Here is a 56,271-nt window from a genome sequence, read left to right as displayed (position 1 = left end):
GGCCTCGCGTCTACCTTCCCCACACGGTTGACCCCATGATCATCTCCGCCTCCACCGATTACCGTGCTGCGGCCGAACGCCGGCTGCCGCCGTTCCTGTTCCACTACATCGATGGCGGCGCGTATGCCGAGCACACGCTGAAGCGCAACGTTTCCGACCTGTCCGACATCGCGCTGCGCCAGCGCATCCTGCGCAACATGTCCGACCTGAGCCTGGAAACCAAGCTGTTCGGAGAAACGCTGGCGATGCCGGTGGCGCTGGCGCCGGTCGGCCTGACCGGCATGTATGCACGGCGCGGTGAAGTACAGGCGGCGCGCGCCGCTGACAGCCGCGGAATCCCGTTCACCCTGTCCACGGTGTCGGTGTGCCCGATCGAGGAAGTGGCGCCGGCCATCCAGCGGCCGATGTGGTTCCAGCTGTACGTGCTGCGCGATCGTGGCTTCATGCGCAATGCGCTGGAGCGGGCACAGGCCGCGGGCGTGACCACCCTGGTGTTCACCGTGGACATGCCGGTGCCGGGCGCGCGCTACCGTGACGCGCACTCGGGCATGAGCGGACCGAATGCCTCGCTGCGCCGCATCGGCCAGGCCATCACCCACCCGCACTGGGCGTGGGACGTCGGCCTGTTCGGCCGCCCGCACGACCTGGGCAACATTTCCACCTACCGGGGCAACCCGACCGGGCTGGAGGATTACATCGGCTGGCTGGGCAGCAACTTCGATCCGTCCATTTCCTGGAAGGACCTGGAGTGGATCCGCGAATTCTGGAAGGGCCCGATGGTGATCAAGGGCATCCTCGACCCGGATGACGCACGCGACGCGGTCAAGTTCGGCGCCGACGGCATTGTGGTCTCCAACCACGGTGGCCGCCAGCTGGATGGCGTGCTGTCCACCGCGCGCGCACTGCCGGCGATTGCCGATGCGGTACAGGGCGATCTGAAAATTCTCGCCGATTCGGGCATCCGTACCGGCCTGGACGTGGTGCGCATGCTGGCGCTGGGTGCCGACACCGTGCTGCTGGGCCGTGCTTTCGTCTATGCACTGGTCGCGCAGGGCGAGGCCGGCGTGGCCAACCTGCTGGACCTGATCGCAAAGGAGATGCGCGTGGCGATGACACTGACCGGTGCGCACCGCATCGCCGACATCGGCCGCGATTCGCTGGCCAGCCTGCCGTGAGTGGCCACGATGCCATGCTGGCGCAGTTGCGCGATGCGGTCGGCGGCCGCCATGTACTGACCGGTGACAAGGCCACCCGCCGTTTCCGCCGTGGCTACCGCTTCGGCGACGGTCCGGTGCTGGCGGTGGTACGCCCGGGTACCTTGCTGGAACTGTGGCACGTGCTGCAGGCAGCGGTGCAGGGCGGGGCGGCGATCATCCTGCAGGCGGCCAACACCGGCCTGACCGGTGGCTCGACCCCGGATGGCAACGACTATGGGCGTCCGATCGTGCTGGTCAGCACGCTGCGCCTGACCGGGATCCAGCTGTTGAACGAGGGCCGGCAGGTGCTGTGCCTGCCCGGCGCGACGCTGGACCGGCTGGAGCAGACGCTGGCGCCACTGGGCCGCGAACCGCATTCGGTGATCGGCTCGTCCTGCATCGGCGCCTCGGTGCTGGGCGGCATCTGCAACAACTCCGGTGGCGCGCTGGTGCGTCGCGGCCCGGCCTACACCGAGCTGGCACTGTATGCACAGGTCGATGCGCTGGGCCAGCTGCAGCTGGTCAACCATCTGGGCATCGCGCTGGGCGATACGCCCGAGCAGATCCTGCAGCGCCTGCAGGCGGGCGACTACTGCGCCGCTGACGTGGGTGACGGTGACGGCCGCGCTGCCTCCGATCCTCGCTACGCCGAGGAAGTGCGCCGGGTCGATGCCGATACGCCGGCGCGCTTCAACGCCGATCCCAGTCGCCACTTCGAAGCTGCCGGTTCGGCCGGCAAGCTGGCGGTGTTCGCGGTGCGCCTGGATACCTTCGAGAAGGAGGCCGCCGAGGTCTTCTACATTGGCAGCAACCGTACCGACAGCCTCACCGCGATCCGGCGCCAGCTGCTGACCGGCTTCGAGCGCCTGCCGATTGCCGGTGAGTACATCCACCGCGATGCCTATGACATCGGCGAGCGCTACGGCAAGGACAGCTTCCTGCTGATCGATCGCCTCGGCACCGCACGCGTGCCCGCCGCGTTCGCCTTGAAGAGCCGGGTCGACGGCTGGTTCGAGCGGCTGGGCCTGCGCGGGATGACCGATCGGGTGATGCAGCTGCTGACCGGCCTGTTGCCGTCGCACCTGCCCAAGCGCATGGGCGAGTTCCGCCAGCGCTACGAACATCACCTGTTGCTGAAGGTGTCCGCGCAGGATGCAGCGGACACCGAGGCCTGGCTGCGCGGCTTCTTCGCCACGAACGAGGGCGACTATTTCCACTGCACGGCGGACGAAGGGCGCAAGGCCTTCCTGCATCGCTTCGCCGTGGCCGGCGCCGCGGTGCGCTACCGCGAAGTGCATCGCAGCCAGGTGCAGGACATCGTGGCGCTGGACATCGCCCTGCGCCGTGATGACGCCGACTGGTTCGAGCAGTTGCCGGCCGATATCGATGGCCGGCTGCTGCACAAGCTGTACTACGGGCACTTCCTGTGCCACGTGTTCCACCAGGACTACATCGCGCGCAAGGGCGAAGACCCGATGGCGATCGAGCATGCGATGTGGGCGCTGCTGGACCAGCGTGGCGCCGAGTATCCAGCCGAGCACAACGTTGGCCACCTGTACCCGGCCAAGCCGGCGCTTGCCGGTTTCTACCGGCAGCTGGACCCGAGCAATACGTTCAATCCCGGTATCGGCCAGACGTCGAAAGCCAAGGGCTGGGGTGGCTGCGACTGTAGTGGGCACTAGCGGCGAACTCTCCGAAAATTCGGATTTCTTGCATTCCTCACTGATCGGGTTGGCACTAGGCTGAGATCTTGGTTGAGACGGATACAGAATCAATGCAGGGTGCAGATCAGATATGGGCGTCCATCAAAGCGTCGCTTCACGAGAAGGGTTGTCTGGATGAAGTGCAGTTGCGGCCCGGAGCCTCCGAAAGCGAGTTGGTTGAACTGGAAGTCCAGCTTGGAGTCGCTTTGCCAGATCTGCTAAAGCAGCTGCTGATGATTCACGACGGGCAGGATGGGGCCGGGCTTCTGTTTGGCAGTCAGATGCTCTCGTCCAAGGAGATCGGGCGGCAGTGGCAGGGTTGGCGTGAGATCGAGGCCGACGGCATGAACGAGGACTGCGCGGAGTTCATGAAGTCGAGTCCCGCGGGGGTGGTGAAGCCGATGTATACCAATGCGCGTTGGATACCGCTGACTCAGGATGGTGGCGGCAATCACATGGGATTGGATTTCGACCCCGACATTGGCGGTACTGAAGGACAGATGATTGCCTTTGGTGCGGATGAAGACACCAAGTACCTTCTCGCTCTCACTTTCGCTGACTTCGCTGAAAAGGCTGTGGAGTGGATCACTCAGGCAAGCTGGGATGGTGAGAATCTCGAGTCGTCAACTGATGACGGCTTCGCTCCCCCGGCCATTCTCCGTACTACTGGCGGGGCGTAGTTGGGAGCGCCGTTCTGACAGGTAGTGTGCCGCTTGGGTTCCGGTTCACCGGGCTGGTCGCGATCGTTCCGTTATTCCTGCGCTACCATCTTGATTCCACGAGCAGGAATCTCCTCCATGCCCCTCATCGTTGCCCGCACGATCCTGTGCGCTGCACTGCTGGCAACCCCGGTGCTGGCGTTGGCCCAGGGCTCGATCCTGCCGCAGCAGCGTGACGCCGCCGGCAATGTGATGGAGCCGCTGGGGCAGGTGTTGATCGCCAATGAGGAGGGACCGGCGGGGCTCTATGACTGCACGCGGGACGGAAACTGGTGCGTGCGCGTGCAGCCGGTTGCCGAGGATGGTGACCGGCCGACCGTGCTGGAAGTGCTTGAGAAGGGGCCGGGCCAGGGCAAGCCACACACCTACCACGTCAGCATCGACGTGCCGCAGGAAAGCGAGCTGTCGCTGTGGCCGTGGATCGTGCGTCTGGCGCCTGGCGTGGGCAGCGATGAGGCAGTGAGTGACCCGCGGCAGCGTGCCCGCCAGAACGTGCTGGTGGGCGGCATCGTCAAGTCCAGCGCGATGTACTCCGGTGGGGGTGCCGACGCGTCCACACTGCAGCTGGCGCGCGTGCGTCACCTGCAGGATGACATCCAGGTGGACGATGACGTGCTGACCCTGCCATGGCGGGGCAACGCGATGATCCGCGCCTGCTTCAGCGAACAGGACATGAAGCAGCGCGCAGGCGCCTGCCACGACGAATATGGGTTCTCGGCGAAGCTGGCGCTGGATACGGCCGCTGGGGGCATGCCGGTGCTGCGCTACCAGACGGTGGCGACGCGGTTCCCGGCCGGTGCCTCACGCTTCGAGGATTCTCTCGCCAAGGGGCCGCTGAAGAAGAAGGACCTGCGCACCGAGCAGGACCCGGCGTGCAGCTATACCCGCCTGTTCCGCTTCAGCAATGGGGTGTTCCACCCGGACCAGGAACTGCCGGATTGTGCGGGGTATACCGAACCCTGATCCCTGTAGAGTCAAGCCGTGCCCGACTCGCCTTTTCGGTAGAGCCGAGCGTGGGCTCGGCACTACAAAAACTGCGGGGCGCTTACTCGCAGCGGGTGGCGGTGATGATGTTGTCCTTGTCCACGTACACGCGCAGGCGGTCGTGGCGGATGTCCCGGGTGGTGATGGTGTTGGGGCCGATCGGGTTGACCAGGCCGGCGCCGCTCTCGCTGGACAGGCGGCGGATGTTGGGTTCATTGGCCGGCTGGCCGATCGCCCAGCCCAGCTGGCTGGCATCGCACTGGCCGGTGCCCTTGACCTGCGGGCCTGGGGTGCTGACACAGGCCGACAGCAGCAGGGCAGAGGCCGGCAGCAACAGGGACAGACGGAAGGCGGACATGCGAGCGCTCCTGCGCAGGGGAAGATGGCGGGAACGATAGCACCAGGCGCGCGAAAGGCGTCAGCGTCCTGGTCATTGCCGGCACAGCGTGGTCACTGCATAGTGGGAGGGTTGACTGGCAGCGCGCCAGCGGGCAGGCCGGGCCATTCCGGTGCAGGCGTTGGTACGGTATGACGGCAGGCAGTTTCCGCGACAAGGGCAGGGTGATGACGGTACTGGCAGTGTCGGTGCTGGGCGTGGCGTGTGCCGCCACCGCCGCCGAGCCGGTGCCCGCCGCCGCTGCGGAAACGCCGGTGTTCGGCGCCTGGCGCAACCTGCAGACCGAGGCCGGCTACGCGCCGGCCCAGCGCAACCTGGCCTTCGCGATGCTGCCGCAGGCTGCGACCCGTGGCGATCGATTCGCCGTTGTCGACCGTGAGGGCAAGCGCGTGGTGTGCTGCCTGCAGGTGGCCAGCCCGTCGCTGGGCGTGGCCACGCTGCGCGAGCAGTACCACCTGCCGCAGGCCTGGGTGACCGACCTGAGCAATGGCCGCAGCCCGGCGCGTCCTTATCTGCCGCATGTCTATGCGATGCAGCGGGTGGACGAACTGGCCGACTATGGCTTCACCGATGTGCCGGGCGCCTACAGCGACCTGGGTGGGCTGCTGATTCCCGAAGGCGCCGCCCTGGAGGCCGACGGCAATGCCGTCCTGCTGGGCGAAAACCGATATTCCCTGCATTTCCAGCGCCAGCCGCACGCCGATGACGATGGTGCGCTGGACCGCTACACCCTGCAGGGCGGCGACAGCGGGGCCCCGTTCGTGGTTGAAGTGCCGTTCGGCACTTACTGATTGCAGCACGGCACTGGCTAGAATGCAGCGCGGCGCCGTCTGCCGTGCCTGTTCCGTGAGTCGCTGCCGTGTTCCTGCGTCCCTTGCTGCTGTCGTCCCTGCTGCTGTTGTCCGCCTGCGCCAGCGCGCCGCCTCCGCCGCCGGCCACTTCCGATGCGCTGTGGCGCCTGATCGAGCGTGACTGCAAGGCGGCAGGAGGCCCGCGGGGCAGCTGCCTGCGGGTGGACACGGGCGCCGACCGCCGCGACGTGCTGGTCAAGGATGCGCACGGCGACTACCAGTTCCTGCTGATGCCGCTGGACAAGGTCAGTGGCATCGAGAGCCACGGCCTGTACCAGCGTGGGGCGCCCAACTATTTCGCGGCCGCCTGGCAGGCGCGCGGGCATACCGAACAGGCCCTGGGCCAGCCGTTGCCGCGCAACGTGGCCAGCCTGGCGCTGAATTCGCCGCATGGCCGCTCGCAGCACCAGCTGCATATCCATGTCGACTGCCTGCGCGCGGATGTGCTGCAGGCGCTGGATGCACATGCCGGTGCGCTTGGTCCGCGCTGGTCACCGTTGCCGGTACCACTGCGCGGGCATCAGTACCAGGCCTATCTGCTGCCGGGCGCAGCGCTCACCGCCAATCCGCTCAACCTGCTGGCCTACGGCCTGAGCGGGGTGGGCGACGTGGGCCAGTGGAGCCTGGTGGTGGCCGGACGCGATGACGTGCAGGGCGGCCCCGGCTTCATCCTGCTGGCCACCCGCGTGGATGCCGCCAGCGGCAACGATGCCAGCGGCGAGGAGCTGCAGGACCACGCCTGCACGGCGCTGACAGGTGCCGGTGCGGCACTGGAACGGGTGCGTTAGCCGATCCGCTGCTGGCAGCTGCGCCAGGCCGGCGCTGTAAGCGCCAGCAACTGGCGGTCATGCCATCCCTGTGCGTCCAGATGGTAGTCGCGCAGGATCCCCTCGCGGATGAATCCATGGGCCTGCAGCGCCTGCGCAAACGGGGTGGTGCAGCCTGGCGGCAGCAGCACGAAAACGCGGTGCAGGCCGACATCGTCGAACAGGAACGGGCACAGCGCCCTCAGTGCCGCCTGCGGATGGGCGTGCCGGTGCTGCAGCGATTGCAGCTCGGCGCAGCGCGAATGCAGCGACTGCAGGCGGATATGCAGCTGGTCGTGCAGGACGCCCTGTGCGTCGTCGAACACGCCCAGCACCAGCAGGTCGTTGTCTTCCTGGAGGCGTGAACGATAGACGCTGGCGAGGAACCGCGCCTCTTCATCAATGCCATGGGGATGCCGCTGGCCACGCTGGCGACGGTCGTCGAAGGCGCGCCAGCGTGGCAGGTCGGTGCGCTGGAACGAACGCAGGGTGATGGGCGTGGCCTGGAGGTGCAGCAAGTGGCGGCGCAGGACGGGGCGTAGCGAAGCGAAGGGGGTGGAAGGGGCGCTGTTGGTCATCCCGGCACGATGCGCATCGCGGAGGCGCCAGGCCATGCAATTCATTGCAAAAAACGTGGCGGTGCCGGGAACGGGTCTGATTCAGTTCAGGCATAACGCCATCAGGGCTGGTCATTTCCGTTGAAACCACCCATTCAGGACACTTTCGTTACGGGATCGTTATGTGCCGCACAGGCACTGGCCCCGTACTGCCGCCCACTCCCCCCAGGAAGCCCATGTCCGCCTCCCCCAAGGCGATGCGCCCGCGTCCGCTGGTGCTCGCGCTGTCGTCCCTGATGCTGGTCCCGCTGCCGGCCTTCGCGCAGGAAAGCGCTCCCACCACACTGCAGGAAGTGAAGGTCACCGGCTCGCGCATTCCACGTGCCAGTGTCGAGGGGCCATCGCCGGTGACGGTGATCAGCCGTGAGCAGATCGACGCGCAGGGTTACCGCAACGCCTTCGACGCCCTGAGTGCACTGACCGAGAACACCGGCAACGTGCAGGGCGAGGACTTCGGCAATACGTTCACGCCGGCCGCCAACACCATCAACCTGCGCGGGCTGGGCCCGAACCGCACGCTGGTGCTGGTCAACGGCCGCCGCCAGGCCGATTACCCGCTGGCCTACGAAGGCTCGGTGAACGTGGTCAACCTGGCCAACATCCCCAGTGCGCTGATCGAGCGCATCGAGGTGCTGGCTGCGGGCGCGTCGGCGGTGTATGGCTCCGACGCCATTGCCGGTGTGGTCAACATCATCCTCAAGGACCGTTTCGAGGGCGTCGACGTGAACGTGCGCGCCGGTGGCACCCAGCAGGGCGGCGGTGACAACCAGCGCGTGCAGGTGGTCGGCGGCACGTCCGGCGAACGCTGGGACGGCCTGTTTGGTTTCGAGTTCGATGTGCGCAAGGCGATCCACGCGCGCCAGCGCGACTTCATGGATTCACTGGACGATGATCCGGCCGGCAAGGCACCGCAGGCAACGGCGATTGCCTATCGGCGCAACGCGGCTACCGGGCGCAACATCGATCCGGGCGTCAATGGCTGCGACGGGGCGTCCGGCATCTACGGCGGCAGCGTGTTCCGTGCCAACAACCCGCGCCAGGGGTGGTACTGCGGCAGCAACGAGGCAGCGGCCAGCTACTGGACCGTGCAGACCGAGAAGCGCAACCTCAATGGCTATGGCCTGTTGACCTTCCATCTGGACGAGCACACCGACCTGTTCGCCGACCTGGCGGTGGGCAGCGCGCGCATCAGCAACAATACCCGCGCCCCGACCTGGACGTCATCGCGCAACTACTTCTACAACCAGAACACCGGCAACCTGGAGAGCTGGTACCGCCGGTTCGCGCCGGAAGAGATCGGTGGCCTGCCGCGCAACGCCAACCGGTTCCTGGAGAACTCGTGGTCGTTCAACGTGGGCGCGCGCGGCCAGATCGGCGACAGCGGCTGGGATTATGAAGCGGTCTACAGCCGGTCCCGCTACGAGAACCGCACCCGGCGCCCGGTGCTGCTGGCCGGCATAAACGAGTACCTGCTCGGCCCGCAACGGGGCGTGCGCAACGGCGTGGAGGTCTACGCGCCGGATCCGTCGCGGCTGTTCCAGCCGCTGACGCCGCAGGAATACGGCCGCCTGTCCGGCTACCAGGAAAGCCGCAACGCGGCATGGCTGCAGGCCTTCAGCGCCAGCGTCAACGGCCGCCTGTTCGCACTGCCGGGCGGTGACGCTGCGCTGGCGGCGGTGGTCGAGGCCGGCAGCCAGGGCTACCGCAACCGCCCGGACCCGCGGCTGGGCACCGGCGAGTTCTGGAATACCAGCGCCGGTATCGGTGCCGGCGGTGATCGTGACCGCTATGCAGCCGGCGTGGAGCTGCAGTTGCCGCTGCTGCAATCGCTGACCACCACGCTGGCCGGCCGCTACGACCAGTACCGCGCCGGCGGCGAGCACATCGGCAAGGCGACCTGGAGCTTCGGCGTCGAGTTCCGCCCGATCGAGAGCCTGTTGATCCGCGGCTCTGCTGCGACCAGCTTCCGTGCGCCGGACATGAACTACGTGTTCGCCACCGAGACCCGCGGCTACAACCCGGGCATGACCGACTACTGGCGCTGCCGCACCGCAGGCCAGTCGTACGACAACTGCGACTACAACGGCCTGTCGATCGACTACAGCAACCGTGCCAACGCGCAGCTGCAGCCGGAAACCGCGAAGTCCTATGGTTTCGGCGTGGTCTGGTCGCCGCTGTCCGGGCTGGATTTCAGTGCCGACTACTACGACATCCGCATCGACAACGAGGTGACCAGCCTCGACACCAACCGCATCCTGCGTGACGAGGCCGATTGCCGCCTGGGCCGCACGCTGGGCGGCGAAGCACGCGACATCGGTTCGCCATTGTGCCAGGACGCGCTGTCGCGGGTGATCCGCAATCCGTCCACTGCCACGGTGCAGCCGGACCAGGTGACCCGCGTGCTGATCAACCCGATCAACGCGGCCTCCGAATCGGTGCGTGGCCTGGACCTGAAGGGCAACTGGCGCTTCGATGCCGGCCGCTATGGCCGCTTCACCACGCGCCTGGCCTATACCGTGGTGCTGGAGCACACGTACCGCCAGTTCTCCGATGATCCGGAGCGTGACATCCGCAATTCGCTGGATGACTACCAGTGGCGCAGCAAGGCCAACGGCAGCATCACCTGGAACCAGGGTGACTGGACCACCACGCTGTATGGCAACCGCTTCGGTTCGCTGCCGAAGACCGATGGCAGTGGCCGCATCGCGCCGTACATGACCTACAACGCCAGTGTGTTCCGCCAGTTCGGCGAGAATCTGTCGGTGGGTGTGATCGTCAACAACCTGCGTGACAGCCGCCCGCCGGCGGACAGGAACGGAGGTGGCTGGCCGTTCTATCCGGTCGGCAACTATGACCCGTATGGCCGCCAGTACTGGCTGCAGCTGGACTACCGGTTCCGCTGATCCGGCACGCAAGCAGAAGGCCCGGCACTGCCGGGCCTTCAGTTGTCTCGATGTGCGGTTCTGCTGCGCCCGCTCGGCGCCTAGGGCAGCGCCTGCTGCAGGTACGACTCGATGACGTAGCTGAAGGGCTGCTGCTGGCGGTCGCGCAGCAAGGCGCGCACTTCCAGGATCACGCCATGGTCGCCGTCGCCACGCGGCGGCCAGAACGTCTGGTCGGCCAGTGTCTGGCGCTGGAAGCCGAGCGGACCGACCACGCGGCCGAAGGGTTCGTCGGTGCTGTCCAGCACCTGGTTCATGGCCGGACTGAGGTGGCCGGGCAGGTACCAGTTGTCGGCCTCGGACAACACGCGGCTGCCGCAGACCAGCTGTACGCGGCGATAGCGCAGGTCGGTGCCGGGTTTCGCGCCCAATGCCTGCAGCACGTCGGCCGGCACCGGCTTGTCCTGGCCGTGCACGCGCACCGCGCGTACCCGTGCCTGTTCGGCCAAGCCGTGCTCGGCGCACCAGTGTTCCAGGGTGGCGGTGGCACTCTGACCGGACAGCACGCGCTGGTGCAGCCGCTCGACCAGCGCCGCCGGGGCGATGCGCTGTTGCCCAGGCGGCGCCTGCAGCGGCGCGGTGGCGGCGGCATCAGTGGCGGACAGGCTGGCGATCGGGGCAGCAGCCAGCAGGGACGCGGCCTGCCAGCGGCGGAGACGATCGTGGCGGTCGGACGGGCCCATGCGGCATCACAGCGGAAACAGGTGCCTATGGTACCCGTTCAGGCGTGTGCACGGCGTGGCTGCGACCGGTGGTCGCGGCGGCATTCATCGTTCTGATGAATGTGTGGCATCCAGATATTTCGTTGGCCGATGGCGGTGCCGGCGCGCAGGATGGCGCCATGACTTGGCTTTCCGGGGAGTTTCCGATGACCCTGCAGTTCATCCACGGCGGCGTCGACCGCCACGGCGCACCGCTGCATTTCCATATCCGTGATGGCCGCATCAGCGGGCTCAATGACGATGCCCGGCCCGCCGATGGGGCAGAAAGCGTCGACCTGCAGGGCTTCGCGGTGCTGCCCGGCCTGGTTGACGGCCACATCCACCTGGACAAAAGCTTCGTCGGCGACCGTTGGCACCCGCACCAGCCGGTGAACAGCCTGCGTGAACGGTTGGCGGTGGAAAAGGCCGCGGTGGCGGGTGCCGCACCGATGGTGGAACGCGCCGAGGCATTGATCCGCCAGTGCAGCGGCTTCGGCACCGTGGCGATGCGCTGTCACGTCGACATCGACGGCAGCACCGGCCTGCGCCACCTCGACGCGGTGCGCGAGGCGGCGTTGCGCTGTGCCGACATCATGCGCATCCAGCTGGTGGCGTTCCCGCAGGCCGGGGTGATGTCCTGCGCGGGCACCGCCGCGGTACTCGAGCAGGCCATTGCAGCGGGCGTGGAGGTGCTCGGTGGCATCGACCCGACCACCCTGGATGGCGATGCTGAAGGTCAACTGGCGCTGCTGTTCGGCCTGGCCGAGCGCTATGGCGTGCAGCTGGACATCCACCTGCATGAGCCCGGCGAAACCGGCCTGGCCCAGTTGCTGCGCATCGCGGCGCGCACGCGGGCTGCCGGGCTGCAGGGGCGGGTGGCGGTCAGCCATGCCTATGCGCTGGGAGAGGTGCCGCTGGCGCGTGCGCTGCAGGTGGGCGAGGCGCTGGCGACGGCGGGCGTGGCGATCATGAGCAATGCCCCGGGCGACCATCCGTTCCCGCCGCTGCGCGCACTGCATGATGCCGGCGTGCGCGTGTTCGCCGGCAACGACAACATCCGCGACTGCTGGTGGCCGTACGGCAACGGCGACCTGCTGCAGCGGGCGATGCTGCTGGGGTACCGCTCGGGCTTCTACACCGATGCCGACCTGATGCTGGCGCTGGACATGGTGACCACCCATGCCGCACAGGTGATCGGGCTGCCACAGTACGGCCTTGCAGAAGGACACCCGGCCACCTTCGTGGCGGTGCGTGCCGACCACGGTCCGGCGGCCGTGGCTGCAGTGCCGGTGGAACGACGCGTGGTGGTGGACGGCCGCTGGCTGTAGATCCACGCCGTGCGTGGATGACTGTGGCCGCGCGGTGGTTCCAACCACGCATGGCGTGGATCTACCCATCACGCCACGCCGGTTCCGATTGCGCCGAGCCATGCTCGGCGGCTGTTCAGGCGTAATCGTCGGCGCGGGTAGCGACGAACTCTTCCAGCCACGCCAGCAGGTGGGCGATGTCGATGACCTCACCCTGTTCGACGCGCTTGAGCAGCAGTGTGCTGGCGCCGATCTGCAGGCTGCTGTCGGCGTAGCGCAGCACCGCGTCGATGCCCCAGGCATCGGTGACCTGCATCCAGGCCAGGCCGGGCACGCGCTGGGCCAGGGTATCGCCGAACGCCACGCCCAGTGCTTCCCAGCCGTCGCAGTCGTCATGATCGATCAGCTCGGCATCGACCACGCGCTGCAGCGTGGTGGCCGCCAGCGGCCACTGCACCGGCAGCGCCGGGAAGCCGACGGCCACGCGCGCGGCGATCAGCGATCGCTGGTGCTGCAGGTGCGCCTGCAGGGCGGCGGGCAGGGGATCGAAGCGGGTGGGGATTTCGCCGGACATGCTGCATCGGGTGCGGGATCAGCGGGCACTCTACGGGGCGATGCTGCCCGCCGTGCGGCCGGATTGACCATATGTCGATGCTTGATGCGCGAACAGCATCCACGCATGGCGCGGATCTACCGTGGTCAGTCCGGCTCGCGCTGTACCTGCCGCCACAACTCGCTGGCAAGAGCACGCACCGCATCGTCGGCGTCCGCACGATGCAGCAGGCCGATCTCGTAGTTGTCGATCACCGGCAGGTCGCGCTCGCCATCGATGATGCGGTGTTCGCGGGTGACCGCGCGGCGCGGCAGCAGGCTGATGCCGATGCCATCGGCCACCGCGCCCTGGATGCCGCTGAGCGAGGAACTGGTGAAGGCGATGCGCCAGCGCAGGCCGAGTGCCTCCACGGCGTGGATCATCTCATCGCGGTACAGCCCGCGCGGCGGGAAGGTGACCAGCGGCAAAGGGTCCTGCAGCAGGCAGCTGCTGCGCAGGCTGTCGATCCAGTGCATCGGCTCGCGTCGGCAGTGCACCGCCTGGCGGGTGTTGCGGCGTTGCTTGACCAGCACGAGGTCCAGCTCGCCGTGGTCGAAGCCGTGCGCCAGGTCACGGCTGAGGCCGCTGCTGATCTCCAGCTTCACCTGCGGGTGGCGACGGCTGAAGGCGGCCAGCATGCGCGTGGTCTGCGCGTTGACGAAATCCTCGGGCACGCCGATGCGGACGGCGGTTTCCACGGTGGCGCCCGCCAGCGCCTGCGCCATTTCCTCGTTCAGGTCGAGCATGCGCCGCGCGTAGCCAAGGAGGGTGTGGCCGGCGTCGGTGGGGTGCACGTCGCGGTGGCCGCGCTCGAGCAGGCGATGCCCGGCCAGCGCCTCCAGCCGGCGCACCTTCTGGCTGACCGTGGACTGGGTCGAATGCAGGCGCGTTGCCGCCGTGGTGAAGCTGCCGCAGTCGGCCACCATCACCAGCGCCCGCAGCAGGTCCAGTTCGAACAGGGTTCTATTCGATTTGGCACTGTCTTGCATTTGAACATTTCACTTCTGGATACCCAGGCCGACTTCTACCATGCAGGGCAGGGGCCGGCAATGCCCGGCCGTTGCTACCGTCACGCGGTGATCCGTGCTGATGGACAGGAGGAGACACCGTCATGCGCTTCCATCGTTCGCTTCGCTGGCCTACGCCGGTCGAATGCAGGCGCGTTGCCGCCGTGGTGAAGCTGCCGCAGTCGGCCACCATCACCAGCGCCCGCAGCAGGTCCAGTTCGAACAGGGTTCTATTCGATTTGGCACTGTCTTGCATTTGAACATTTCACTTCTGGATACCCAGGCCGACTTCTACCATGCAGGGCAGGGGCCGGCAATGCCCGGCCGTTGCTACCGTCACGCGGTGATCCGTGCTGATGGACAGGAGGAGACACCGTCATGCGCTTCCATCGTTCGCTTCGCTGGCCTACGCCGTTTGCGCGCGTGCTGCTGTTGTTCCTGCTGGCCATGGTCACCCCGGCCTGTACGGCCACGTCCCGGGCCGATGCGGATGCGCGCCTGCGTGATGCTGCCAGCCGCGGCGATGCCGAGGCGGTGCGCGGGGCGCTGGAAGACGGCGCCGATCTGGAGGCGCGCGACGGCCAGGGCCGCACCGCATTGTTGTTGGCGACCCATCGCAACAACGTGGATGCCGCGCGTGAGCTGATCGAAGCCGGCGCCGACGTCAATGCCAAGGATGCGTTGCAGGACAGCGCCTACCTGTATGCCGGCGCGCGTGGCCTGGATGAGATCCTGGCGATGACGCTGGCGCACGGCGCCGATCTGCGCAGCACCAACCGCTACGGCGGCACCGCCTTGATTCCCGCCGCCGAGCGTGGCCACGTTGCCACCGTGCGCACGCTGCTGCGCGCGGGCGTGGCGGTGGACCATGTCAATCGGCTGCACTGGACCGCGCTGCTGGAAGCGATCCTGCTCGGCGATGGCGGCGCGCGCCACGTGCAGATCGTGCAGCTGCTGCTGGAGGCTGGTGCCGACCCGGAGCTGGCCGACGGCGATGGCGTGACGCCGCTGGCACACGCGCGCCAGCGCGGCTATACCGGAATTGAAACCCTGCTGCGCCAGCACGGCGCGGTGCGCTGAATGCAAACCCCTTCCACCCGCACGCTGGGCGTGCCCACCAGGATGCTGTCCATGTTCCGTTCCCGTCCGTTGTCCCTTGCCATCCTCCTTGCGGTGGCACCGCTGTCGGCGTCTGCTGCCGAGCGCGCCGACCTGCTGATCCGCAATGCCACCGTGGTCGATGTCGAGCACGCCAGCACCCTGGCCGGGCAGAGCGTGGTGATCCGTGGCGAGGACATCGTCGCCGTCGGCCCGGACGCGCAGCTGCGCAGCCAGTGGAGTACGGCCCGCCAGATCGATGCCAAGGGCAAGTACCTGATTCCGGGCCTGTGGGACATGCACGTGCACTTTGGTGGTGGCCCGGCGCTGATCGAAGAGAACAAGGCGCTGCTGCCGCTGTACATCGCGCACGGCATCACCACGGTGCGCGATTGCTCCGGTGATCTTCCCGAACAGGTGCTGCAATGGCGCGGTGAGATCGCCAAGGGCACGCTGTTCGGCCCGCGCCTGCTCAGCTCCGGCGCGAAGATCGAAGGCATCAAGCCGGTCTGGAAAGGCACGATCGAGGTGGGCAGCGAGGCCGACGTCGACCAGGCGATCACCCGCCTGCAGCACGACAAGGTTGATTTCGTGAAGATCACCGACAGCACGCTGAAGCCGGAGCTGTTCCTGTACTCGGCCAGTGCCGCGCGCAAGGCCGGCTTCAAGGCGTCGGGCCACATCCCGATGGCGCTGACCGTGGAGCAGGCGGTCGATGCCGGCCTGGCCTCGATCGAGCATCTGGACTATGCATTCAAGGCCGGCAGCAAGGACGAAGCGAAGATCGCCGCCGACTTCGGTGCCGGCCGCATCGACCGCGCCGAAGCCAACCGGCGCCTCGACGCCAGCTTCGACCGCGATACCGCGATGCATGCCTACCGCGATTTCGCAAAGCGCGGCGTATTCGTGACCCCGACCCTCAACGGTGGCCGCATCCTCGACTTCCTCGACCAGGATGACCACGCCAACGATCCGTACCTGGCCTACATCGGCCCGGGCCTGCGCGCGACCTACCAGTGGCGCGTCGACCGTGCCGCCAAGGCAACGCCAGCGCAGATCGAAGCGCGCCACGCGCAGTACCACCAGGTGGCCGCGGTGCTGCCGATGCTGCAGGAAGCCGGCGTGACAATCATCGCCGGCACCGATGCGGGTTTCCTCAATTCGTTCAATTTCCCGGGCATCGCCCTGCACCAGGAACTGCAATTGTTCGTGAAGGAAGGCCTGAGCGCACCGCAGGCGCTGTCCGCCGCGACCCGTTCCGGCCCGGCCTGGTTCGGCCAGATGGACCGCTACGGTGGTGTCGCGCAGGGCAAGGCCGCCGATCTGGTTCTGCTGACTGCCAATCCGCTGCAGGACATTACCGCCACCGAAAAGATCGACAGCGTGATCCTGCGCGGCAACGTGTATGACCGCGCCGCACTGGACAAGATGCTGGCCGACACCAAGGCCAAGGTCGCGGCTTGGAATGCCGAGGCGGCGAAGGCGCAATGATCGACAGGGTCCGATCCCTTCCCACCGGGAAGGGCCCTGACCCTGTGGCCTCGAACGGAATCCACGCCATGCGTGGATGATGCGGCCGGGGACCTAGCGCGACGCCGGCCGCATCCCATGCAGCTGAGGCAGCGCGGCCTTCATCGCATCGATGAAGGCGCGCAGCCGCGGCGGCTGCTGGCGCGCGGCGGGAAATACCACGTGTACCGGCAGTGCCGGTGCCTGCCAGTCCGGCAGCAGCTGCACCAGCCGCCCGTGTGCGATGTCCTCGGCCACCAGCCAGGCCGAGACCACCGCTGCGCCCAGCCCGGCACACGCGGCCTGTTGCACCACGAACAGGTTGTCGCTGAGCAGGCGCGGGCTGATCGACAGCGTATGCGCGCGCCCCTGTGCGTCATGCAGCAGCAGGCGTTCGCGGTAGTAGGTGGCCAGTGAGATCCACGGCAGTGCCTGCGCTTGTTCTGGTGTGCTGATCGCGGTGGTCTGCACCAGTGTGGGCGCAGCCACGACGATGCGCGGTACTTCGGCAAGCGGCAGCGCGACCATGCGCGGTTCGTCGACTGGGCCCACCCGCACCGCGCAGTCGATGCCTTCTGCGATGAAGTCCGGGCGCCGATCTTCCAGGATCCACTCCAGGCTCAGCTGCGGGTGTTTGGCGAGGAACGCGAGCATGGTCGGCAGCAGCTGCGCCTGGCCGAACGCGTGCGGCACCATCACCCGCAGGCGTCCGCGCAGCGTTTCCGGTTCGCCATGCAGTTCGGCCTGCAGTGACTCCCATTCGTCCACGACCCGTTGCGCATGGCGCTGGCAGCGCAGGCCATCTTCGGTCAGCTGCAGGCCGTGGGTGGAGCGCTGCAGCAGGCGCAGGCCGAGCTGCCGCTCCAGGGCCTGCAGGCGGCGACTGACCGTCGGCTGGGTGGTACCCAGCTGCACGGCTGCGGCAGACAGGCTGCCGGCATCGACGATGCGCAGAAAGGTGCGCAGCAGATCCAGGCGATCCGCACCGGTAGCAAAGTCATTCATGCGTGCGACGTATGGAGGGTATGCAATGAAGCCTACTACAGACGTCATGCGAATACCGGCAGGATACGCCCACTTCCTCCACCGGACTCCCCCATGTCTACCCCCTCGCTGTCCGTCGCCGCCGCACCCGCGACCGCACCCTCCACCCCGCTGGTGCTGGCGATGGCGGCCGGCGCCGGTTTCTCGGTCGCTTCGCTCTATTACAGCCAGCCGATGCTGGGCCTGATCGCCCAGGACCTCGGTGCCGGTGAGCGCGCCGCCGGCCTGGTACCGACCATGACCCAACTGGGGTATGCGCTGGGCATCCTGCTGCTGGCACCGCTGGGTGACCGTTTCGACCGGCGTCACCTGATTCTGTTGAAGTCCGCGCTGCTGGCACTGGCACTGGGCGCCGCAGCGATGGCCGGGCACCTGCCGGGCCTGCTGATGGCCAGCCTGCTGGTCGGGCTGATGGCCACGCTGGCACAGGACATCGTGCCGGCCGCTGCGGTGCTGGCGCCGGATGCACAGCGCGGCCAGATCGTCGGCCGGGTGATGACCGGCCTGCTGCTCGGCATCCTGTTGTCGCGCGTGGTCAGCGGCGTGGTGGCTGAAGCATGGGGTTGGCGCACGCAGTTCGTGCTGGCCGCGCTATCGGTGGCGGCGATGGGTGCGGTGATGGCGCGGGCGCTGCCACGCTTCGCACCGACCAGCACGCTGCGCTATCCGGCATTGTTGGGTTCGTTGTTGGCGTTGTGGCGCGAGCAGCCGCAGCTGCGCCGTGCGGTGGCCAGCCAGTCGTTGCTGGCGGTCGGCTTCAGCGCGTTCTGGTCGACACTGGCGCTGATGCTGCATGCACGCCTGGGCCTGGGCAGTGCGGCGGCGGGTGCGTTCGGTATTGCGGGTGCGGCCGGTGCACTGGCTGCGCCGTTTGCGGGTCGATTCGCCGATCGCTTGGGTTGCCACGCAGTGGCGCGGCTGGCGATCGCGGTGGCGCTGCTGGGCTTCGGCCTGTTGCTGGCCGAAACCTGGTTGCCGGCCGCCGCGCTGCTGCCGCTGCTGGTGGTGAGTGCGCTGCTGTTCGACTTCGGTTTCCAGTCGGCGCTGGTGGCGCACCAGACGCTGGTCTACGGCCTGGTGCCGCCGGCACGCAGCCGGCTCAATGCGCTGCTGTTCACGGGCATGTTCATCGGCATGGCCGCCGGTGGTGCGCTGGGCAGCCTGGCGCTGGCGCAGTGGGGGTGGCACGGCGTGGCCTGGCTGGCGGTGGTGTGCGCGGGCGGCAGCCTGCTGCTGCGTTCGAAGTAAGGATGGTGTTCGGCAGGGCTTGCAGCCCTGCATCTGCTGGAAGCTGGAAGCTGAAGCAACAGCAACAGCAACAGCAAAAGCCGGCTGTCCGTGGGATGGCGGGGTAGGTCCGGTTGCGGGGGACGCCGTAAATACGTCCATGTAGGCTCGGTCGCGCCATCCATGGCGCTCACGCCCCCGCAACCGGACCCACCCCGCCTTCGAAAGTTTTCTGCGATCTGTCGGAACGGCTCTTGGGGTCAGATCCGTTTTCCGAAGGAAAACGGATCTGACCCCCGGTGTATTTCGATATCTGACAGCTTTCATCCACGCATGGCGCGGATCTGGGGCGGTGTCGGAGTGCGGGGTGCCCTCGGCATGGATGCCGCGGCCAAGCCCCCAAGGATGGGTTTACGGCGTCCCCGCAGTCCGACACCGCTCCGCCATCCCACGCAATGCACGCTTCTGCTGTTGCTGTTGAGGTTGCCGGCCAGCGGCCGGCACTACTGCGGGTGCAGGGCTGCAGGCCCTGCCGAACAACCGCCTAATCGTGACCACTGTCGTCCAGGCTGATGATCCCGCGCCGCAACGCCTGGGTTACCGCATGCGTGCGATCACCCACCCCGAGCTTGTCCATCAGGCTCTTCATGTGTGCCTTCACCGTCTGCTCGGAAATCTGCATGCGCTCGCCGATGCGCTTGTTCGACAGCCCGCTGGCGACGTGCCGCAGCACCTCGGTCTCACGCGGCGACAGCCGATCCTCGACTACATGTGCGGCGATGCTCGCCGCCACCACTGGTGGAATCGGTGCGCGCCGGCCACCGGCCACCATGCGGATGGTGTCGACCAGTTCGTGACGCAGCATGTCCTTCAGCAGATAGGCGCTGGCGCCGGCCTGCAGCGCGCGGACCGCGCGGACATCACCGCGGTAGGTGGTCAGCACGATGATGCGAGCACGCGGATCCAGCGCGCGAATCCGCACGATGGCCTCGACACCATCCAGCCGTGGCATCTGCAGGTCCATCAGCACGACGTCCGGCTGCAACTGCTGGTAGCGCGCGATGGCTTCCTCGCCATCGGCGGCCTCGCCGAGCAGGCGCAGGTCGGGATGGGCACCCAGCAGCGCAGCCAGGCCGTCACGCAGCAGCGGGTGGTCGTCGACCACCAGCACGCCAATCGGGGCAGGGGACTCAGTCATGGTGTGCTTTGCTCCAAGGCCAGCGCCAACGTGGTGGGCGGCGGTGATACAGGCGCCGGGCGGGAACCGCCAGCGCGACTTCGGTCCCCAGCCCGGGGCGTGTCCACAGCTGCAGGTCCGCACCGAGGCGCTGCGCGCGTTCGCGCATGCCCTGCAGTCCCCAATGGCCGTTGCCGGCGTTTTCTTCGGCGATGCCGACGCCATCATCGCGCACGTGCAGCAGGAAGCACCGCGTCCCGTAAGACAGCTCCACTTCGATGGCGCTGGCATTGGCATGGCGCAGCGCATTGCGGATGGCTTCGCGTCCGATCAGGAACACTTCCTCGGCGGCATCGGTCTGCAGCGGTGGTGTTGCGCCTTCCACGGTCAGGCGCAGCGGATTGGTGCCGTGCCCGGCGTATTCGGCGTGAACATCGGCCAGTGCCGAAGCCAGGTCGCGGCCCGCGAACGGACCGTCACGCAGCGCGTTGACCCGCTCGCGGCCCTCGGCCAGGTTGCGTTCGGCCAGCTGCATCGCCGATTCCAGCTGGCTGCGCACGGGCTCTGGCGTCTGCGCGGCCTGACTGATCGCATGCAGGCGCAGGATCAGGCCCTGGCTGCCCTGCAGCAGGGTGTCGTGCAGGTCGCGGGCAATGCGTTCGCGTTCGCCATGGCGTTCCTGCAGGCGCGCGCGGAACAGGGCCGCCAGCTGCCCGCTGCGGATGCGCACGGCTATCACCAGCAGCGCGAGGATCACGGCCGCGCACAGCAGCTTGAACCACACGGTCTGCATGAAGGTGGGGGCGATGCGGAAGCTGCGGCTGGCCGGCGCGGCGCTCCAGATACCATCCTCGTTGGCTGCTTCCACGTCGAACCGGTAGTTGCCCGGTGCGAGGTTGGTGTAATACGCGCGCGTGCTGCTGCCCGCATCCTGCCAGCCGTCGTCAACGCCGGACAGGCGATAGCGGTAGCGGTTGCGCTCCGGGCGTGCCAACGACAGCGCCACGTAATCGATCTGCAATTGGCTGGTGCCGGCCGGAAGGCGCAGGCCATCGCGCAGCGGCGCGTGCTCGCTGCCATAGAGCACTTCGCCGATGCGCACGCTGGGTGGCATGGTGTTGACGTGCGAGCGGGTGGTGTCCAGCCAGGCCAGGCCCTGGTTGGTGGCCAGCCACAACAGGCCATCGTTGGCCAGTGCGGCGGTGGCGATCGGTCCGCTCTGCAGGGCGATGCCGGGCATGCCATCCACCGCATCGAACAGGCGTGGCGTCACCGGCTGCCCGCTGCGCAGTGCGCGCCGCAGCTGATCGCTCCCCAGTCGGACCAGGCCACGACTACCATTGAGCCAGAGGTAGCCATTCGCATCGGCGACCATGCCGGTGATGCCTTCCATCACGCCAGCCATGTCGGTGCTCACCTGGACGAACCGGCCATTGCCCAGGCGCACGGCCAACCCGGCCTCGCCGGCAACCAGCAGCAGGTCCCGATGATCGAGTACCGCCGTGATCGGCCCGACCGACAGGCCGTGGCTGGCGTCGAAGGTTTCGATGCGCGTCGCCCCCATGCGGCGCAGCCGGCCGTCTGCATAGCCGAGCAGCAGCTGGCCGTTGGCATCCAGCGCCAGCGACGAGCAGGCCTGTTCGGGCAGGCGGCGTTCGCGCTGCCACTGGTCGTGCAGGTAGTGCAGGACCCCTCGTTCGCCCGTGCAGACCCAGGCCTGCTCGTCGTCGGGGAACAGCAGGGCATGCAGTGGTTGCCCGGTGAAGGGCGCAGGCAGCGGAATCCGCGTGGTGTGGCCGGCCTCGGTGCGCGCAAGATTGACCCAGTCGAACTGCCAGATCGGGGTGGGTGCCTGGCGCGCGGCGGCCTGCAGCTGCGTGGCACTGCCATCGAGCAGGCTGCGCCTGAGGTCGTAAGGCTTGAGGTCTTCGCCATAGCCATACACGTGCCCATCGCTGGCCCGCACCAGTGAGCGGTAGGGATCACGGGGGCCTACCGCCAGCGTGTGCACGCTGCGCGCGCGGAAGCGGTTGAGGCCGAGATTGGTGCCGACCCAGAGATTGCCTTCGCGATCGGCGATGATCGGAACGGCAGAGGTGGCGGTCAGCCCGTGAGGCGAATCGAAGCGCTCCATGCGTATGGCGCGGCCGCCCGCGAAGGTGACCCGGGCGACACCGCCATGCGGGCTCATCGTTGCCCACAGCGCGCCATCGGCAGTGAACTGCAGGCGCGCAGCGACCAGCTCCGGCAACCGCCGTGCCTCGCGCTCGCTGTCCGGCAGCAGGCCTTGTGCGTTGGCCAGCGGCGACGTACCGCGCACGCGGTCGGCCAGCCACACTTCACCCTGCGGACTTTCGGCCAGCGTCGCCATCTGCGATACGGCGATGCCGGTGTCTTCGAACGCGGCCTGGCCGGCCGCGCGCATCCAGACCTTCAGGTCGGCCAGTACCCAGAAGGTGCCGCGGCTGTCGTGCAGAAGCCATTGCACGCGGTGTTCCGGCACGCCCGTGCCAGTGGGCAGCGGCTGCCAGCGTTGGCCATCGAACTGGCGTAGCCCACCATTGATCGCGGCCCACAGGCGACCGTCACGGTCCTGGCTGAAGTGTGGCACCACGCCCACCGGCACGCCCTGGTCGCGGCCGTAGTTGTGCAGCTGGCCGCGCGCGAACTGGCTGATGCCAGCCTGGAAGTAACCGATCCACAGGGCATCATCGCGGGTCTGCGCCAGAGTGACCATGTTGGTGGACGGGAAGTGGCTGCCGCCTGGCGCCGCCTGGCGTTCGAAACGACGGCCGTCGAAGCGGTACAGGCCCGAGCCGGTGGCCAGCCACAACAGGCCGTCGCGGTCCTGGGTGATGTCCCAGATGTCACCGGGTGCGCCCTGACCGACGCGCCAGGCGGTGTGCTCGTAATCGGGCAGCCCGCCGCTCACCGGCGGGCGCTGCACGGCGAGGGCGGGCAGGGCAGTCAACAGCAGCAGGCAGGTCAGCAGCGTCGGCAGGTGGCGCTGCGACGGGAAGGGGCGGACACGCATGGCGCGCATTCTGGCAGGTGTGGGGCAGCCCGGGGTGACCCGAACGGGGTAGGCGGCGGGCGCCGCTGTCGGCTATCACGCCGGCATGTCCTCTGGAGCTTGGCGATGCAGCGCCTGTTTGTGATGTTCCCCGACCGCGGTCCGGGCATCGGCCTGCTGTGGCTGCGGCTGTGCCTGGCCGCCGCGCTGTGCACGCCCGGCACGGATGCGGCGTGGGCGTCGATGCTGTGCCTGCTGGCGGCGGCCATGCTCGTGCTGGGCGCGTTGACACCATTGGCGGCGTTGATGGCGGTCGCGGGCATGTTCGCGCAGCAGGCACCGTGGCCGCTGATGGCGTTGCCACCGGCGTTGCTGATGCTGGGGCCAGGCGCCTACTCAGTGGATGCGCGCCTGTTCGGGCGCCGCCTGCTCGGCCGCCGGCCTCCCCCATTCGGGTAGGTGCTGGCCTCGACCGACGGGGGTAGGGCATCGCGCAGCGGCCACGCACCATGGGCCACCCCCTCGCGGCGCCCCCCATGGCCACCGTCTTCCCGCCCGATCCGCCCGCCGTGTCGCTGGCACCGCAGCAGGCTGCCGCATTGCAGCGCGCCTTGCGCTATGTCGACGAGCACCTGTCGCAGCCGCTGCGGGTAACCGAACTGGCGCAGGCCGCCTGTGTCAGCCGCTTCCATCTGGTGCGTCTGTTCCGCACCGGAACCGGCGCCAGCCCGCTGCGCTACGTGCGTCGTCGCCGCATCCAGCGTGCATGCCAGTTGCTGCCGGGCGCGCAGCTGCCGATGGCGTGCCTGGCCCAGCAGCTGGGCTTCTTCGACCAGAGCCATTTCGTCCGCAGCTTCCGCGCGGAGACCGGCTGCAGCCCCGGCCAGTACCTGGCCGGTGATGCGGCCCTGTTGCTTCCCCCTGATCACCTTTCCAACGGAGTCCATCCATGAGCCTTGCCACCGCCACGCCCGCCCCGGCCCTGCTGTCGCCCACCGACCACGCCCTGGTGCTGATCGACTTCCAGTCACAGATGGCGTTCGCCACCCACACCATCGACATCTCCGCGCTGCGCAACAACGTGTCGTTGATCAGCAAGGGCGCCAAGGGCTTCAACGTGCCGGTCGTGCTGACCACCGTGGCCGAGACGTCGTTCTCCGGCCCGATGTTCCCGGAACTGCCGCAGATCTTCCCGGGCCAGACGGTGTTCGACCGCACCTCGATGAACACCTGGGAAGACCAGGCGGTGATCGATGAGGTCAACCGCATCGGCAAGCGCCGCCTGGTTCTTGCCGGGCTGTGGACCAGCGTCTGCATCGTGGGTCCGGCGCTGTCGGCGCTGGCGCAGGGTTTCGAGGTCCATGTGATCACCGATGCCTGCGGCGATGTCAGCGAGGAGGCCCACGAGCGTGCGATCTCCCGCATGGTGCAGGCCGGCGCGGTGCCGATGACCAGCGTGCAGTACTTGCTCGAGCTGCAGCGCGACTGGGCGCGTGGCGAGACCTACGAGCTGACCACCGGCATCGCCCGCGACCATGCCGGCGGCTATGGCATCGGCATCCAGTACGCCAAGCGCATGTTCGGTGCGCAGGAAGGCGGGCACTGAGCATGCTGGCCGGCCATGGCCTCGACCTGGCCTTGCTGATGCTGCGCGTGGCAGCGGGAGGATTCCTGCTGCCGCACGCGCTGGGCAAGCTGTTCGGCTGGTTCGGTGGCCCCGGGCTGGCCGGCTTCGCCACCGAGCTGCGCGGCTTCGGCCTGCCGGCCGTGGCACCGCTGCCGCTGCTGCTGGCCCTGCTGCAGGTGCTGTCCGGGCTGGCCGTGCTGCTGGGCTGGCAGGCCCGCGTCGCCGCACTTGCGGCGGCCGCCTTCATCGGCTTCACCGTGCTGTTGACGCTGCCCAGGGGCTGGTTCTGGATGCGCGGTGGCAGTGAGTACCCATTGATGTGGACCACGGTACTACTGGCCCTCGCGCTCATCGGGCCCGGCGCCTGGGCGTTGGATGGCCACCGTCTTCAGGGAGACCTCGCATGAGTCACGATCCACTCGACCACGGCCGCCGCAACGTGGTGCTGGCCAGTGGTGCCGCCGTTGCGCTGGGCCTGGCCGGCCGCGCCGCTGCGGCACTCGATTCCACTTCCAAGGAGCGTCGCATGAGCACGCTGGTCATCCGCAATGCCCGCATCACCACCCTCGACCCACGCAGCCGCATGCCCAGGCGCTGGCCGTGCAGGAAGGGCGCATCGTGGCCGTCGGCAGCGACGAGGAGATCATGCGCGGCTGGGGCAACGAAGCGACCCTGATCGACGCGCAGGGCCGGCGCCTGCTGCCCGGCCTCAACGACAGCCATACCCACCTGATCCGCGGCGGCCTGAATTACAACCTGGAGCTGCGCTGGGATGGCCTGCGTTCGCTGGCCGATGCGATGGCGATGCTCAAGGCACAGGTCGACCGCACCCCGGCACCGCAATGGGTGCGCGTGGTCGGTGGCTTCACCGCCGCGCAGTTCAACGAGAAACGCCTGCCTACGCTGCAGGAGCTCAATGACATCGCGCCGGATACGCCCGTGTTCCTGCTGCACCTGTACGATCGGGCGCTGCTCAATCGGGCTGCGCTGCGCGCATGTGGCTACAGCAAGGACACGCCGGATCCGCCGGGTGGGCAGATCGTGCGTGACTCGCTCGGCAACCCGACCGGGCTGCTGCTGGCCAAGCCGAATGCGCTGATCCTGTACGCGACGCTGGCCAAGGGCCCGAAGCTGCCGATCGAGTACCAGGCCAATTCCACCCGCCATTTCATGCGGGATTTGAACCGTCTCGGTATCACCTCGGTGATTGACGCCGGCGGTGGCTTCCAGAACTACCCCGAGGACTACCAGGTCATCGAGCAGCTGCATCGCGATGACCAGCTGACGGTGCGCATCGCCTACAACCTGTTCACCCAGAACAAGGGCAAGGAAGTGGATGATTTCCGCGGCTGGAGCGAGATGCTGCAGCCGCGCCAGGGCGACGACCTGCTGCGCCACAACGGTGCCGGCGAGATGCTGGTGTTCTCCGCGGCGGACTTCGAGCTGTTCAACGAGCCGCGCCCGGAACTGCCGCCAGCGCTGGAGCCGGAACTGCACGACGTGGTGAAGCTGCTGGTCGAGAAGCGTTGGCCGTTCCGCATCCATGCGACGTACGACGAGAGCATCACCCGCATCCTCGATGTGTACGAACAGGTCAACCGCGAGGTGCCGTTCGATGGCCTGCATTGGTTCATCGACCACGCCGAGACCATCACCCCGCGCAACATCGAACGCATCCGCGCGCTGGGCGGCGGCATCGCCGTGCAGCATCGCATGGCCTACCAGGGCGAGGCCTTCGTCGAGCGCTACGGCGTGCAGGCGGCGCGGCACACGCCGCCGGTCAAGCGCATGCTGGCCGAAGGCGTGCCGGTCGGTGCCGGTACCGATGCCACTCGCGTGGCCAGCTACAACCCGTGGGTGGCGTTGTCCTGGCTGGTGACCGGACGCACCGTGGGCGGGCTGGCCCTGTACGGCGATGAGAACCTGCTCGAACGCGAGCAGGCGCTGCGCCTGTGGACCCAGGGCAGCGCCTGGTTCTCCGGCGATGAAGCGGTGAAGGGTACGCTGAAGGTGGGCCAGCTGGCCGATTTCATCGTGCTCTCGGCCGACTACTTCCGCGTGGATGACGCGCAGATCGCCGACATCACCAGCGTGTTGACCGTGGTCGGTGGCCGCATCGTGCATGCCGACGCCGACTATGCAGGGCTTGCGCCGCAGCTGCCGCCGGCGATGCCCGACTGGTCGCCAGTCAACAGGTTCGGTGGCTACCACGTCGGCGGTACCGCCACCGGGTTGGCCGCCGCGCATCACCACCATCACGGCGTGGCCTGCAGTGCCCACGGCGCGCACGGCCATGCGGCCCGGCATGCTGCACCCACCGACGACCTGACCGCGTTCTGGGGCGCGATGGGATGCTCGTGCTTCGCGTTCTGAGTCTGGCGCTGTTGGCTGCACCGTCGCTTGCACTGGCCTGCGATGGCGGCCACTGCAGTGACGCGGGCGACGGCCAACTGCAATGGGATGCGTCGCTGCGCATGCGTGGCCTGTACTACGACCCTACCCGGTTCGGCATTGGCGGCAGCGAGGACGGCTATGGGCTGCTGCGTGCGCTGGCCTCGGCCACCTATGTGGAAGAGACCTGGCAGGCGAAGCTGCAGCTGGGTGTGCATGGTGAGAGTGGCAAGGCCGGCGGACCGGGCCGTACCGACCGCAGCGCGCTGGATGCGCAGCAGGCCTATTGGCGCTGGCAGCATGGTGGTTTTCATCTGCAGCTGGGCCGGCAGGACGCCGGCTACGGCAGCTCACGGCTGCTGTCGGTGCGCGATGGGCCGAACATCCGCCTGGCGTTCGACGGTGCGCGCGTGGGTTGGAAAGGTAGATTCGGCACGCTTGATCTGATGGCGCTGCGTCCGGTGGAGAACCGACCGGGTGCCTTCGATGATCGCGGCGAACACGGCAGCCATCTGTGGGGTGCCTACGCCACCACCGCGCGGAGCCACGGACCGGGACAGTGGGATCTGTACCTGCTGGACTACCGCCGCGACGGCGCGCGCTTCGCCGCAGGCAGCGGCACCGAACGTCGGCAGACCCTGGGCGCGCGCTGGTTCGGCCAGGCCGGTGCACTGGACTGGAACAGCGAGCTGGTGGCGCAGGGCGGTGAACTGCGGACGACCGTCGGCACGCTCGATATCCGCGCCTGGACGCTGGCGACCGATACGGGGTGGCGCTGGACGAACCTGCCGTTGCAACCGCGGCTGGGGCTGAAGGCAGACATCGCCAGTGGCGATGGCAACCTGCATGACGGCCGCCTGGGAACCTTCAATGCGCTGTTTCCGAAGTCGGCCTATTTCAGCGAGGCCAGCCTGCTGGCCCCGGCCAACCTGATGGACGTCCAGCCCACGCTGACCCTGCGCCTGCACGACGCAGTGACGACGGAACTGGGCGTGCAGATGGCCTGGAAGCATCGTCGCGCGGATGCGGTCTACACCACGCCCGCACCGCTGGTGGCGTTGCCGGGCAGCGCCGGTGGCGCGCGCCGCATCGGCAATCAGTACAAATCCGAAACCCGCTGGCAGGCCAGCGAACACTGGCAATGGCAGCTGCAGCTGGCCTGGGTCGATGCCGGACCTGCACTGAAGCAGGCCGGTGGCCAGGACACGTTGTTCGCCTCGATCGTTGGAGCATGGCAATGGTGAACGCAACCGCGTCGCAACCCCCCACGCAGGCCGCAGGCGCCTGGTCCCCACTGAAGATCCAGATGTTCCGCTCGATCTGGCTGGCGATCCTGGCCAGCAACATCGGCACCTGGGTCAATGACGTGGCCGCCGCCTGGGTGATGGCCGAGCGTACCGGCTCACCGTTGATGGTGGCCCTGGTGCAGTCGGCCACCACCGTGCCGATCGTGCTGCTGGCACTGGCCGCCGGAACCCTGGCCGACATCGTCGATCGACGCAGGTACCTGCTGGCTACCCAGGGCTGGATGCTGCTGGTCGCGGCGGTGATGGCGGCACTGACCGCGATGGACATGCTGACCCCGCAGCTGCTGGTGCTGCTGACCTTCTGCATGGGCTGCGGTGCGGCGATGGCGATGCCGGCGCAGGCCGCGATCGTGTCCGAACTGGTGCCGCAGCCGATGCTGGCTTCTGCGGTGGCGCTCAACTCGATCGGCATCAACATCGCACGTTCGATCGGCCCGGCCATCGGTGGCGTGATCGTCGCCCAGCTGGGCGCCGTCTGGGCGTTCGGCTTCAACGCCATCACCTTCGCCGCGATGCTGTTCGTGGTATGGGGCTGGAAGCGCGATCCGAAGCAGTCCAGCCTGCCGCCGGAAGGGTTCGGTGCAGGCCTGAAGGCGGGTCTGCGTTATGCCAGCCGCGCCGGGCGCTTGCAGGCGGTGCTGATCAAGTCGGTCGGCTTCTTCTTCTTCGCCGCTGCGATGAACGCGTTGCTGCCGGTGGTGGTACGCGGCCAGATGCACGGCGGGGCGGGGCAGTACGGCATGCTGCTGGGCTGCATCGGCATGGGTGCGGTGGGCGGTGCGTTGCTGCTGCCGAAGCTGCGCGCACAGATGGATCGTGACCTGCTGGTGCTGCTGGCCACCCTGTCGCTGGCCCTGAGCCTGGTCGGCCTGGCGCTGACCCGCAGTTGGTACCTGCTGCCGCTGGTGATGCTGGTCAACGGCTTCGCCTGGATCACCGTGCTGTCGTCGCTGCAGATCGCCGCGCAGACTGCCGTGCCGGCGTGGGTGCGTGCGCGTGCATTGGCGTTGTACATCATGGTGTTCTCCGCGGGCATGGCCGCCGGTGGGCTGAGCTGGGGTGCGCTCGCACAGCGCACCTCGCCGGAACTGGCCTTGCTGGTGGCTGCCGCAGGTGCGGTGATCGGCGGATTGCTGGTGTGGCGCGTGCGCATCGCTGGTACCGAAGACCTGAACCTGCGCCCGGCGGGGCACTGGCTGGCCCCCGAGCTGTCGGTGCCGGTATCCAACGATCGAGGCCCGGTGCTGGTGACCATCGAGTACCGCATCGAAGCAGCTGATCGCGCCGCGTTCCAGGCGCAGATGCGCGCGCTGGGCACGATCCGGCGCCGCGATGGCGCCGTGGTCTGGGGCGTGGTCGAGGATGTGGCCACCCCGGGCATCCACCTGGAGTATTTCGTTACCCCGTCGTGGCTGGAGCACCTGCGCCAGCACGAACGCATCACCGCCGACGACAAGGCGATCCAGGAAGTGCTGCGCGCGTTGCATCGGGGCGAGCGTGCACCGGTGGTGCGTCATTTCGTAGGCGGGCATGACCCGCTGCCGAAGACCGGCGTGCCACACCACCACAGCGATATCTGACCCAAAAAAGGGGACGGAGGGGATTAAGTCGTTTATGCACAAACGACTTAATCCCCTCCGTCCCCTTTTTTCATGCGGCGGCGCTGGGTGGCGCCGCCGCGGCACATCACCTGCGTGCGAACGCCAGCAGGTCGGCGTTGAACTGCTCGGCGTGGGTGATGGTCAGCCCGTGCGGCGCACCGGCGTACACCTTCAGCTCGGCATCCTTGATGATCTGCGAGGACAGCTTGGCCGAGGCATCGAACGGCACGATCTGGTCGTCGTCGCCGTGCACGACCAGTGCCGGCACGTCGATCTTCTTCAGGTCTTCGGTGTAATCCACTTCCGAGAATTCGTGCACGCAGTCGTACTGGCCCTTGACGCCACCGAGCATGCCCTGCAGCCAGAACGAATCACGCATGCCCTGGGTGACGGTGTTGCCATCGCGGTTGGCACCGAAGAACGGGGTGGCCAGGTCCTTGAAGAACTGCGAACGGTCGCCGCCGGTGCCCTTGCGGATGCCGTCGAAGACCTCCAACGGGGTACCGGCCGGGTTGGCATGGGTCTTCAGCATCAGCGGCGGCACGGCGCCGACCAGCACCACCTTGGCCACGCGCGTGCTGCCGTGGCGGCCAATGTAATGGGCCACTTCGCCACCGCCGGTGGAATGGCCGACCAGGATCGCGTCCTTCAGGTCCAGCGCCTCGATCACGGCGGCCAGGTCGTCGGCGTAGGTGTCCATGTTGTTGCCGTCCCAGGTCTGGCTGGAACGGCCGTGGCTGCGGCGGTCATGGGCGATCACGCGGTAACCGTTCTGGCCCATGAACAGCATCTGCGGGTCCCAGGCATCGGAAGACAGTGGCCAGCCGTGGGCGAACACGATCGGCTGGCCGGTACCCCAATCCTTGTAGAAGATGCGGGCGCCGTCGGCGACGGTGACGAAGTTGCTCATTGCAGGTTCCTTGGCGGAAGGGAGGGAAGGCAGCGGCAGGCTGCCGGTGCCTCCGGCAGTACAGCGCAGGTGCCGGCGACGGACTTGCACCGCTGTGCTGGATTGCAAAGGATGTGACGCATATCGCTCTGGCGGGACCGGAGTCGCGCGCCGAGGATGTCTGCAGCCTGCCAGTGGAACGCCCGGATGCCCGCCACGCGATGGTCCCTGATGCTGTGCCTGCTGTTGCCGATGGCCGCGCCGGCACAGACCCTCGTCTACAAATGCGTGGATGGACCGCATCCGGTCTACCAGCAGACGCCCTGCCAGGGACGTGCCGCATGGCGCTGGGACGTCCCGGCGAAGCAGTCATTGTCCCGAGGCGCAGTGGCGCCAGCGCTCGCGCCACCGAAGCCTTCGCGCCGCCCGCGGCGTGCCGGCCGGGCGCAGGGGGCGTTGATCACGATCAGCGCGGATGCGGCGGCCTGCGAGCGTGCGCGCCGGCAACGCGAGCGGGAGTTGCTCAAGCGTCGGCGGCTGGATTTCGTGCAGCGCCGGCAGCTGGATGACGCGGTCCATGGCGCCTGCCAGTGAAGTGGGGTGCTGAAGTGCCGAAAACGACAACGGCGCCCTGGGGCGCCGTTGCGTGGAATGCCGTAAGTGCGGGTTTCAGCGACCGTCGCTGGCGGCAGCCGGTGCGGGCACGCTGTCCGGCTTGGGCAGGCTCAACTCCGGGTTGCCCTGTTCGGCCTGCAGGATCTGGATGCGGCGCTGCAGGGCGTCCAGCTGGCTGTTGGTGCTCTGCACATCGGTGCTGAGGCTCACGGCCTGCTGCTGGGCCTGCTGCAGGGCGGCGCTGACCTGCGCCGACTGGGCCTGCTGCTGTTCCATTTCCTGCTGCAGGGTGCGCAGGCGTTCCTCGTTGTAGGCCACCAGGCGCTCGGTGTAGCGCTTGCCGGCTTCCAGGCGGGTGGTGTCGATGTAGACCTGGGCCAGCTGCTCGGACTGCTGCGCGAAGGTACGGTAGACACGCTCGGCGTTGTCCACCGCATCGGTCTTGATCACCCGCCAGAAGTTCTTCTCCTGGAACAGGGCGACGTAGTAGGTCAGGGTGTTGGCGTTGAACAGCAGGCTGGCGCCGTAGTTGCCGTTGTAGGTGGTGCGCAGCTCGGTCAGCTGGCGCGAATCCATCAACTGCTTGAGCTCGTCCACGGTGTTGCGCACCACCGGCGCGCTGCGCGCCGGTTCGGCTGCAGGCTCACGGTCGCCACGTGCGGCCATCGCCGCTGGTGCCACCAGCATCATGGCCACGGCCAGCACTGCCGCGCTGCGCGCGTGCCGGGCGAAGACCGCGCCCCCTGAAGTTTCTCGCATGTCTAGACCATCCACGGATGAGTGTGGGTTGATATGAAGGTGGTTCCCCGCCGGGAGTCTAGCATGGGTGCGGGCGCCGCCAAGGGCGCCCGTCACGGCTCGATGTCAATAGACCAGCTGTGCTGCGCTGCACTGGATCGACTGCACGTTGACGTCGGTCCGGCCCAGTTCCAGGCCCAGTACGCTGGCCAGCAGGTTGGTCAGCAGGGTACCGACACTGTTGAGCACCGGCCGCAGCGCGGCCAGGATCGGCTTCAGCAGGGTACACAGCAGGCCGCTGCAGCTGACACTGCCGTCGGGGTTGGTGACGCCGCTGCCACCGGCGCCATCGAGGAAGCCTGCCGGCGCGGTCTGGATGTACGAGGCCAGGTTGTTGCGCACGCAGCCGTTGTAGTCGATCAGGTTGCCGAGCAGGCTGTCGCAGCGGTTGATCAGCAGGCCGCCAACCAGCGAGCCGAGCAGCCCGTCGAGGACACCCAGGCCCTGGCCGGTCACCGTGACCTTCAGCGCATCCCAGACCGGCCCATCCTTGTGGCAGGTGGTCAGGTTCAGCAGCCCGCACGCATAGGGCAGGCCACCCGGCACGGTCCAGCTGTTGAGCGGTGCCAGCTGCTTGCTGGGATCGCCGTCGCGCAGCAGCGGAATCAGCTTGTCGACATCGTAGCGCCCGCCATTTGGGAAGGCCGCCTGCAGATAGCGGTCGGCCAGGGCCTTGGCGGTGTCGTTGGCGCTCATGCCCTGCTTGGGCGAACTGAGCATGCCGGACAGCACGCGAAGCAGTTCGTTGACCAGGCTCGACACTGCATCACCGACGGCGAGCGGGTTGATCCGGGTCGAGGCGGTCTCGCCGGCGGCCAGGGTCAGGTTCTGCGAGCTGGTCAGGGCGGGCAGGGTGATCCTGTCGTTGATCAGCGGCTGGCCCAGCAGCTTCAACAGCTGTTCGTTCTGCAGCGTGGCGTCGCAGACATTGTTCTTCGAGAAGCGCTGTGCGGGGTCGACGTTGCCGACGCAGGCACGCAGCACCGATGAATCGACCTGGATGGTCGCCTTGGGGGGACTGCCGCCGCACTGGATGCCGGTCAGGGTGCCCATGCCGTTGGCCACATCGACATGCAGTGGCAGGTGCAGGCGCGTGCCGAGCAGGTTCAGCAGCGGCCCCAGCGCGAACAGGTTGTTGCTGTCCACGTCCACCATCAGCCGTACCTGTGCATTGTAGGCACGGGTGCCGACGCCGCCGATGGCAATCGACGGTGGTTCGACCACGCCACCCTGGATGTTGATGCCCAGCAGGTCCAGCCCTTTGATCGTCACGCCGTTGCCATCGTTGGCGATGGAGATGGCGGTGTTGATCAGGTTGAGCACGTTGATCTTCGATTCCAGCGCGCTGCCGACGGTGCCATCGGGCGAGACAACTTCCGCGAACAGTCCACCGCCGCCGGCCTGGCTGCCGAGCGCGATGTTGAGTTTGTTGATGTCCAGCTGGGTGGCGACCAGGTCGGACAGGGCGCGCAGCTGCACGCCTACCGTCGAGTCACGGCCGACGACGGTGGCGGTGGCATCGACCAGTTGCGCCAGAGAGATCTTGTTGACCGACAGCAGGCGGTTGAAGTCGGCCACGCTGAGGTTGGCGCTCACCGGGATGTTGAGCGCCTTCAGCAGGCCGGATGGCGTGACGTTGGCCTGTGCCAGGCCGTCATAGGAGAGCACGGTTGCGTTGGTGACATCCAGGCCGACCAGGCGCAGCGTCGACAGCAGCACCGAGTCGCCGTTGGTGCGCAGCAGCTGCGAGCCCACCGCGAACACCGCCGTGGGCTCCGAGCGGCGGGCTACCGCCTGCACGCTGACGGTTGGCAGGCTGGTGTTCTGGCCGAAGAAGGGCAGCACGCTGCGCTCGGCGATCACCTGCACGGCATTGCGTGGGTTGCTGGCATCGACGCTGGTCACGAAACGGTTGCTGGTGCCGCGGCTGGCACTCCAGTTGCCGCAGCGGACCTGCAGGGTGCCTGCGAACCTGTTCTGGGCCAGCGCGCTTTGCCGGGCTGCGCTGTTGTCGCTGTTGTCCGGGCTGCACAGCTCCAGCCGCTGCGCGCCAGCCAGCGCGGCCAGGTCGGCCACCTTCTGCGCATCACGCTTGGCCCAGAACAGGTAGCCGACCTCGATCAGGCCCAGCATGGCCAGCAGCGCCAGCATGACTAGCATCATCGTGACCGACATGCCGCCGCGTGGGCGACTGAAACTGAACTGGCGTGGGCGTTTCATGGCCGACCTCAGCGTCCGGAGGAAGAGGCGTCCCTGGACCGGGCAACATCGGTCTCAAAGAAGTCCGGGATCTCGTGTTCAAAGCTCTTCAGGTAACGCGCATAACTCAGCGTGGCCTGGTCGCCCAGGATCGGCAGGCGCTGGCCGGCCTGTTGCCCGGACGCCTGCAGGCGGAACAGGTTGCGGGTGGCCTCGCCGCTCTGCAGGCGCGCGCGCGGTGCTGCCGGCGGTGCGACGTCGGTTGCGGGGATTGCCGGTGGCGCCGCAGCCACGTCCGCAGATGCGGCTGGTGAGGCCAGCTCCACGGTGGGAAGCGGCTCGGCCTGCATCGGCGCTGTGGCCGGTGCCGACGGCAAGGGGCCGCCGAGCATCTGTCCGGTCAATGGCTGTTGCTGAGCCTGCACGGCACCCGCAACAAGCAGGCAGGACAGCACGGGCAACAAGCGTCGGATCAGGCGCATCGCGGTCATGGTGTGCTTCCGGTCGGGTGTTCGTTGGTGCTGAAGCGTTCCAGCATCGACGGTGGCAGGCGCTGCGGATCGCGCTCGTCACGTGCTTCGCGATGTGGTTCGGCTGCCAGCCGTGTGCTGCCCGATGCACGGGCGCTGCGTTCGACGCTGGCCGTGCGCGCAGGCGTGGGCGCATTGACGGCGGCCGCGGCCTGCCGCTGCTGCAGGCGGGTACGGATCTGCTGGGCCTGCTGCTGGATGCTGCGGCGGGTTTCGTCGTTGAGGTTGGCCTGTTCCGACAGGCGCTCTGCCGTGGCCTGATCGCCGCGCAGAACCGCCCACAGTGCGAGATTGGCAGTGGCCTTGGCGTTGCCTGGCGAAAGTTCCAGGGCCTTGGCCAGCGGCTCGCGGGCCTGGTCGAACTGGCCGGCGCGCAGCCGCGCATAACCCAGGTCGCCCAGATAGTCGGTGTTCAAGGGCTGCAACTGCGTGGCGCGCGCCAGGGCCTGTTCACTGCCGGCATCGTCGTCGCGGCGTGCAGCGATCAGGCCCAGGCCATGGGCGGCGGCAGCAGCCTGCGGCCCGCTGGACAGCTCGCGATACAGCGCGACCGCTGCGTCGGTCTGGCCGGTCTCGCGCAGTGCGTCGGCCTGCAGCATGCGCAGGGCGGGGCGATCGCCATAGCGCTGGCGGAAGGCCTCCACGTGGGCCAGCGAGGCATACCAGGCGCCCTGCTGCTGCATGCGCTCGATCAGCTCCAGATAGGCGTTGCGGCTGTCCTGCGGATCGGGTTCCGGCGGCGCAAGGCTGGGCGCGCGCACGTATTTCGGCGTGGTCGAGGCGCAGCCACTGGCCAGGGCGGCGAGGGCGGCGGCAAGCAGCAGGCAGGAGGTGCGCAGGGCTGGCATCAGGGGGATCCCATCTTGGACATGGTGGTGGCCAGCGCGACCAGCGCCGGGCCGGCAAGCACCAGCATCAGTGCCGGCAACAGGGTCAGCATCATCACCACGGTCATCTTCACCGAGAGCTTGCCGACCTTTTCCTTCAGCGTGTTGCGGCGCTGTTCGCGCAGGCGGATGCTGAACTGGCGCAGTGGCTCCTGTACCGCGCCGCCGTGCGCATGCACCTGCAGGATCAGCTGCATCAGGCTGGCCAGGTCGTCATCGGCGTAGACCTCGCTCAACCGCCGCAGTGACTGCGCGCGGGTGCGGCCGTGGGTGTAGGCCACGTTCGCTTCCTGCAGTTCGCCGCCCAGTACCGGCAACGCATCGCGCAGCTTGTCGCCCAGCGTCTGCAGGCTCTGGTCCATGCTGAAGCCCACGCCCTGCAGCAGGCGCAGCAGGTCGATCAGCAGGGGCAGCTCGTTCTCGACCGCGCGGCGGCGGCGCTTGACCCACGACGACAGCACGAACTTGGGCAGCAGCAGCCCGCCCGCCAGCGCACCGATCACCACCATCACCTTGGACAGCCCCTGCGCGCTGCTGAACGCCAGCGCCAGGGCCAGCACCAGCAATGCAAGCAGCAGGCGCAGGCCCAGGTAGATGGCGGTGCCGCGGCGCGTGTTCCAGCCGGCCAGGTCCAGCAGCAGCTTGTCCTCGTTGGCCAGCAGCGCGGCCTCCAGGCGGCCACCACTGAGCGAGCGGCCGAAGCGCTCGAGCCAGCCCAGCGAGTCGCGGCGGGTAGCCTCGCTGTCGCGGGCTTCGTCACGCGGTTGCAGGGCGGTCTTCAGCGTGGCCGAGGTGCGCTGCTCGCGATGGCTGCGCACCCACCCGGCGATGCCCAGCAGGGCGACACCGGCCGCCAACACCAGCAGCGAGAGGGCGAACCAGGCCGTGGCACTCATCGGGTACCTCCGTGGCGGCTGCAAGCGGTCATAGCGACTTGGCCAAGCGGTACAGCAGGAACGCTCCGAGCAGTTCCAGGCCCAGTGCGATCAGCAGGATCCTGTGGCCGAGCGGGTCATGCAGCACTGGCTGGAAGAATGCCGGGCTGGAGATCGCCATCAGCACCGCACTGGCCGGTGGCAGCAGCCCCAGCACCCAGGCCGACATGCGCGTTTCCGAAGTGGTGGCCGCCAGTTCCTGCTGGGCCTGTTCCAGGTCGCGCATGAAGTCGCCCATGCGCTGCAGGATCTGGTCGGCACGACCGCCGATGCGCACGCTCACCCCGATCACCACCGCCAGCACCTTCAGCACGTCCATGCGATACGGCTGCGCGGCAAGGCTCAACGCGCGATCCAGGTCCATGCCGCTGCGCGCATAGCGCACCGTGGTGTCGAGCAGGCCACGCAGCGGCGCGCTGGTCTGCATCGAAGAAACCTGGAACGCAGCCTGCAGGCTGTTGCCCAGCGCAGTGAGGCGGACCAGGTTGTCGAGGAAGTCCGGCATCTGGTGCAGCAGCTGCGCACGCAGTTTCGTGATCCGGCGCATCACCCACAGCCAGCAGCCCAGCAGGTACAGCAGCAGGGTCAGCGGAAACATCCAGGCCGTTCCCAGCCGCATTGCCGCGACGACCCCAAGCACAAGGCCGGGCACCAGCAGCATCAGTGGCAGTTTCCAGCCCGGCTGCAGGCCGGCGCGCTGCAGCACGCCATCCCACGGCAGCGTGCGGTTCCCACTGCTGGCGGGGCGGGCGGCATCGTTGGCCGCGGCAACGGCAGGCCCGGCCGGTACCGCACCGGCGGCGCTGCCGCGCGCCAGCTGCTGCTCGGCATGCTGCAACGAGGCCTGGCGCTGCTCGCGGCTGCTGGCAGTGCCCCACAGCCAGACCGCCAGCGCCAGCAGCACCGAGATGATGCTCAACACGCCCAGCAGGAGGCCGGTGCCCATGTTCAGAAGTCCCCGTAGAGTGATTCGCGCAGCTGCTGGCGGAACGGCTCCAGCTTGTGCGAATGCGGATGGAAGCCCAGGCCGATCCAGCGGTCGGTCTCGCGGCCGGTGCCGTCGATCTGCACCTCGTGGCGGAACATCTCCTGCGTGGTGATCAGGTTGTCGCTGACCCCGGTGATCTCGGTGATCGAGACCAGCACCCGACGGCCGCTGCCCAGCCGCGAGATCTGCACGATGAAATCGATGGCGCTGGCGATCTGCCGGCGCAGGCTGTCCTCGCTGCCCTGGAAGCCGGCAAAGCCGGCCAGCATCTCGATGCGGTACAGGCAGTCACGCGGGGTATTGGCGTGGATGGTGGCCATCGATCCGTCATGGCCGGTGTTCATCGCCTGCAGCATTTCCAGCACTTCAGCGCCACGTACTTCGCCGACCACGATGCGGTCCGGGCGCATGCGCAGGCTGTTGCGCACCAGATCGCGGATGCTGACCGCGCCCTGGCCCTCGGCCCCGCCGATGCGGCTCTCCAGGCGCACCACGTGCGGATGGTTCAGCGAAAGCTCGGCGGTGTCCTCGACGGTGATGACGCGCTCGCTGGCCGGCACGTAGCTGGCCAGGGCGTTGAGCAGCGAAGTCTTGCCCGAGCTGGTGCCGCCGGAGACCAGGATGTTGCAGCGGCCCAGCACCATCGCTTTCAGCAGTGCCTGCATCGGCGCGTCGAACGTGCCCTTGGCGAGCAGCTCGTCGGGGGTGAACGGGTCCTTGCGGAACTTGCGGATGGACACCATCGGTCCGTCCACCGCCAGCGGCGAGATGATCGCGTTGAGGCGGCCGCCATTGGGCAGGCGCGCGTCGACCATCGGGTTGGAATCGTCCAGCCGGCGGCCGAGCGGCGCGAGGATGCGGCGCAGGATGCGCAGCAGGTGGGTGTCATCGGTGAAGCGCTGGGTGGCGCGCCTGAGCTGGCCACCCTGTGAAACGTGCACGTCCTTGAAGCCGTTGATCAGGATGTCTTCGATGGAGGGGTCGTGCAGCAGGTCGTCCAGCGGGCCGAAACCGGTCAGCTCCTTGACCAGCCCTTCCGCGACCACCTGCATCTCTTCCTCGTTGATTGGGATGCGCCATTCCTGGATGAAGCCCACGGTCTGCACCTGTACCCAGCGGGCGATGGTGTCCGGGGCCCAGGAATCGATGTCGATGCGCTCGTCTTCGATGCTGTTGAGCAGGTGCTCATGCGCAGCCGACAGCACTTTCTGGTACTGCTCGGTCTGCGCGAACGGCAGGTGGCCCGGCGTGCTTTCCAGCACGGGGCGGGCAACGGCGTGCGGGAACGGGGTTACCTTGTCTTCCATTGCGATCCACCCAGGGCAAGGGAGAGTCTTTCCCGCAGGCCATGCGGCTGGACCGGGCACGCGGCCGGATCCAGGCGCGACACGAGCGGGGCGAGGGCACGCAGATAGGGGTCGCGCGGGGCATCCTGCAGCAGCAGGTGGCCCTGGCTGGCGGCCAGGCGCACGCGCGGTCGTTCGGGCAGCGTCGCCAGCAACGGCACTTCGAAGCGGCGCGCGATCTGTTCCGGGCCCATGCCGCTGCTGTCATCGTGGCGGTTGATCACCAGCTGCAGGCGCTTCTCGCGCTCGCGCTGGCCCGCCAGGTGCTTCAGCGCCTGGTCCAGCGAGACCAGCGTGGCGATCGAGGCATCGGTGACCAGCCAGATCTCGTCGGCCTGGTCCAGCAACAAGGGCGGAAGCTGCCGCAGCGGGCAGCCGCCGGCGTCGCACAGCACGCTGGCGAACACGCCACGCAGGCGCTGCAGCAGCGCGCCAGGATCGGAGGGGGGAACGGCATCGCTGCCACTGGCGCGATCCAGCAGGACAAGTCCCGAGTCATGCCGCGCCATGGCCGTGCGGGCGAGGGTGGCATCGATGCGGCTGGCATTGCGCAGCGCGTCTTCGTAATGGAATCGGCTGTCGAGATTGAGGTACAGAGCAAGGTCGCCGGCGGGCTGCGCCAGCTCCATCAGCAGGCCATCCTGCTGCAGCGCTTCGCCTTGGGCCAGCGCGCGTGTCTGCTGCGCCAGCACCGAAAGATGTGCGGCCAGGGTGCTGGTGCCGACGCCAGCGCGCACGCCCAGCAGCACGATCAGGCGTGCCTTGTGCGCGTGCTGGGCAACCGCTGCCGGGCGCGGAGACAGCGCACGCCGCAGGGCCGCCTCGATGCCTGCGTCGTCACTGTCCAGGTCCAGCACATCGCGCAGGCCCGCGCGCAGCGCGATCACCACGCCTTCAACCTGGCCGGCGCTGGTGGCGCCCACCGCCACCAGGGGCAGGTCCGGTTGGGTCTGCTGCAGCTGCTGTGCCAGTACGCTCGAGGCGGCCGCATGCTCGGGCCGGAAGTCGAGCAGCACCAGGCTCTGCGGACCGCGTTGCAGGTCCTGCGCGGAGGTGGGTGCGTTGCTGTCCTGCCAATGCAGGGCAGTGCTCGGCGGCAGCTTGGCGGCCAGCCGGGGCAGCAGTTCGCGATCCATGCCATACAGGACCAGGTTCATCGGAGGTCCTTGCGGATGCAGCGGCTGGGCAGTGGCGTAGGGCATGGGCGTGGTATCGCAGGCATCATGGAGTCAGCGCGAGAAACCGGGCACCGGGTCCTGGCTGACCGGACCCAGCAACCAGGAACCCCACTCGGGAAGATGCGGCTTGGCTTCGCGCTCGCCGGGCAGCGGCAGTTCGGTATTGCGCGCCAGCGGCTGCACCAGGCGCGGGGTGACGATGATCACCAGTTCCTTGTCCTGGCGCTTGTAATCGAAGTTGCGGAAGAACGAACCGATGATCGGCAGGTCGCCCAGCAGCGGAATCTTGCTGACGTTGGAGACGATGTTGGAGCTGACCAGCCCGCCGATGACGAAACTCTCGCCATCGCCCAGCTCGACGGTGGTGTCGGCGCGGCGGGTAGTGATCGAGGGGATCTGCACGTTGTTGAGCACGATGGCATTGCTGTAGTCCAGGTCGCTCGCTTCGGGCGCTACCTTCAGCGCGATGCGGTTCGCTGCCAGCACGGTCGGGGTCACGGTAAGGCCGATGCCGAACGGCTTGTAGGTGATGGTGGTGGTGCCAAGCCCTTGCGGTTCCAGGATCGGCAATTCGCCGCCAGCCAGGAAACTGGCGCTCTGCCCGGACAGCGCCACCAGCGTCGGCTCGGCCAGTACGCGGGCCATGCCATTGCTCTGCAGCAGTTCGACGTCGGCGTTCCACAGGCCCTTCGTCGAGCCGAAAACAAGGCGGAATGCCGAGGAAATCGGCGAGACGGCCTCGTTGCTGCTGTTGCCTTCCTTCATGCCGGGCAGCAGGCCGGTGTTGCCCGGCAACCCGGTACCGGGCCGCGCGAAGCCGTAGGCGAAGCCGCCGTTGCGGTTCTGGAAGTTGATGCCGATCTGCTTCATCGCGGTCTTGTTGAACTCGACGACCTTGACCTCGACCTGGACCACGCCGCCACTGCTGATGGTGGATGCATCGACGAGCGCACCGTCCTTGCCCAGTGCCATCGCCGCCGTGCGTTGTTCCTGCATGTGCGAGAGCACGCTGTCGGTGCTTCCCTGCAGCAGGCCCTGCTGGTCCTGCTGGGTGAACACCAGGTCATTGCCGCCGGTGCTGGCAGCACCCTGTACAGCGCTCTGCACCCGTACCGTCACCCGTTGCGGCTCGGCCTGCTTGCGGTGCCACAGCAGCAGGGTGGTGGTGCCGGGCATCTTGCCCACCAGCAGCGCCTGGCGCTGACCACGCAGCATCACGATGTCGGCCACGCCGGGGTCGGCAATGGCTACCCGCTCCAGGTCGGCCGGCAGGTTCCAGGGACGCTGCTCACGGGCCTGCAGCACCAGGTCATCGGCGGCCACGCTCGTTGCCGGCGCCAGCAGCACCAGCAGCAGGGCCAGCCAGCGCTGGCGGGGAGAAGTGCGTGGACGGCGGCGACGTTCGGTCATGGATGCACTCGATGCAGGTCAAAGGGAGCCACGGGGGGCGGAACTGTCGCCACGGATGATCTCGATTCCCGACGCGCGCGGGGCGCTGCGACGTGGCGCCGGCGCGCGCGCCGGTGCATCTGCAGTGCTGCGTGGCGGAGTGCTGCCGCGGCCGGCCAGCGCATCCCCGTCGATGCCGGCGTAGGCATGGTTCTCCGGGCGCTGAAGTGCCAGCTGCTGCTCCGCATCAAGCCCACGCAGCGGATCGATCACGCCGCGTGACTGCGGGAACAGCGCCAGGTCGGGCAGGCCGGTGTCGGCGGGATTGCGCAGGGCCAGGAACAGCTTGCCCTGCTGTGCACCCAACAGCAGGCGATTGGCATCGGCCACGGGGACGGCGAGCACCGCGCTGCGCGCAGGTTGCGGGGCGTCATTGCTGTTGTTGCTGCTGCCGCCGCTGCCGGTGATGTCGGCCGCGCGCGGGTCGTTGCGGGTGTCGACCGCGGCATTGGCGGCGGCCTCTGTGGCAACGGGCGCGATGTCCTGCTGGCCATAGCTCAGCACGCGCAGGCGCGACAGAAGCAGGCGCGCCTGCGCGGCTTCGGCGGGGCTGTTGATGTTGGGCTGGGCATTGCGCAGGTTGAGGAAGACGTCGACGAAGTCACCGGGGACGATGCGGTTGCCGGCACCCACCAGTTCGTCCACGGGCACGGCCAACGCGCGCTCGCCCGGCCGCAGCTGCAGCGAGAAGCCCTGTGCCAATGCGTTGCTGCTGATCGGGCTGCCTTCGGCGATGTCCTGCACCGGCACCTTGCCGACTACGGCGGCGATGCTGGTGGCGGCACCGGCGACGGGTGAGGTGCGCTGGGCCAGCCGCAGGCCACTGGCGCTGATCGGCTCGCCCGCAGGCAGGCGTGCCACCGCTTCCACCACGGTGATCGCCTGCGCCTCGTCATGGGCGATTGGTGCGACCGTGACCGGTTCGGCCGGTTTGCGCCCGATCATGAAGGCGATCAGCGCCAGCAGCACGGCCAGGCCGATCAGGGCGACGGCAGCGATGCGGGTCAACTTGAGCATGGAACCGTCTCCAAAGTACCGATCATCAGTTGCCGCTGCCGAGATCGAGCTGGGCGACCGCGACGCTGCGGATGGGAGCCTGCATCACCCACTTGTAGAGCGTGGCGGTGCCGGGCAGGAAGGGATGGCTGGCGTAGTCGTAGCTGACCGTCACGGTCATGCACTGGGCCGTGGCCAGGCCGGCGCACGGCGCCTGTGCCGACACCACGATGGCGTTGCTGCCCCCCGTGCTGCAGTCCACGTTCTGCTTGGAAAACTGCAGCAGCCATTGCATCGAGGTGCGTGCGGCGACGCAGGCGGCGGTGCGTCGTTCGCCGGCAGTGCCGTAGCGCAGCGAGGCGCGCGCGCCTTCGGCCGAAGCGGTGGCCAGGGTCTGCTGTGCCGCCATGATCATCACCCCGGAGAAAGTGAACAGCAGCAGTGGCAGCAGGCCGAGCATCAGCATCAGGGCGAACTCGATGCTGGCGACCCCGCGTTGCAGGCGTGGGCTGCGGATGTTCATGGTGCACCTCCGTAGATGCCGGCCAGCACCCAGCCGATGGCGGCGAGTGCCAGGTAGGCTGCATAGGGAATGCCACGTCGTCCCTGGCGGGCAGCCTGCATGTCGCGCAGGGCCGGATGCGATTGCCATTGCGAGCTGGTGCGATTGACCTGCATCTGCAGGCGGCCGGGCAACAGGACGCCCAGGCGCCGGCCAGCCAGCACCAGCACGGCGTGCACCCCGGCGGCGAGGCTGGCAACCAGCCAGACCGGCAGCAGCGCCTGCCAGCCCAGCATCAGACCCAGAGCGCCGAAGAACTTCACGTCACCGGCGCCCATCCAGCGCAGTCCATAGAACGGCAGCAGCGCCACCAGGCCGAGCGCCGCGCCGGCAACGTGGGGCAGCCACGGCTGGCGCGGCGCGCTGAACTGGCCGGCGACGATCACCGCAGTGGCAATCACGCCTGCAGCTATCAGCCAGGTGTTGGGTACCCGACGTGCATACAGATCACTGATCGCAATCCGCAGGCACACGCCGATGGCCAACAATCCCAGCAGTGTCATCGCACACTCCATCGCCCGTCACTGGACGGCCCTGACCAGATTCCATGCCCCCCGCGCTCGCGCCGCTGCCAGCCGCACGCAGTCGCCGCTCAGGTTGTCGAGCCGGACGCCTTGGTGGCCAGTGCGGAGAGGTTCTTGAACAGCGTTTCGAAGAACCCCTTGATCTGGTCGTTGCCGACCGCGATCAGGATGCCGGCGATGACGGCCGCCAGCAGCCCGTACTCGAGCGCGGTGACACCGTCTTCTTCCTTCAGGAATTTGCGGATCGATGCGTTCATGACCTATGTCTCCCTGTACCTGTCTGCGGATGCAGTACACCTGCGTTGGGCGGTGGCCCGGCTCCGCCGGGATCGTCCGTGGGCCTCCGCGTCCTGGCGGAGGAGGCGCGGCGGGATGGACCCGCCGTGCTCAAGCAGGGTGATCGTCTCCAGGCGGGACACCGGTCGCACGGTCGCGACCGCACGGCGCGGGGCCGGTGGTCGAGGCATCCAATGATGCGTGCGTGGTCATGCTGTCCCCCTGGGTGCGGCCAGATCAGATGGCCGGATCACCGTGATATCGACTTTGCCTGAATGGCGGTGGGCTGCAACTGGAACCTATATGCAAATTCGGCAGAAACTCCGCGATCCTGAAACTTTCAGGCTGTTTCTGTGACGAGAATCCGTTCGCAGGCAAAACGATTCATGGTCGTGCAGATAATGTGATTCCATTTTCGGGGCATGCGAAAACCGTGCCACTGGTCCCGACATTTTCTTCATCTGTGTATCTATTTTTATCATTCCAGTCTGCGGGTTTACCTTTGCGGATTATTGGGCATACTCGCATTCAAGCTATTGCATTTCCCTGGTCGGCCGCCTCGGAGGCGGTGTGACCGGCTTGGCATCGGAAGTGGCTAATGGATCGATGCGCGCCCTGTCAGGCAGTGGGGGCCGCGTCGCATGGCGGATCAACGGGGGACAACACTGTCATGGTCGATGGTGGGGTAGAAGGCAGCGACGACAGCGGCCTGCGGTCGATAGACCTGGCCACGCTGAGCGGCGTGCTTCGCGTCTGTGATGTCGAACTGCTGCTGCTCGATGGCAACGGGCCTCGTGCGGCGTTCGCCTCGCGCGTGCACGAGGAAGCCCTGTTCTGCAGCATCAGCTGCGGCTTCCATTGCCGTGGCCGCTTCATGCTGCCACCGGACTGGGCGATGCTGGGGTACCTGCACGCTACCGATGAGACGCTGAGCTGGTGCCATGGCGTACCGCTCACGCCAGGCATGGCGTTGACGATCATGCCGGAGGGCATCAGTGAGTTCACCCTGAGCCCGGGCACGCACATGACCCTGATGCTGCTGCCGGTGGCACGGGTGCAGCGCAAGCTGACCGAACTGAGCCTGCGCAGCACGCCACCCGCTGGCCAGGCACTGTCGCTGTTCAACCTGGCCAGCGAAGCCACGCCGTTGGCACGCCATTACCAGCAGCTGCACCTGCAGCTGGGGCAGGGTGCAGGGCTGCAGCCGGAAGAAACCGAAACCCTGTTGCATGAGCATGTGCAGGCCCTGTTGGGCGCCGGTGCGGCGGATCGACCGGGCTGCAGCCGTGCACGGCGCACGCATTATCTGATCGCGCAGCGAGCAGAGAACTTCATGCGGCTCAACCTGCGCCGCAATATCTACATGAATGAAATCTGCGATGCCGCAGGCGTCAGCGAGCGCGGCCTGCGCTATGCGTTCGAGGACCTGTTTGGTACTTCGCCGAACCGCTATCTTTCCATGCTGCGCCTGTGCGCGGCCTGCCGCAGCCTGTCGATGGCCGATTCCAGCCGTCGCTCGGTGAAAGCCATCGCCCTCAGCTGCGGCCTGTGGGACCTTTCGCGCTTCGCCGACAATTACCGCAAGGTATTCGGCGAACTGCCGCGCGATACCCTGATGCGCGCGCCTGCGCAGATCGGCCAGCCGGCCTGAGCCAAGCCCCGCAAGGGTTTTCGCGGCGTTCATGCCGGAATTGCATATCCGCTTGCCGATCATGTTGCCGCTTCTGCATAAACGGCTGCCGATTCCGGCCGTGGATTTGCCGGAATGCGCGATTGCCGTGCCGGATTGAAGTGCGCCGCCGCCGTTGCAACCGCTGAAATGTCAGTCACCTGCCTAACGGCAAGTCCACTGACATTCCAGTTGTTCGCCTACGGGGGAAATGCTCATGAACCGCATCTACCGGCGTGTATGGAACCGCCAGCTCAATGCTCTGGTTGTGGCCTCGGAACTGGCCACCGGCGACAGCGGCGGCAGCGCCGCACGCGATCCGCGCGCCTTCCTGCTGATGCCCACCGCCCTGGCCCTGGCATTGCTGTGCGCGCTGGCCAGCGGCCACGCAGGGGCATCGGAAACCAATCAATCGCTGCGTGACCTGCAGGCACTGGCCGCCAAGTATGCGCAGCCGATGCCGGTCAAGGTCGACGCCGAAGTGGCCCTGGCTGCCGCTGCGCGACAGGCGCAGAGCAGCCCTGCGATCAGTGCGGACGCCCGCCTGGGCCTGCAGCTGAACACCACGTCCCTGCCGGTGGTGCGTGACGTATTGCCGGCAGCCGTGCAGGTGAAGCTGGCTGCGAACACCGCACCGAAGCAGGTGGCCGTGCCGGCGCTGGCGGCCGATGTCCGTGCCCATGTCGGCCTGGGCAACACCTCGGCGCCGGCGGCACAGGTGGATGCATCGTTGGCCGCACACGTTGCGCCGGGCGCGCAGGCGCCGCTGGGCGTCGCCGCCGACGCGCGCGCCAAGGCCAAGATCGGCGTCGCCGGCCGCCAGGTCGCTGCGATCGATGCTGGTGCCAAGGCGTTGGCGGGCCTCAGCGGTTCGTCCCTGAAGACCTCCGTTGACGGCAATGCGGACGCACGTCTGGCGGTGGCTGGCCATCACATCCAAGGTCAGGGCCAGGCCCGGGCAACAGCCGCGGTCAAGCTGCCGGCCAAGGAGGAAGTGCCGGGTGAGACGCATGATCGTGCCATCAGCGCCGCGTTCGATGCAGGCGCCGCCGGCAAGGTGCGCGTGCAGGCGCCGGACGGCCAGGACGTGATCGCCGACCGCAACCTGAAGCTGGCCGGACAGGCGACCGTCGCCGCGCAGCACAGCGCGCTGGGCGTTGGCAACCTGGTGGGCGGCGCGGTGGGCGCCGTCGGCGGGACGCTCCACGGTGCTGCGGGTGCGGTCGGCAGCACGGTGGGCGGTGCGCTGAACGGTACTGTCGGCGCGGTGAGTGGCGCGGTGGGCGGCGCACTCAACAACACGGTCGGCGCAGTTGGAGGTGCAGTTGGTGGTGCGTTGAACGGCACCGTCGGCACGGTCGGCGGTGCGGTCGGTGGTGCGCTGAACGGTACTGTCGGTACCGTGGGCAGCGCAGTGGGCGGCACGCTCAACAACACGGTCGGCGCAGTCGGAGGCGCAGTTGGTGGTGCACTGAACGGCACCGTCGGAACGGTTGGCGGCGCGGTAGGTGGCACGCTCAACAACACCGTCGGCGCAGTCGGCGGTGCACTGAACGGCACCGTCGGAACAGTTGGCGGCGCGGTAGGTGGCACGCTCAACAACACCGTCGGCGCAGTCGGAGGTGCACTGAACGGCACCGTCGGAACGGTTGGCGGCGCAGTAGGTGGCACGCTCAACAACACCGTCGGCGCAGTCGGCGGTGCACTGAACGGCACCGTCGGAACGGTTGGCGGCGCGGTAGGTGGCACGCTCAACAACACCGTCGGCGCAGTCGGCGGTGCACTGAACGGCACCGTCGGAACGGTTGGCGGCACGCTCAACAACACAGTCGGCGCAGTCGGAGGTGCACTGAATGGCACCGTCGGGACGGTTGGCGGCGCAGTAGGTGGCGCACTCAACGGCACGGTTGGCCAGGTTGGCGGCGCAGTGGGTGGCACGCTCAACAACACCGTCGGCGCAGTCGGCGGTGCACTGAACGGCACCGTCGGGACGGTTGGCGGCGCAGTAGGTGGTGCACTCAACGGCACGGTTGGTCAGGTCGGCAGCGCAGTGGGCGGCACGCTCAACAACACCGTCGGCACGGTCGGTGGTGCAGTGGGCGGCATTCTCGACGGCACCACCGGCAGCCCCACCAGCGGCCTGGGCGGTGTGCTGGGTAGCACGCTGGGCAATGTCGGCAGCGCGGTGGGCAACCTGCTCAACGGCAATCTCAATGGCACCATCGGCAACCTGGGCAGCGCCGTGGGTGGCCTGGTCGGTGGCACGCTGGGCGGTCTCGGCCTGACCAAACCCTCTGCGATTCCGCCGACCAGCCCGAAGGCGCCGGCGGCGGCCGACCCGAATGCGGGCCTCATCATCGGCACCGGTGGCCTGGTCGGCAATGTCGGCCAGCTGATCGGGCCGACCACCACCAGCCTGTTCGGTGGCAATGGCTACCTGAGCAACGGCAACCTCAAGCTCAGCAACGCCAACGTGATGCAGACCTATTCAACGGTCAATGTGCTGGGCCTGCCGGTGGTCAACCTGTCGCCAGTCGGCAGCACGCTCAACGGCCTGGGCGGCGCAGTCACGGGTGGCAGCTCGCACCTGACCCTGATCGGTGGCGTCACCTCCGACAGCTATATCTACAACATCAACAACGGCAATCCGGGTGGCCTGCTGGGCCTGCTGCTGCCGACGGATTCCCCGGCCTGGGCGGCCAAGTGCCTGGACATCGCGCTGGCCGACATCTCCTGCTGGGCCGTCAATGCGGCACAGGACTACCAGGTACTGATGGGCGATGGCGCCTTCGCCAACGGTTCGAAGGAAGTGGTGATCGGTGCAAACGCACGCCATGAGCTGCCGAAAGTCGACGCCAACGTCGCCTTCCCCGGCGACGGCGTCAACGACCCCAGCAATCCAACAGGCGTGCCGACGGCCGACTATGCCGCGCGCATGGGCCATTCAGTGATCGTCGGCGACAGCGCCGTCGGCACCGCCAACGGTCAGACCCTGCTGGGTGCCGAGGCGACGTCGAACCAGGCCAACTCGGTCGCACTGGGTTACCGCTCTGCAGCACTGCGCGGCGCGCAGGCCAGCTACAGCGCCTACGGCCTCACTGCGCCGCAGGTCTCCGCCGGTGAAGTGTCGGTGGGCACTGCCGGTGGCGGCGAGCGCCAGATCACCAATCTTGCCGCAGGCAGCGCCAACACCGATGCGGTCAACGTGGCCCAGCTGAAGGGTGCCATCAGCCTGATCGACGATGTGGCGGCCGCTGCAGTGACCTATGACCTGGACGGCGCCGGCAATCCGGACTATCGCCGGGTCACGCTCGGCGCTGGCACCGGCACCACCACCATCGGCAACCTTGCCGCAGGTGCGGTCACCGCAGGCAGCCTCGAAGCGGTCAACGGCGGCCAGCTGGCGGCGACCAACAGCGCCATCGCCAGCTTCTTCGGCGGTCGCGCGGCCTTCGATCCCGCCAGCGGCATCTTCACCGCACCGCTGTTCGAGATCAGCACCATCTCCACCGGTGGTGCCATTGCCAAGGGCCTGTACGAGAACGCCACCGATGCCTTCGCTGCGGTGGATGGCTCGCTGGTCAATCTCAACACGCAGATCACCGATATCCGCAACGGTGGGACCAAGTACCTGCGGGTGAACTCGACCGGCACCGAGGCCCTGGCCAGCGGCGCCGACTCGATCGCGGTCGGTACCAACGCCCGCGCCACCGCAGCCAACAGCATCGCAGTGGGTGCCGGCAGCCTTGCCGACCGTGACAACACCGTCTCGATCGGTGCTGCCGGTGCCGAACGCCAGGTCACCAACCTGGCCGCGGGTACCGCTGCGACCGATGCGGTCAACGTCGGCCAGCTGCAGGCCTCGGAGCAGGGCGCCCTGCGCTATGACCTCAACGGCGACGGCAGCGTCAACTACGCCAGTGCCACGCTCGGCCAGACCGGCACTGCCACCACGCTGCGCAACCTCGGCCCGGGCCAGGTCAGTGCCACCAGCAGCGAGGCCATCAACGGTGCCCAGCTGTTCGCGGCCAACCAGGCAGTGGCCACCCATCTCGGCGGTGGTGCTGCGGTCAACGCCAGCGGCGTGCTGACCGCACCGACCTACTCGATCAACAACGTCGCCGCCAACGGCACCGTGACCACGGGCAGCTACAACGACGTCGGCACCGCCTTCGACGCGGTCAGCAATTCGCTGGCCAACGTCGCCGACCAGACCGGAGAGGTCGACAAGCTGGCCGTCAAGTACGACGTCGATGGCAGCGGCAACGTACTCAACAGCGTGACGCTGACCGGCACCGGCACCGGCGCGGTGAAGATCACCAACGTCGCCGCCGGCAGCATCCTGGCTGGCAGCAGTGATGCCATCACCGGCGACCAGCTGTTCAGCACCAACAGCACCATCGCCAACTACTTCGGCGGCACCACCGCCTACAACGGCGCGACCAATGTGTGGACCGCGCCAACGTTCAGCATCTCCAGCATCGCTACCGATGGCACCTTCAGCAGCGGCGATTACAACAACGTCACCGCCGCCTTCACTGCCGTCGATGGCTCGCTGAAGGTCCTCAACCAGCGCATCACCAACGGTGGCGGTGGCAGTGCCTACCTGGCGGTGAACTCGACGGCAGCGGCTGCAACGGCTGCCGGTGCGGAGGCGGTGGCGGTCGGCCCGCAGGCCAGTGCGGCCGGTGCCAACAGCGTGGCGGTAGGCAACGGCGCCAACGCCAGTGCCGGCAACAGCGTCGCCCTGGGTGCCGGTTCGGTGGCCAGCGTCGGCGCGCAGAGCGGTTACACCGGCGCCTATGGCCAGACCGGTGCCAGCAACTCGGCCGGCGAGGTCTCGGTCGGCAGTACCGGCAGCGAGCGCAAGATCACCCATGTCGCCGACGGTTCCGACACCTACGACGCGACCAACGTCGGCCAGCTCAGGAACGGCGTGAACTACGCCATCGATGAATCGAAGAAGTACACCGACCAGAAGATCCAGAACATCACCAACGTGGCCGGCAGCTTCCGCGCCAACAACACCAACAACCTGGCCGACCCGTCCGCCAGCGGTGCCAACTCAGCCGCCGGTGGTGCAGGCTCCACCGCCGCCGGTGCCAACTCGACTGCGCTGGGCAATGGTTCGCAGGCGCAGGCCGACAACTCGGTGGCGCTGGGTGCGGGTTCGGTGGCGAACCGGGCCAACACGGTCTCGGTCGGTGCAGCCGGTGCCGAACGCCAGGTGGTCAACGTGGCTGACGGCTCGCAGGCCACCGACGCGGTCAACGTGCGCCAGCTGCAGGCCTCGCAGCAGGGCACGATCCGCTACGACACCACGGTGAACGGTGCGACCAACTACAACAGTGTCACCCTGGGCAGCACCAGCAGTGGCCCGACCACGGTGCGCAACGTTGCCGCCGGCACCGCCGGTACCGACGCGGTCAACGTCGACCAGCTGAAGTCGGGCATGGCACAGACCCTGGACTGGTCGAAGGCCTACACCGACGAGCGCATGGGCGGCTTCGAGCGCGACCTGCGCAAGACCGACAACCGTGCCTCGGCCGGTATCGCTTCGGCGATGGCCACTGCGGCGCTGCCGCAGCCCAGCGAGGCGGGCCGCAGCATGGCCTCGATCGCAGCCGGCAGCTACAACGGCGAATCGGGCGTGGCCTTGGGTATCTCCGGTGTCTCCGAAGGCGGCCGCTGGATCTACAAGTTCAGCGGATCGACCAACAGCCGTGGCGAGGCCGGCGTGGCCGTCGGTGCCGGCATCCAGTGGTGATCCCCGCCGCCGGGCCGCACGCGCGGCCCGGCATCGCGGAAACGTCTACAGGGGGAATGACATGAAACAGCATCGCATCGCCCGCGGCGGCCAGCTCGCCGCCACGCTGGGCCTGATCCTGGGAATGGGCCTGCTGGCCGCCTGCCGCAGCCATGCACCGGCCGCCGACGCTCCTGCCGAAGCCACTTCGGTGCACTTCCCGGAGGCCTCGAAGGCCTCGCTGAAGGAAGGCATCTATCCCGACGTCGCCGACCTGCGCCGCTTCGCCCCGGGCATGAGCAAGCGCCAGCTGTACACGCTGCTGGGTACGCCGCATTTCAATGAAGGCATGTGGGGCGTGCGCGAGTGGAACTACCTGTTCAATTTCCGCACTGCACAGGGCGCGGAGTACTTCACCTGCCAGTTCCAGGTCCGATTCGACAGCAAGGGCATCGCGCAGGGCGGCTACTGGAAGCCGGAATCGTGCGCGGCTGTGCTGGAACCACCGCGGCCTCCAGCCCCGCCGGCACCGGCACCGCTACCGGAGCAGCCGCTGCGGCTGTCGGCCGACGCGCTGTTCGGTTTCGACAGCGCGGTGCTCAGCGCGGAAGGGCAGCGTGCGGTGCAGGGCATCCTGGCGCAGGTACGCGAGGCCGCGCAGGTTCAGTCGATCCGGGTGACCGGCTACACCGATCGGATCGGAAGTGCCAGCTACAACCAGGCACTGTCGCAGCGCCGCGCCGACGCCGTGCGCAGCGCACTGGTCCAGGGCGGGGTGCCCGCGGCCAGCATCAGTGCCGAAGGACGTGGCGCGGCGGAGCCGGTCGTGCAGTGCGACCAGCGCAATCGTCGCGAGCTGATCGCCTGCCTGGCGCCGAACCGCCGCGTGCAGATCGCCGGGGTGGCGCAGCCACGCTGAGTTTTCCTGCGCCGGGGCATCGCTCCGGCATCCCGAGTCCCCCCTGACCGTCGGCAGGACGTGGTTACGTCTCCCCCGTTGATCACGCCTGCCGGCGGCTCAGGTTTTCCACGGTGCACGCGATGAATGCCCAATTCCTGCCCCTCTCCATGAAGACGGAAGCCACTCTCAGCGTGTACGGGCAGCTCGGCAACCATGCCGTGGTGCGCATCCCCGGGCGACGCCTGCCGGGCCTGATCCTGCAGGCTGATACGGTGGCCGGTTTCCTGGCCCAGCTGCAGGAAGCCCAGGCCTGCCTGCGCAGCGGCCGCGCACAGCGCACCGATGCCGAGCTGGACATGCTGATCGACGTGCTGCAGCAGTGGTACGCACTGATCGAATCGCGCCTGGCCGACGCCGGCGAGGCGCTGTGAAAGAAAAAGGGGACGGAGGGAATTAAGTCGCTTCCGGCACACCTGGGGCAAGTACGACTTAATCCCCTCCGTCCCCTTTTCCTACGCCCGGGCGCGGACCAGCCAACAGGCGGCATCCACGCGAACGCGGTCGCCTTCGATGAACGGCGCGAATGCAGCCAGTGCCCTGTTGCGAAGCACGGCGGCACGGTCTTCCGGCATCGCGCGCAGCGCCAGGCCCAACGGGCCCAGCTGGCCGACGTAGGTCGGCAGCTCGTCGCGGCCGATGGAGCAGGGGAGGTCCACTGCAATCACCTCCACATCTTTCCAGCCAGCGGCCTGCAGCAGGCGCCGCACGCGCTCGCCATCGGCAAGGGCAAACTGGCCGGGTGCTCCTGGCGCACGGGGTGGTAGATCGAGTTCACCACCGATGGCGCGCTCGGCGGCGGTCATGAATGGGTTCTCGTCGGCACTGCGCCAGGCGATGAAACGCAGCCCCGCGCCTGGTTGCGCCGCGCGGTGCAGGTTGCTGAAGGCGGCCTCCGTATCCTCGAAGAACATCACCCCCAGCCGCGACTGGATCCAGTCGAAGTGCACGGACGGCAGCGGATGCCGCTGCGCGTCGGCCACGATGAAGTCCGCGTTCAGTCCTGCCGCCTCGGCGCGCTGGCGGGCCAGCGCCAGCATCGGCGCGGAGATGTCCAGGCCGGTGCAGTGTGCCGCCGGGCGCGTGGCCGCTGCGGCCAGCAGACTGGCGCCGGTACCGCAGCCGATGTCGAGCAGTTGCGTGACGGTCTCCGGAAGTTCGGCCACCAGCAGGTCGGCCATCGGCTGGAACAGGCCATCGAGGATGGCCTGCTGGGCGACCCAGATCTGGCCGCCGGGGCCATTCCAGAGCGCATTCTGATCAACGGGGGATGTACTGGCCATGGCCTTGTCCTTCCGGGAAGTTGGCCATAGGTTGATGCTTGAAGGCGACTTGAGGTCAAGCCCGTGCGTGAACTGGACATCGGCGAGGTGGTGAAGCGCAGTGGCGTGCCGGCCTCGACCCTGCGCTACTACGAGCAGTTGGGGTTGTTGCAGGCCCTGGGCCGTCGCGGCCTGCGCCGGCAGTACGACGAGCAGGTGCTGGAACGGCTGGCGCTGATCGGCCTCGGCCAGGCGGCAGGGCTGTCGCTGCAGCAGATCGGGGCATCGCTGCCACCTCAACGCGGATGCCTCACGCTGGATCGTGAGGCCCTGCTGGCGCAGGCCGATGTGCTGCAGCAACAGATCACCCAGCTGCAGCGGATACGCCGTCACCTGCAGCGGGCGGCGGCTTGCCCGGAAGCGCAGGATGCACGCCAGTGCGGTTCATTCCGAAAGCTGCTCCGGGCGCAGCAGCGCAGGGCGGGTGGGTGAACCATCCACGCCCTTTCAATCGCGGGTACTGACTTCCCAGGTGGCGTGCAGCACGCCGGGCACGTCTTCCATCCGCGCCAGCACCACGTCCAGTTCGTCGGCACTGACGGCCGTGCTGACCAGCACCGCGATCACATCAGTGGGCGCGTCGGCATGCTCGACCACCTGTACATCACCGACCGGATACTGCGCAGCCTCCAGCGCATCGACCAGGCGTTCGCGCACCCGCGGCACGGCTTCGGCATCCACGCTCAGGCGCACCTCGTAGGTCGCTTCGGTGGCGGTCTCGTTGATCGGAATGCGGTTTATCGCATTGACCAGCGGCCGCAGCAGGGTGTTGCCGGCAATGATCAGCACGGTCAGCAGCACGCCCTCGGCCAGCATGTCCGCACCGGTGCAGCTGCCGACCGCCGCCGAGCACCACAGGGTGGCGGCGGTGTTCAGGCCGCGCACGTTCATGCCTTCCTTCATGATCACGCCGGCGCCGAGGAAACCGACACCGGAGACCACGTAGGAGATCACCCGCACCGCCTCGGCGCTACCGGCGATGCGCATGCCCAGGTCGACGAAGGCGGCGGCGCCGACGGCCACCAGCACGTTGGTGCGCAGGCCGGCGGTGCGTTGCCGGTACTGGCGTTCGGCGCCGATCAGCGTGCCCAGCACGAAGGCGGCCAGCAGGCTGACCACGGTGTCGGCGAAGGGGCCGGCCTGGAAGGTTTCAATGAAGCGCATGGCTGGAGTCTACCCCGCCGAAGTGACAGTCGATCCACGCCGACGCATGGATATCCAGATGTGCCAGAAACGACTTAATCCCCTCCGTCCCCTTTTAGCAGATCAGTCGGTGTCCTCGACGCGCTCGCCCATCAGCTCGCGCTGGCGCTTGTCCAGCTCCTCGGCGTAGCGCTTGCGGACGAAGGCTTCGGAGACCACGCCCAGCACCTGTCCGTCGGCGGCGACTACCGCCAGTTCGTCGGCCTGGGTCTGGTCGAAGCGCTGCATCACGCTGACCACGTCAGCGGCCGGCGACAGCGATACGTCACGGTTCTCGGCCAGCTCGCCGATCGCGGTCTCCGGCTCCACGCCGTCAGCGTAGACGCGCGGGATCTGCACGATGCCGGCGTAGTGTCCCTCGCTGTCGATCAGGATCACCCGGGTGCCGGAGCCCAGCGGGAAACGCTGGCGGAAAGCAGCGGCATCGAGGTCGGCCGGGGCGGTGGCCACGCCCTTGCGCATCAGCCGACCGGCATTGAGGTTCTGCACCCAGCCGACATCGCGGGCGCTCTTGATGGTTTCACCGCGCAGGTGCATGCGCCAGGTCGAGAACGAATAGCCGAACCACTGCCGCACCAGCGTGCTGGACACCAGCACCGCGCTCATCACCACGCTCGTCAACAGGAAGTCGTGGGTGCCTTCCAGCACCAGCATGGCCATGGTCATCGGTGCGCCGACCACGGCGGCGGCCAGCGCGGCCATGCCGGCCAGCGCAGCCGAGGTGGCGTCGATCACCGGCACGCCGGTGGCCATCGCCAACAGGCCGGCGAACAGGGCGCCGACCAGGGTGCCCATGAACAATGAGGCGAAGAACAGGCCACCGCGGAAGCCGAAGCCCAGCGAGATGCCCGAGGCCAGGCACTTCAGGGCCAGCAGGCCGCCGATCCAGATCAGCGGCAGGTGCGTGGTCAGGTCCAGGTGCAGGGCGCCGTGGCCGGACGACAGCACCTGCGGGCTGGCCAGTGCCAGTGGAATCAGCAGCAGTCCACCCACCACCGGCCGTCCCCAGGCCGGCAGAGGGCTGCGTTTGACGGTGCCTTCAATCGAGGCGATCAGGCGCATGATGGCGATGCCGACCATCGCGCAGCAGCAGCCGAGCAGGCCGTAGATGGCGTAGTCGGCGGCTCGCACGTCGATGGTTGAGGCGGCAGGCAGCAGGTAGGCCTCGATGCCGGCTTGGTCGGCCACGAACGCGCCGGCCAACGCGGCCACCGCCACCGGCGCCAGCGCGGCCGGGGTGTAGGCGCCGATGACGATCTCGAACGCATAGAACGCACCGGCCAGCGGCGCACCGAAGGCGGCGGCAATGGCACCGGCGGCACCAGCGCCGACCAGGATGCGTACGTCGTTGCGACGCAGGCGCATCACCCGGCCCAGCTGCGAGC

Annotated in this window: 49 protein-coding genes and 2 pseudogenes (2 of these 51 only partly in view); 25 read left to right on the top strand and 26 right to left on the bottom strand. The window is 67.8% G+C overall.

What is annotated here, in order from left to right; translation table 11 throughout:
* The 5 genes from lldR to B9Y82_RS10240 form a co-directional block, all read left to right on the top strand.
* On the top strand, positions 1-31 hold the end of the coding sequence (lldR, locus tag B9Y82_RS10260) for a transcriptional regulator LldR (RefSeq protein WP_100473106.1). 734 nt of this gene lie to the left of the window's left edge; only the last 31 of its 765 coding nucleotides appear in the window; the start codon falls outside the window, past its left edge; the stop codon is at positions 29-31.
* A 4-nt stretch (positions 32-35) separates the two neighbouring features.
* The gene (gene lldD, locus B9Y82_RS10255; protein ID WP_100473104.1) at positions 36-1,175 is read left to right on the top strand and encodes an FMN-dependent L-lactate dehydrogenase LldD; all 1,140 of its coding nucleotides are present in this window, start codon (positions 36-38) and stop codon (positions 1,173-1,175) included.
* Positions 1,172-2,878 carry a D-lactate dehydrogenase gene (gene dld, locus B9Y82_RS10250; RefSeq protein WP_100473101.1) on the top strand — a complete coding sequence of 569 codons (1,707 nt, stop codon included), beginning with the start codon at positions 1,172-1,174 and terminating at the stop codon, positions 2,876-2,878. Before lldD ends, dld begins: the two co-directional genes overlap by 4 nt.
* A gap of 92 nt (positions 2,879-2,970) precedes the next feature.
* A complete protein-coding gene (locus tag B9Y82_RS10245) occupies positions 2,971-3,579 on the top strand; it encodes an SMI1/KNR4 family protein (protein ID WP_100473098.1) in 609 nt (202 codons plus the stop codon).
* A gap of 117 nt (positions 3,580-3,696) precedes the next feature.
* Entirely contained in the window at positions 3,697-4,581 is an 885-nt protein-coding gene (locus B9Y82_RS10240) for a hypothetical protein (protein WP_100473095.1), read from the top strand.
* Positions 4,582-4,663: 82 nt separating this feature from the next.
* On the opposite strand, the gene B9Y82_RS10235 is transcribed toward B9Y82_RS10240, so the two are convergent.
* Positions 4,664-4,960 (bottom strand): hypothetical protein, encoded by a 297-nt coding sequence (locus B9Y82_RS10235; protein ID WP_087922875.1) that lies wholly within the window; start codon positions 4,958-4,960, stop codon positions 4,664-4,666.
* A 170-nt stretch (positions 4,961-5,130) separates the two neighbouring features.
* Here B9Y82_RS10235 and B9Y82_RS10230 point away from each other — a divergent pair, with 170 nt between their 5' ends.
* Together B9Y82_RS10230 and B9Y82_RS10225 are read left to right on the top strand one after the other, a co-directional pair.
* Positions 5,131-5,790, top strand: a complete 660-nt coding sequence (locus B9Y82_RS10230) for a decarboxylase (RefSeq protein ID WP_100473093.1) — start codon at positions 5,131-5,133, stop codon at positions 5,788-5,790.
* Between the two features lie 68 nt (positions 5,791-5,858).
* Entirely contained in the window at positions 5,859-6,638 is a 780-nt protein-coding gene (locus B9Y82_RS10225) for a CDP-diacylglycerol diphosphatase (RefSeq protein WP_100473090.1), read from the top strand.
* On the opposite strand, the gene B9Y82_RS10220 is transcribed toward B9Y82_RS10225, so the two are convergent.
* Positions 6,635-7,270, bottom strand: a complete 636-nt coding sequence (locus B9Y82_RS10220) for a GNAT family N-acetyltransferase (protein ID WP_100473087.1) — start codon at positions 7,268-7,270, stop codon at positions 6,635-6,637. The genes B9Y82_RS10225 and B9Y82_RS10220 overlap by 4 nt on opposite strands.
* 179 nt (positions 7,271-7,449) lie before the next feature.
* On the opposite strand from B9Y82_RS10220, the gene B9Y82_RS10215 reads away from it, so the two are divergent.
* The gene (locus B9Y82_RS10215) at positions 7,450-10,176 is read left to right on the top strand and encodes a TonB-dependent receptor plug domain-containing protein (RefSeq protein ID WP_100473084.1); all 2,727 of its coding nucleotides are present in this window, start codon (positions 7,450-7,452) and stop codon (positions 10,174-10,176) included.
* 80 nt (positions 10,177-10,256) lie between these two features.
* On the opposite strand, the gene B9Y82_RS10210 is transcribed toward B9Y82_RS10215, so the two are convergent.
* Complete coding sequence (locus tag B9Y82_RS10210) at positions 10,257-10,898, bottom strand: hypothetical protein (RefSeq protein WP_100473081.1); 642 nt, start codon at positions 10,896-10,898, stop codon at positions 10,257-10,259.
* Positions 10,899-11,083: 185 nt separating this feature from the next.
* Here B9Y82_RS10210 and B9Y82_RS10205 point away from each other — a divergent pair, with 185 nt between their 5' ends.
* A complete protein-coding gene (locus B9Y82_RS10205; protein ID WP_100475209.1) occupies positions 11,084-12,244 on the top strand; it encodes an amidohydrolase family protein in 1,161 nt (386 codons plus the stop codon).
* 115 nt (positions 12,245-12,359) lie between these two features.
* On the opposite strand, the gene B9Y82_RS10200 is transcribed toward B9Y82_RS10205, so the two are convergent.
* The 3 genes and pseudogenes from B9Y82_RS10200 to B9Y82_RS20865 all read right to left on the bottom strand — a co-directional run.
* On the bottom strand, positions 12,360-12,797 hold the full coding sequence (locus B9Y82_RS10200; RefSeq protein ID WP_100473079.1) for a DUF3806 domain-containing protein: 438 nt from the start codon (positions 12,795-12,797) through the stop codon (positions 12,360-12,362).
* Between the two features lie 125 nt (positions 12,798-12,922).
* Positions 12,923-13,804, bottom strand: coding sequence for a LysR substrate-binding domain-containing protein (locus B9Y82_RS10195; RefSeq protein WP_100473076.1), 882 nt, complete (start codon positions 13,802-13,804; stop codon positions 12,923-12,925).
* 157 nt (positions 13,805-13,961) lie between these two features.
* A pseudogene (locus B9Y82_RS20865) lies at positions 13,962-14,078 on the bottom strand (LysR family transcriptional regulator); the annotation flags it as partial.
* A gap of 122 nt (positions 14,079-14,200) precedes the next feature.
* Between B9Y82_RS20865 and B9Y82_RS10185 the strand changes: the two are divergent.
* Both B9Y82_RS10185 and B9Y82_RS10180 read left to right on the top strand, forming a co-directional pair.
* Complete coding sequence (locus B9Y82_RS10185) at positions 14,201-14,902, top strand: ankyrin repeat domain-containing protein (RefSeq protein ID WP_100473074.1); 702 nt, start codon at positions 14,201-14,203, stop codon at positions 14,900-14,902.
* A gap of 51 nt (positions 14,903-14,953) precedes the next feature.
* Positions 14,954-16,411 carry an amidohydrolase family protein gene (locus B9Y82_RS10180; RefSeq protein ID WP_100475208.1) on the top strand — a complete coding sequence of 486 codons (1,458 nt, stop codon included), beginning with the start codon at positions 14,954-14,956 and terminating at the stop codon, positions 16,409-16,411.
* 93 nt (positions 16,412-16,504) lie between these two features.
* Here the strand turns inward: B9Y82_RS10180 and B9Y82_RS10175 are convergent, their stop codons facing one another.
* Positions 16,505-17,434 carry a LysR family transcriptional regulator gene (locus tag B9Y82_RS10175; protein WP_100473071.1) on the bottom strand — a complete coding sequence of 310 codons (930 nt, stop codon included), beginning with the start codon at positions 17,432-17,434 and terminating at the stop codon, positions 16,505-16,507.
* 93 nt (positions 17,435-17,527) lie between these two features.
* Here B9Y82_RS10175 and B9Y82_RS10170 point away from each other — a divergent pair, with 93 nt between their 5' ends.
* The gene (locus tag B9Y82_RS10170) at positions 17,528-18,721 is read left to right on the top strand and encodes an MFS transporter (RefSeq protein WP_100473069.1); all 1,194 of its coding nucleotides are present in this window, start codon (positions 17,528-17,530) and stop codon (positions 18,719-18,721) included.
* Between the two features lie 523 nt (positions 18,722-19,244).
* Here the strand turns inward: B9Y82_RS10170 and B9Y82_RS10165 are convergent.
* Positions 19,245-19,898: a response regulator gene (locus B9Y82_RS10165; RefSeq protein WP_100473066.1), complete on the bottom strand. Its 654-nt coding sequence runs from the start codon at positions 19,896-19,898 to the stop codon at positions 19,245-19,247.
* Positions 19,891-22,920: a sensor histidine kinase gene (locus tag B9Y82_RS10160; protein ID WP_100473064.1), complete on the bottom strand. Its 3,030-nt coding sequence runs from the start codon at positions 22,918-22,920 to the stop codon at positions 19,891-19,893. Before B9Y82_RS10160 ends, B9Y82_RS10165 begins: the two co-directional genes overlap by 8 nt.
* Positions 22,921-23,016: 96 nt before the next feature.
* Here B9Y82_RS10160 and B9Y82_RS10155 point away from each other — a divergent pair, with 96 nt between their 5' ends.
* From B9Y82_RS10155 to B9Y82_RS10125, 7 genes and pseudogenes are all read left to right on the top strand, one after another.
* Entirely contained in the window at positions 23,017-23,349 is a 333-nt protein-coding gene (locus tag B9Y82_RS10155; protein ID WP_100473061.1) for a hypothetical protein, read from the top strand.
* Between the two features lie 50 nt (positions 23,350-23,399).
* The gene (locus B9Y82_RS10150; RefSeq protein WP_100473059.1) at positions 23,400-23,843 is read left to right on the top strand and encodes a helix-turn-helix transcriptional regulator; all 444 of its coding nucleotides are present in this window, start codon (positions 23,400-23,402) and stop codon (positions 23,841-23,843) included.
* Positions 23,840-24,496 carry a hydrolase gene (locus tag B9Y82_RS10145; protein ID WP_100473056.1) on the top strand — a complete coding sequence of 219 codons (657 nt, stop codon included), beginning with the start codon at positions 23,840-23,842 and terminating at the stop codon, positions 24,494-24,496. Before B9Y82_RS10150 ends, B9Y82_RS10145 begins: the two co-directional genes overlap by 4 nt.
* Positions 24,497-24,498: 2 nt before the next feature.
* On the top strand, positions 24,499-24,924 hold the full coding sequence (locus B9Y82_RS10140) for a DoxX family protein (RefSeq protein ID WP_100473053.1): 426 nt from the start codon (positions 24,499-24,501) through the stop codon (positions 24,922-24,924).
* Between the two features lie 119 nt (positions 24,925-25,043).
* Positions 25,044-26,890, top strand: a pseudogene (locus B9Y82_RS10135) (amidohydrolase).
* Complete coding sequence (locus tag B9Y82_RS10130) at positions 26,869-28,152, top strand: alginate export family protein (protein ID WP_100473050.1); 1,284 nt, start codon at positions 26,869-26,871, stop codon at positions 28,150-28,152. Before B9Y82_RS10135 ends, B9Y82_RS10130 begins: the two are co-directional and overlap by 22 nt.
* A complete protein-coding gene (locus tag B9Y82_RS10125; RefSeq protein WP_100473047.1) occupies positions 28,146-29,795 on the top strand; it encodes an MFS transporter in 1,650 nt (549 codons plus the stop codon). The genes B9Y82_RS10130 and B9Y82_RS10125 overlap by 7 nt, the downstream gene beginning before the upstream one ends.
* A 106-nt stretch (positions 29,796-29,901) precedes the next feature.
* Here the strand turns inward: B9Y82_RS10125 and B9Y82_RS10120 are convergent, their stop codons facing one another.
* The gene (locus tag B9Y82_RS10120) at positions 29,902-30,726 is read right to left on the bottom strand and encodes an alpha/beta fold hydrolase (protein WP_100473045.1); all 825 of its coding nucleotides are present in this window, start codon (positions 30,724-30,726) and stop codon (positions 29,902-29,904) included.
* 186 nt (positions 30,727-30,912) lie between these two features.
* Here B9Y82_RS10120 and B9Y82_RS10115 point away from each other — a divergent pair, with 186 nt between their 5' ends.
* Positions 30,913-31,299: a hypothetical protein gene (locus B9Y82_RS10115; protein ID WP_100473043.1), complete on the top strand. Its 387-nt coding sequence runs from the start codon at positions 30,913-30,915 to the stop codon at positions 31,297-31,299.
* A 75-nt stretch (positions 31,300-31,374) separates the two neighbouring features.
* On the opposite strand, the gene B9Y82_RS10110 is transcribed toward B9Y82_RS10115, so the two are convergent.
* From B9Y82_RS10110 to B9Y82_RS10050, 13 genes are all read right to left on the bottom strand, one after another.
* Entirely contained in the window at positions 31,375-32,079 is a 705-nt protein-coding gene (locus B9Y82_RS10110; protein ID WP_049443363.1) for a DUF2968 domain-containing protein, read from the bottom strand.
* Between the two features lie 105 nt (positions 32,080-32,184).
* Positions 32,185-34,338: a TadG family pilus assembly protein gene (locus B9Y82_RS10105; protein WP_100473041.1), complete on the bottom strand. Its 2,154-nt coding sequence runs from the start codon at positions 34,336-34,338 to the stop codon at positions 32,185-32,187.
* Positions 34,339-34,346: 8 nt separating this feature from the next.
* A complete protein-coding gene (locus B9Y82_RS10100; protein WP_100473038.1) occupies positions 34,347-34,808 on the bottom strand; it encodes a DUF3613 domain-containing protein in 462 nt (153 codons plus the stop codon).
* Positions 34,805-35,695, bottom strand: a complete 891-nt coding sequence (locus B9Y82_RS10095; RefSeq protein ID WP_100473036.1) for a Flp pilus assembly protein TadD — start codon at positions 35,693-35,695, stop codon at positions 34,805-34,807. The genes B9Y82_RS10100 and B9Y82_RS10095 overlap by 4 nt, the downstream gene beginning before the upstream one ends.
* Complete coding sequence (locus tag B9Y82_RS10090) at positions 35,695-36,630, bottom strand: type II secretion system F family protein (RefSeq protein WP_100473033.1); 936 nt, start codon at positions 36,628-36,630, stop codon at positions 35,695-35,697. The genes B9Y82_RS10095 and B9Y82_RS10090 overlap by 1 nt, the downstream gene beginning before the upstream one ends.
* Positions 36,631-36,658: 28 nt before the next feature.
* The gene (locus B9Y82_RS10085) at positions 36,659-37,615 is read right to left on the bottom strand and encodes a type II secretion system F family protein (protein ID WP_100473031.1); all 957 of its coding nucleotides are present in this window, start codon (positions 37,613-37,615) and stop codon (positions 36,659-36,661) included.
* A gap of 2 nt (positions 37,616-37,617) precedes the next feature.
* Positions 37,618-38,964, bottom strand: coding sequence for a CpaF family protein (locus B9Y82_RS10080; protein WP_100473029.1), 1,347 nt, complete (start codon positions 38,962-38,964; stop codon positions 37,618-37,620).
* On the bottom strand, positions 38,949-40,205 hold the full coding sequence (locus B9Y82_RS10075; protein ID WP_100473026.1) for an AAA family ATPase: 1,257 nt from the start codon (positions 40,203-40,205) through the stop codon (positions 38,949-38,951). The genes B9Y82_RS10080 and B9Y82_RS10075 overlap by 16 nt, the downstream gene beginning before the upstream one ends.
* A gap of 27 nt (positions 40,206-40,232) precedes the next feature.
* Positions 40,233-41,591 (bottom strand): type II and III secretion system protein family protein, encoded by a 1,359-nt coding sequence (locus B9Y82_RS10070; protein WP_100473009.1) that lies wholly within the window; start codon positions 41,589-41,591, stop codon positions 40,233-40,235.
* An 18-nt stretch (positions 41,592-41,609) separates the two neighbouring features.
* Positions 41,610-42,647: a Flp pilus assembly protein CpaB gene (gene cpaB / locus B9Y82_RS10065; protein WP_100473006.1), complete on the bottom strand. Its 1,038-nt coding sequence runs from the start codon at positions 42,645-42,647 to the stop codon at positions 41,610-41,612.
* Positions 42,648-42,672: 25 nt separating this feature from the next.
* Positions 42,673-43,149: a TadE/TadG family type IV pilus assembly protein gene (locus tag B9Y82_RS10060; RefSeq protein WP_100473003.1), complete on the bottom strand. Its 477-nt coding sequence runs from the start codon at positions 43,147-43,149 to the stop codon at positions 42,673-42,675.
* A complete protein-coding gene (locus tag B9Y82_RS10055) occupies positions 43,146-43,691 on the bottom strand; it encodes an A24 family peptidase (RefSeq protein WP_100473000.1) in 546 nt (181 codons plus the stop codon). Before B9Y82_RS10055 ends, B9Y82_RS10060 begins: the two co-directional genes overlap by 4 nt.
* Positions 43,692-43,780: 89 nt before the next feature.
* Positions 43,781-43,969, bottom strand: coding sequence for a Flp family type IVb pilin (locus B9Y82_RS10050; RefSeq protein ID WP_014037517.1), 189 nt, complete (start codon positions 43,967-43,969; stop codon positions 43,781-43,783).
* A 689-nt stretch (positions 43,970-44,658) separates the two neighbouring features.
* Here B9Y82_RS10050 and B9Y82_RS10045 point away from each other — a divergent pair.
* The 4 genes from B9Y82_RS10045 to B9Y82_RS10030 all read left to right on the top strand — a co-directional run bounded on the left by B9Y82_RS10045 (position 44,659) and on the right by B9Y82_RS10030 (position 52,735).
* Entirely contained in the window at positions 44,659-45,639 is a 981-nt protein-coding gene (locus tag B9Y82_RS10045) for an AraC family transcriptional regulator (RefSeq protein ID WP_100472998.1), read from the top strand.
* 235 nt (positions 45,640-45,874) lie between these two features.
* Complete coding sequence (locus B9Y82_RS10040) at positions 45,875-51,424, top strand: ESPR-type extended signal peptide-containing protein (protein ID WP_100472994.1); 5,550 nt, start codon at positions 45,875-45,877, stop codon at positions 51,422-51,424.
* Positions 51,425-51,485: 61 nt separating this feature from the next.
* Positions 51,486-52,322: an OmpA family protein gene (locus B9Y82_RS10035; RefSeq protein ID WP_100472990.1), complete on the top strand. Its 837-nt coding sequence runs from the start codon at positions 51,486-51,488 to the stop codon at positions 52,320-52,322.
* 122 nt (positions 52,323-52,444) lie between these two features.
* The gene (locus B9Y82_RS10030; protein WP_014037513.1) at positions 52,445-52,735 is read left to right on the top strand and encodes a DUF6959 family protein; all 291 of its coding nucleotides are present in this window, start codon (positions 52,445-52,447) and stop codon (positions 52,733-52,735) included.
* A gap of 81 nt (positions 52,736-52,816) precedes the next feature.
* Here B9Y82_RS10030 and B9Y82_RS10025 read toward each other — a convergent pair whose 3' ends face one another.
* Positions 52,817-53,644, bottom strand: a complete 828-nt coding sequence (locus B9Y82_RS10025) for a class I SAM-dependent methyltransferase (RefSeq protein ID WP_100472985.1) — start codon at positions 53,642-53,644, stop codon at positions 52,817-52,819.
* A 63-nt stretch (positions 53,645-53,707) separates the two neighbouring features.
* On the opposite strand from B9Y82_RS10025, the gene B9Y82_RS10020 reads away from it, so the two are divergent.
* Positions 53,708-54,115 carry a MerR family transcriptional regulator gene (locus tag B9Y82_RS10020; protein ID WP_100472981.1) on the top strand — a complete coding sequence of 136 codons (408 nt, stop codon included), beginning with the start codon at positions 53,708-53,710 and terminating at the stop codon, positions 54,113-54,115.
* Between the two features lie 15 nt (positions 54,116-54,130).
* On the opposite strand, the gene B9Y82_RS10015 is transcribed toward B9Y82_RS10020, so the two are convergent.
* Both B9Y82_RS10015 and B9Y82_RS10010 read right to left on the bottom strand, forming a co-directional pair.
* Entirely contained in the window at positions 54,131-54,847 is a 717-nt protein-coding gene (locus B9Y82_RS10015) for an MgtC/SapB family protein (RefSeq protein WP_100472975.1), read from the bottom strand.
* A 102-nt stretch (positions 54,848-54,949) separates the two neighbouring features.
* Positions 54,950-56,271, bottom strand: partial view of a chloride channel protein gene (locus B9Y82_RS10010; RefSeq protein WP_238381583.1) — the 3' portion only. The gene runs 451 nt beyond the window's last position; the window shows 1,322 of its 1,773 coding nt (coding positions 452-1,773); its start codon lies beyond the right edge, outside the window; its stop codon occupies positions 54,950-54,952.

The sequence above is a fragment of the Stenotrophomonas maltophilia genome, assembly GCF_002799155.1.
GTDB classification, from domain to species: Bacteria; Pseudomonadota; Gammaproteobacteria; order Xanthomonadales; family Xanthomonadaceae; genus Stenotrophomonas; species Stenotrophomonas maltophilia_R.
The sequence above is the reverse complement of the archived record's forward strand: the minus strand, read 5'-3'. Positions and strand labels throughout refer to the sequence as shown.

Coding starts and splice junctions, on each gene's coding strand:
- B9Y82_RS10030 (WP_014037513.1), top strand. CDS start 52,445: ATGAATGCCCAATTCCTGCCCCTCTCCATGAAGACGGAAGCCACTCTC.
- B9Y82_RS10085 (WP_100473031.1), bottom strand. CDS start 37,615: ATGGGCACCGGCCTCCTGCTGGGCGTGTTGAGCATCATCTCGGTGCTG.
- B9Y82_RS10045 (WP_100472998.1), top strand. CDS start 44,659: ATGGTCGATGGTGGGGTAGAAGGCAGCGACGACAGCGGCCTGCGGTCG.
- B9Y82_RS10125 (WP_100473047.1), top strand. CDS start 28,146: ATGGTGAACGCAACCGCGTCGCAACCCCCCACGCAGGCCGCAGGCGCC.
- B9Y82_RS10200 (WP_100473079.1), bottom strand. CDS start 12,797: ATGTCCGGCGAAATCCCCACCCGCTTCGATCCCCTGCCCGCCGCCCTG.
- B9Y82_RS10180 (WP_100475208.1), top strand. CDS start 14,954: ATGTTCCGTTCCCGTCCGTTGTCCCTTGCCATCCTCCTTGCGGTGGCA.
- B9Y82_RS10205 (WP_100475209.1), top strand. CDS start 11,084: ATGACCCTGCAGTTCATCCACGGCGGCGTCGACCGCCACGGCGCACCG.
- B9Y82_RS10175 (WP_100473071.1), bottom strand. CDS start 17,434: ATGAATGACTTTGCTACCGGTGCGGATCGCCTGGATCTGCTGCGCACC.
- B9Y82_RS10115 (WP_100473043.1), top strand. CDS start 30,913: ATGCCCGCCACGCGATGGTCCCTGATGCTGTGCCTGCTGTTGCCGATG.
- B9Y82_RS10105 (WP_100473041.1), bottom strand. CDS start 34,338: ATGAAACGCCCACGCCAGTTCAGTTTCAGTCGCCCACGCGGCGGCATG.
- B9Y82_RS10220 (WP_100473087.1), bottom strand. CDS start 7,270: ATGGCCTGGCGCCTCCGCGATGCGCATCGTGCCGGGATGACCAACAGC.
- B9Y82_RS10235 (WP_087922875.1), bottom strand. CDS start 4,960: ATGTCCGCCTTCCGTCTGTCCCTGTTGCTGCCGGCCTCTGCCCTGCTG.
- lldD (WP_100473104.1), top strand. CDS start 36: ATGATCATCTCCGCCTCCACCGATTACCGTGCTGCGGCCGAACGCCGG.
- B9Y82_RS10060 (WP_100473003.1), bottom strand. CDS start 43,149: ATGAACATCCGCAGCCCACGCCTGCAACGCGGGGTCGCCAGCATCGAG.
- B9Y82_RS10070 (WP_100473009.1), bottom strand. CDS start 41,591: ATGACCGAACGTCGCCGCCGTCCACGCACTTCTCCCCGCCAGCGCTGG.
- B9Y82_RS10140 (WP_100473053.1), top strand. CDS start 24,499: ATGCTGGCCGGCCATGGCCTCGACCTGGCCTTGCTGATGCTGCGCGTG.
- B9Y82_RS10230 (WP_100473093.1), top strand. CDS start 5,131: ATGACGGCAGGCAGTTTCCGCGACAAGGGCAGGGTGATGACGGTACTG.
- B9Y82_RS10240 (WP_100473095.1), top strand. CDS start 3,697: ATGCCCCTCATCGTTGCCCGCACGATCCTGTGCGCTGCACTGCTGGCA.
- B9Y82_RS10025 (WP_100472985.1), bottom strand. CDS start 53,644: ATGGCCAGTACATCCCCCGTTGATCAGAATGCGCTCTGGAATGGCCCC.
- B9Y82_RS10120 (WP_100473045.1), bottom strand. CDS start 30,726: ATGAGCAACTTCGTCACCGTCGCCGACGGCGCCCGCATCTTCTACAAG.
- B9Y82_RS10150 (WP_100473059.1), top strand. CDS start 23,400: ATGGGCCACCCCCTCGCGGCGCCCCCCATGGCCACCGTCTTCCCGCCC.
- B9Y82_RS10130 (WP_100473050.1), top strand. CDS start 26,869: ATGCTCGTGCTTCGCGTTCTGAGTCTGGCGCTGTTGGCTGCACCGTCG.
- B9Y82_RS10215 (WP_100473084.1), top strand. CDS start 7,450: ATGTCCGCCTCCCCCAAGGCGATGCGCCCGCGTCCGCTGGTGCTCGCG.
- B9Y82_RS10040 (WP_100472994.1), top strand. CDS start 45,875: ATGAACCGCATCTACCGGCGTGTATGGAACCGCCAGCTCAATGCTCTG.
- B9Y82_RS10155 (WP_100473061.1), top strand. CDS start 23,017: ATGCAGCGCCTGTTTGTGATGTTCCCCGACCGCGGTCCGGGCATCGGC.
- B9Y82_RS10110 (WP_049443363.1), bottom strand. CDS start 32,079: ATGCGAGAAACTTCAGGGGGCGCGGTCTTCGCCCGGCACGCGCGCAGC.
- B9Y82_RS10195 (WP_100473076.1), bottom strand. CDS start 13,804: ATGCAAGACAGTGCCAAATCGAATAGAACCCTGTTCGAACTGGACCTG.
- B9Y82_RS10050 (WP_014037517.1), bottom strand. CDS start 43,969: ATGAACGCATCGATCCGCAAATTCCTGAAGGAAGAAGACGGTGTCACC.
- B9Y82_RS10075 (WP_100473026.1), bottom strand. CDS start 40,205: ATGCCCTACGCCACTGCCCAGCCGCTGCATCCGCAAGGACCTCCGATG.
- B9Y82_RS10185 (WP_100473074.1), top strand. CDS start 14,201: ATGCGCTTCCATCGTTCGCTTCGCTGGCCTACGCCGTTTGCGCGCGTG.
- B9Y82_RS10055 (WP_100473000.1), bottom strand. CDS start 43,691: ATGACACTGCTGGGATTGTTGGCCATCGGCGTGTGCCTGCGGATTGCG.
- B9Y82_RS10160 (WP_100473064.1), bottom strand. CDS start 22,920: ATGCGCGCCATGCGTGTCCGCCCCTTCCCGTCGCAGCGCCACCTGCCG.
- B9Y82_RS10090 (WP_100473033.1), bottom strand. CDS start 36,630: ATGAGTGCCACGGCCTGGTTCGCCCTCTCGCTGCTGGTGTTGGCGGCC.
- B9Y82_RS10245 (WP_100473098.1), top strand. CDS start 2,971: ATGCAGGGTGCAGATCAGATATGGGCGTCCATCAAAGCGTCGCTTCAC.
- B9Y82_RS10015 (WP_100472975.1), bottom strand. CDS start 54,847: ATGCGCTTCATTGAAACCTTCCAGGCCGGCCCCTTCGCCGACACCGTG.
- B9Y82_RS10100 (WP_100473038.1), bottom strand. CDS start 34,808: ATGACCGCGATGCGCCTGATCCGACGCTTGTTGCCCGTGCTGTCCTGC.
- B9Y82_RS10210 (WP_100473081.1), bottom strand. CDS start 10,898: ATGGGCCCGTCCGACCGCCACGATCGTCTCCGCCGCTGGCAGGCCGCG.
- B9Y82_RS10145 (WP_100473056.1), top strand. CDS start 23,840: ATGAGCCTTGCCACCGCCACGCCCGCCCCGGCCCTGCTGTCGCCCACC.
- B9Y82_RS10095 (WP_100473036.1), bottom strand. CDS start 35,695: ATGCCAGCCCTGCGCACCTCCTGCCTGCTGCTTGCCGCCGCCCTCGCC.
- B9Y82_RS10165 (WP_100473066.1), bottom strand. CDS start 19,898: ATGACTGAGTCCCCTGCCCCGATTGGCGTGCTGGTGGTCGACGACCAC.
- cpaB (WP_100473006.1), bottom strand. CDS start 42,647: ATGCTCAAGTTGACCCGCATCGCTGCCGTCGCCCTGATCGGCCTGGCC.
- B9Y82_RS10080 (WP_100473029.1), bottom strand. CDS start 38,964: ATGGAAGACAAGGTAACCCCGTTCCCGCACGCCGTTGCCCGCCCCGTG.
- B9Y82_RS10170 (WP_100473069.1), top strand. CDS start 17,528: ATGTCTACCCCCTCGCTGTCCGTCGCCGCCGCACCCGCGACCGCACCC.
- B9Y82_RS10035 (WP_100472990.1), top strand. CDS start 51,486: ATGAAACAGCATCGCATCGCCCGCGGCGGCCAGCTCGCCGCCACGCTG.